The following is a 57671-nucleotide window of genomic DNA, read 5'->3' on the forward strand; positions in this document are numbered from 1 at the left end:
GCCCCGAGGGGCCGCTCGCCGAGCGCCTGCGCGAGCAGGGCGCGGCGGTGTTCACCGGGGACGTCGGCCCCGACGCCGGCCTGGCCGCCTCGGTGCGCACGCTCCGCACGGCGGTGCGCACCCTGCGCCCGGCCGCGGTCCACACGCATCTGGCCTACGCCGACCTCGCGGCCTTCACTGCACTGGGCGCGGAGCGGGCCCTTCGGCGGGCCGGTGTACCGGCGCTGCTCAGCACCGAGCACGGGATCGCCCCGGACGACCAGCTGTACAACCGCGCCGCCGCGGCCCGGGTGAAGAACACCGCGCACCGGGCCCGGCTGCGCGGCACGGACCTCGTGATCGCGGTGGCGCAGTCCACCGCGGACGTGCTCCGACGCAAATGGGGTGCGGGGGCGCCCCTCACCGTGGTGCGCAACGGCGTGGACGTGCCCGCGGTGCGCGCCGCGGCCGTGGGGCAGCGGCGCGCACCGGGGGAGGGGCTGCGCATCCTGTCCCTGTCCCGGCTGGCCCCCGAGAAGAATCTCGACCGGCTGATCGCCGCGTTGCCCGCTCTGCTGGAGCGCGACCCCGGGACGCGGTTGACGCTGGCCGGCTCGGGTCCGCTGGAGGGGCAGCTGCGCGCCCAGGCGGAGGCCCTCGGTGTCGCGGATGCGGTCGACCTGCCCGGCTTCGTGGAGCCGTGGGGCACCATGGCCGAGCACGACGTGCTGGTGCAGCTCTCCGCGTGGGAGAACCTCAGCTACACCCTGCTCGACGCCGCCGCGGCCGGCCTGCCCGCCGTCGCCACGGACGTGGGCGGCAACGGGGAGATCCTGCCGCCCGAGCACCTCGTCCACGAGACCGCGCCGGCGGCCATCGCCGACGCCGTCATGCGTGCCGCGGTCGAGGGCCCGGGCGAGGTGCGCGTGGGCGATGTGGAGACCATGGCCCGAGCCACCGCCGAGGCGACCCTCGAGGTGCTCGGGCGCCGGGTGGGGAAGGCGGGTAGCCGATGACCGCGGCAAGCCCGAACGAGCCGGGGGCGGCCTCGGTGGCCCCGGCCGAGAAGCGAGTGCCGGGGCCCCGGTTCCGGGAGCTCGACGGTCTTCGAGGGATCGCGGCGCTGGCCGTGGTGTTCTCGCACTTCGGTGGGACGCACAATTTCCACTACCGCGACGATCCCCCGGCTTTTCATGACTTCGTCTGGGGTGGCACGGGGGTCCAGCTGTTTTTCATGATCAGCGGTTTCGTGATCCTCATGACCGCGCGCCGTGCCTCGCGTCCCAGCGATTTCGTCATCTCCCGAATGGCGCGGCTGTACCCGCCGTACTGGCTCTCGCTTGCATTCGCCGTCGTGATCCTCGCCCTCGTTCCGGTGCCGGGGTACTCGCTGAGTCCGGGGCAGATCTTCATCAATCTCACGATGGTGCAACGATGGTTGCTCGTCGACGATGTGGTCGATGTGTACTGGACGCTGGCGGTCGAGATGCAGTTCTACGCACTTGTCTTGACCCTCCTCATCCTCAGCCGTTGCCGGTTGTCGGACCGTCTCGTCCTGTGGGCATGTCTGGGTTGGTCTGTGTTGTCCTGGACGGTGGTGGCCGTGACTTCACAAGCCGCAGCGCCACGCCCAGCGGGGGACCCCACGTGGGTCAAGCTCGTCAACAACATCACTGTTGCCGAGTACGCGCCGATGTTCGTCCTGGGCATGGTGGTGTTCTTGGCACGGGAGACGGGTCGCCACCGACGAGCGGTGGCCGCAGCCTTTGCATCGGCTGTCGTGAGTCCGTTCGTCTTGCGCGACGTGACCCTCGGGTTCTGGGTGCTCGCAGCAGCAACGTTGTTCACTGTAGTGGCCCTCCGACGAAACACCTGGCTCCTCACAACGCTGCCCCTCCAGTTCTACGGCCGGATCAGCTACTCCTTGTACATCATCCACGTCATTCCCGGCTATCTGGTCATCCATGCTCTATGGCCGTATGTGGGCCGGAACATGGCCATGCTCGTGGCCTTGGCCGTGGTCTCCGTGCTCGCCTGGGCCCTGCAGAAGTACGGCGAGGAGCGCCTTGGCCGCGCGGCCAAGCGGGGGCTGACCCGCGTCCGCTCCGTCGTGGACGCGCGGACCGGACATCCCCGATCCCTGGGGTCGGTCCGATGACCGGACGCATCTGGATCCTGGCGAACCAGGGCGAGGTGGGCGGCGGCGAGGTGATGCTGCACCACCTCGCCACGGCCTTGCGCGAGCTGGATCGGGACGTGGGCGTCGTGGCCCCGGCCCACCCGGCCGAGACCGCCGATCGCCTGGCCGCGGACGGCTTCGACGTGGTCCGCGTGGGTGGGCCCGGACGCCTGGGGTACCTGCGCGCACTCCGGGCCTGGGACCGTGGCCGAGGCGAGGACGACGTCGCGTGGTGCAACGGGCTGCTGCCGGCGACGGCGCTGGCCGGCCGGCCGCGCCGGATCGTGCACCTGCACCAGGTGCCCCAGAAGCCGCTTCTGCGCGTGTTCTCCGCCCTGGCGCGCCCCGGTGCGCTCGCGGTCCTCGTGCCGTCCCGGTTCGCCGCGGACCGGATCCGCGGGGCACGCGTACTCCACAACTGGGTTCCGGCCCCCACGGCGCCGCAGACACGTCCGGCCCGCGGTGCCGATGATCCGGTGACCGTGGGCTTCCTGGGCCGGCTGTCCGAGGACAAGGGCATCGTCACCCTGCTCGAGGCCGCCTCGCTGCTGCGGAAGACCGACCCGGGTGCTTTCGTGTTCCGCGTCGCGGGGGAGAGCCGGTTCGTGGCGGAGGACGAGGCCGAGCGGCTCGCCACCGCCCTGAAGGCAGCCGGTGAGGACGTCCAGGTGCTCGGCTGGCAGGACACCGCCCAGTTCCTCACCTCCGTGGACGTGCTGGCCGTGCCGTCGCACGCGGCGGAGTCATTCGGCCTCGTGGCGGCGGAGGCGATGGCCGCGGGCGTTCCGGTGGTGGCCTCCGATGCCGGGGCCGTTCCCGAGGTGGTCGGCAGCGATCACCCCTTCGTTGTTCCGCAGCGGGACGCTTCCGCGCTCGCGGACTGCCTGCGGGCCGTGCGCGCGGTCGATCTGGGCGCGGTGGCCCACGCCCAGCGGCGCCGCTGGGAGTCGCTGTTCTCACCCGAGGCCGGCCGCGCCGCCGTCGCCGAGCTCCTGGATGACCTGTCCCTATGATCCCGGTGGAGGACTCATGACCGAGACGCCCCTGATACCCGAGGCCAGCGTGATCGTCCCCAGCCGGGGCGGCGCGCAGCGGCTGCCGCGCCTGATCGGCGCCCTCGCCGCGCAGGAGGACGCCCCGTCATTCGAGGCCCACGTGGTCGTGGACGGGGATGTGGACGGGTCGGAAGCGGTGCTCGCCCAGTTGACCGCAGAACATCCGGGCCTGGACCTGAGCTGGACCGTCTTCGGCGAGAACCGCGGACGGGTCGCCGCGCTCAACGCAGGTGCCGACGCGACGTCCGGCCGCATCCTCATCCGCTCCGACGATGACCTGGAGCCCGGGCCCCACTACATCCGGGATCACGTGGCCGCGCACGACGACGGGCAGCGCGGCGTGATCGGATTGACGGCCAACGTCCTCCCAGACTCGGCCTATCAGCGCGTCTACGGGGATGCCCAGGACGAAACGCACCGTCGTCATGCCTACGCCCTTCTGGCGGAGCAGCAGTGGCGGCACTGGGCCGGCAACGTGTCCGTCCCCCGCACCCTCCACGAGGAGCTCGGTGGCTACGACCCGGACTACCGGCACTACGGGTGGGAGGACGTGGACTTCGGCTACCGGCTCCACGCGGCCGGGTACCCGGTGAAGATCCGGCCGGAGCTGGAGACCCGTCACCACGCGGCAGCGGTCACCACCTACACCAAGGCGCGCCGAGCTCTGCATTCCGGGTCCGCCCGGCAGATCTTCATCGCCAAGCACGGGGCGGACGCACTCGGCGGGGACCGTGCCCCGGGCGGGCCGTGGGGCGTCGCCGTACGGGCGGTGGCTGCTCTGAGCACGGAACGCACGATCCAGTACAGCTCCGCCGTCGTCGAACGTGCCGCCGCCGTGTTGCCGGCTCCGATCGCACGCAAACTGATCGCCTTGCAGGTCGAAGCCGCCGCGGAGACCGGACGCACCCGGCCGGGGCGCGCCCGCCGACAGTTCTGAGGGGAGCACCATGACCGACACGACACGCGGCCGGATCGCCATCGCCCACGACTACCTCACCCAGAAGGGCGGGGCGGAACGGGTGGTGCTCGCCCTGCACCGGATGTGGCCGGACGCACCCATCTACACGACGTTCTACGACCCCGAGGGAACCTTCCCGGAGTTCAAGGACGCGCACATCATCACCTCACCCCTCAACCGGGTGGGAGCGCTGCGGAAGGACCCGCGGAGAGCACTGCCGCTGCTGCCGTTTGCGTCGTCATTGATGCACGTGAAGGAGCCGGTCGCCGTCGTCTCCACGTCCGGCTGGGCCCACGGCTTTCGCTACGAGGGCGCCACGCTCGTCTACTGCCACACCCCGGCGCGCTGGGTGTACCTGCTGGACGACTACTTGGGTGAGAGCGGCCGGAACAGCATCAAGGGCCGGATCGCCCGCGTGCTGCGCCCGGGCCTGCGCACATGGGACCGCGCGGCCGTCCGGCGCCGATCGCGCTATGTGGCCAACTCCACGGTGGTGAAGGAGCGGATCGAAGACGTCTACGGGCTCGACGGCGTGGACCTCGTGTTCCCGCCGCACTCCGTGACCACGGACGGCCCGCAGGAGCCGATCCCCGGTGCCGAACGGCTGACGGAGACCGGCTTCCTGCTGTCGGTCGCTCGGCTCATGCCGTACAAGCACGTGGACGTGGCGATCGAGGCCGCGGCCCGCGCGGGGCGACCGCTCGTGGTGGTCGGCAAGGGCCCGGAGGAGGCTCGGCTGCGGGCGATGGCGGGGGAGGACGTGGTGTTCGGCCAGGACCTCACCGACGCGCAGCTGCGCTGGGCGTACGCGCACGCGACGGCACTGATCGCCGCGAGCCACGAGGACTTCGGCATCACGCCGCTCGAGGCGAGCGCGTGGGGCGTGCCCACTGTGGCGCTGCGCGCCGGCGGCTACCTGGACACCATCGTGGAGGGCGTCAACGGCGTGTTCGTGGAGGAACCGACGGTGGAGGCGGTGGCTGGCGGCGTGTGCCGCGCCCTGGAAGCCCGCTGGGACCGGGACGCGATGCAGGCCCACGCCGAGCGGTTCTCTGAGGCAGCGTTCGGGCGGCGGATCAGTGCGGAAATGGGGCGGATCACGTCTTGAAGAATAGGGAATGCACTGCGCGGCGTCAGTGGTCGGCCCGGAGACGGCGAACGGCCCCCCGAGGCGGGCGATCTGGTTTTCCACGCGGCTGTATCGGCGCCGAAAGTGGTTCAGGAGAGACACTTTACCTACACGCCACTCAATGAATTCCTCCGCATGATGCGCGATGAACTGGGCATTGTTGCGGAAAACTTTGGCCTGGCACTGGAGGTCCGTGGTGTAATCCCCGGAAGCGGTCTCGGACTGAGGGTGCTTTCGATAGTAGTAAAGCGGATGAGGAAGCTGGACCACAGCGCGGTGGGGGTCCGGGGCAAGGGCCAGGATCTTCATGAAGAAGTCCTGATCCTCATAGCGGCGGAGTGACTCATTGAAGCCGCCCACGCAGATGGCATCTTTGCGGCGCACCATCTGACCAACTTGAAGCACGCTTTCATTCAGGAAATGTCCGAGATTGAACTCGGGGCATTAAAGGCCATTGATAGTGCCAAACATTAATGTCTGGCCGCCGGCAATATACGCTTCTGGGTGTTCTCGGAAGATATTCAGACCCGCTTCGGCGAAGGTCGGGTCGATGTGGTCGTCACCGTCTAGGAATATGAGAAAGTCAGCCTGAGAAGTGCGGATGCCCATGTTCCGCGCCGATGAGACGCCACCCTTTTCCTTATGGAGTGCCTGAACCCTCTCATGCGCGGAGACCTCGTCCAGGATGCGCTGCGTGTCCGGATCGCTCACTCCGTCTGCCACCACGATGACATCTGTTCCGGGATGCGTCTGGTGGAGGGCTGAGTCCACGGCTTCACGGAGGAGCCCCCCTCGCGGTGGCAGGGAATGATGACACTGACCGTGGACATATCGCTCCTTTGAGCTGGACGGGTAGAAATTCAGGCATTGTCGGAATGACTTAATATCGTTCGAGGCCGCGCCGGATGCTGGCCTTGAATCGGTCTATATGACGGTAGGTGTGGCGATAGGCGGCCAATTGCATCTCCGCCTCATTTAGGCGCTCGATGAGTTCAATCTCCTGGCCAGCATAGAGGTCGGAGTTTTCACTACGTACCAGCGCAGCGGCCCGCGCCGTCTGCCGTGGATCAATATAGCCCCGCGTCACCTGGTGTTCGCCTAGGTTCCGACGTGCGATGGGAGCACCGAGGATTTCGACCGTCCCGCCAGTTCGGAGAAGGCGCATCCAAAAAACCCAGTCCTCGCCCATGGAGAGGCCTTCTGGAAAGCCCTCCACGGCTTTCCAGTCGGAGCGCCGGAACATAGAAGCCATGGCTAGGAGTGTGGCCTCGCGCATAGCGCTACGGGTGACAGGACCGTCCGGGGGAGGGCACAGATACTCCGCACCATTGATCACTTCGAATGCGCCTCCCGTGACAATGGCGACGTCATTGTGTCGGTCCAGGATCTCACCCATCGCACGGGGCGCTTCGGGTGTGACTTCATCGTCGCTGTCTAGGGCAATGATGTAAGGCGTTGCCAACTGCTGAATGCCCGTATTGCGGGCTGAACTGACCCCGCCGTTGGGCTGTCGAATGACACGGAAGCCCTCCTCACGGAGAGAGTCGAGGGCAGCGAGGGTGTCTGAATCATTGCTCCCGTCATCAACGACGATGACGTTCTCGGCGTTGCCGAGGGCGACTCGGGCGCTCCGGGCGGCCCTGAGCGCTAATGACCCTGTGTTGTATACCGGGATGACGATCCCAATACGGCTTTCAATCGGCGAAGGAGCGTGCAGGTTGGACTCCATGCGTTGAATCTTAACCTGGGTGACCGGAGACGTAGCGCGGATTCCGCCAGGGCAGGAGCTCACGGCCTCGGTGTTTAGCGCAGCTACTGCACAGTCCTGCTCGCCAGGCCCCTCCCATGGACGAGGGGGCGGAACCGGCCCTGTTACTTGTGTGTAGAGAAGCGGTATTCGAGGTGGAGGGCGCGCATCCCTATCAGACGGAGGAAGGTCGCCTCTAGGGAGAACACGCGTATCTTCCACTACGAAACTGAGAGGCTATCCGGTCATCGCGACCAAAGTGGAGACGTAGCCGATTGCGGCACGAGTGATCCCAGCGTTCCAGGCCGAGGACGATCCGCCGTTTGGCTGGTGGATGACTTGGTGCGCCTTCTCTGTCGTCCCTGGGAACTCGAGTAGGTCGGCCTGCGTGGACTCGTCGTATACGACATGGTCTCCTCGGGCAGCAGCTGAGGCGATCACCTGGCGCAGATGGGCAGGGTCGTCATTGAATGTGCGGATCATGATGGAGATCCGAGGGTTCAACTCACGCCTCGTCGGAAGGAGGGCCAGGTAGGGCGGGGACGCTCAGTGGGACGCGGGGCCGGTGGGGTCTGCTCGGTCGACCAAGCCGAGCAGGTATTGACCGTACCCCGACTTCACGAGCGGCTCAGCGCGCTGGCGCAGCTCGTCGTCGGTGAGCAGGCCCTGGCGCCAGGCGACCTCCTCAGGGGAGCCGACCTTGAGGCCCTGGCGGGACTCAATGGTGCGGATGAAGTTGGACGCATCATTCAGGTCGTGGAACGTGCCTGTGTCCAGCCAGGCGGTGCCGCGGGGCAGGACCTCCACGTTGAGGGTGCCGCGTTCAAGATAGGTCCGGTTGACGTCGGTGATCTCGAGTTCACCGCGTGCCGACGGCTTGAGGCCCTTCGCGATCTCGACGACGTCGTTGTCGTAGAAGTACAGGCCCGGCACCGCGAAGTTGGACTTCGGCTGGGCAGGCTTCTCCTCGAGGGAGACCGCCTTGCCGTGCTCGTTGAACTCCACCACGCCGTAGGCGCTGGGGTCCGCCACCCAGTAGCCGAACACAGTGGCGCCGTCGACCTGGGTGTGACGGCGCAGCTGCTGTCCCATGCCGGGGCCGTAGAAGATGTTGTCTCCCAGCACGAGCGCGACATGCTCGGCGCCGATGTGGTCCTCCCCGAGGATGAACGCCTGTGCGAGGCCGTCCGGGGAGGGCTGCTGGACGTAGCTGAGCGAGACCCCGAACTGGGAGCCGTCGCCCAGGAGCCGCTGGAACTGCTGCGCGTCGTGCGGGGTGGTGATCACCAGGATGTCTCTGATCCCCGCCAAGATCAGCGTGGAGAGCGGGTAGTAGATCATCGGCTTGTCGTAGACCGGTACGAGCTGCTTAGAGATGCCGTGGGTGATGGGGTGCAGGCGGGAGCCGGTGCCGCCGGCGAGGATGATGCCCTTCATGGGGCCGACTTTACTGGCAGAGTGTCTGAAATCGATCGCCGCCCCTGAAGTCGTAGACAGAGGTCAGGGCGTCGGTGATGCTGGAGTTCCGTTGAGAAAGATGTGGGGAACATGTCCTGGATGGTCACCGGCGGTGCTGGATACATCGGCGGGCACGTGGTGCACGCCTTTCATGCGGCTGGCATTCCTGTTGTCGTTGTGGATGACCTATCGACGGGTCGTGCTCGGTTCGTTCCAGACGACGTTCCGCTGATCAGGACGAGCGTCTTGGACACCGAGGCACTCTCTCACGTTCTGCGAGAGCATGCAGTGAGCGGTGTCGTGCATGTGGCGGGTTTCAAGTATGCGGGGGTGTCCGTACAAGAACCTCTCCGCACGTATCGGAACAATGTTCAGGGAACACTGAGTGTGCTCGAAGCGATGGAGGCGTGCAACGTGCGCCGAATCGTCTTCTCCTCCTCTGCGGCCGTCTACGGCACGCCAGACGTTCCTGTAGTGACGGAGCAGACGGCCCCCTCGCCGGAATCGCCGTACGGCGAGTCCAAGTTGATCGGAGAGGTGATGATCGCCGCCCAGGCGGTCGCCACGGGCCTACACCACACAAGCCTGCGTTATTTCAACGTGGTGGGGAGCGGGACTGACGGGATTGTTGACCTGAGCCCCCACAACCTTTTCCCGCTCGTCTTCACGGCCTTAGAGCGGGGCGAGGTGCCTCAGATCTTCGGCGCGGACTATCCCACGCCTGACGGCACGTGCGTCCGCGACTACGTGCACGTCGTGGATGTCGCCCGTGCGCACGTCGCTGCGGCGCAGGCATTGATGGCGGGGGTTGAGCTGGCGCCGGTCTATAACCTCGGATCCGGTGATGGGACTTCAGTTCGACAGATCATGGACGCCGTCGGCAGTGTCACCGGCCGTGGTTTTGAACCGGCCGTCCATCCACGCCGCCCGGGCGACCCCGCTCGAATCGTCGCTGATGGATCATCTGCGGCGCGGGACCTCGGCTGGGAGAACCGGCACAGCCTCGTGGAGATGGTGGGCAGTGCTTGGCAGGCGCGAAGGGCATGGGAAGCCCACTGATCGGGACCCTCGCCAGCGGCGGCCTCACGGGCCGGCGGACGTGGGCAATCTTGCCGCGGGCTGCTCACTCGCGGGAAACAGCGGGAGGCATGCCCCGGCCACCGGGGTTCGTCTCGGCGTGAGTGATGAGAGGTGCGGGAGGCCGCCCCAAAACGCGGTAGCGCAGATGACCTTCGAGTGTGCCCAGCTTCCATCCCCACTCGGCACCATCTTCGAGAGTCGCGGATCCGCGGAGGACCCGCCCCCACTTGGGGAGACCCGTGAGAGCGCCCTGGACTGCGCCTCGCAGGCTCACTCCGAGAGGATCGACTAGGTGAGGATGGCGGGTCCACAACTGGATGGCGGTCCGGGCGTAGTTGCGGCGCTGGGTGACCACCCCTCGGACATCCGAACGCTGCAGATAGTCGATGCGCGCTTCGGGGACGAAACAGGTGGGAAATCCGGCGTCTGCGGCGCGCCACGCGAAATCCGCCTCGTCGTGTCCCCCTCGAAATGACTCGTCGAAACCACCGACGGCGTCGAACACGTCACGGGTCATGGCCATGTTCGCTCCGAGCGGGTAAGGAGGACCGCCGAAAACGTGGTGGAGACCCAGATCTTCCCCCACACGCCGGCCGTTGCCATCAACGGGGATGGCGGCACCGCCCGCGACCCCACTGCCCGAGAAGGCGGAACGGAAGGCCTCTACCCAGCCTGCGTGAATCCTGTCATCTGCGTCGCAGATCAGGAGGACGTCGCCTCGAGCCTCGGCGAGACCCACGTTGCGGGCATGATTGACGCCCTGACGCTCGGCGGCAGTGACCACACGTGCCCGGGGATCAGCCGCGGCAGCCTCCGCGAGCAGAGCGGGAGTGGCGTCTGTCGAGAGATTGTCCACCAGCACCAGCTCGTCTTCGGGGCCCAACTGGGCGAGTACGGCCGTGATCTGCCGGCCGATCCAGGCCGCGGCGTTGTAGCAGGGGATGATGACGCTGACGGTGGGTTTCATCGGTAGACCTCCTGGAGGCGGGCGCGGAAGCGCTGTTCCCCGTATTCCTCGGCCACGGCATGGGCTGTCCGGCGAGCATGGTCATTGGCGGCGTCAGGATCCCGGAGCACCCGGCTGACGGACGCCGCGAAGGCCCGTGGGTCATCAGCCACGAACGCGGCGTCGGCGGGGTGGATGCCCTCGTTTCCCACGGTGGTCGTCACCGTGGGCACTCCGCGGATGAGTGCCTCCACCACCTTGAATTTCACGCCGGCGCCGTAGCGGAGGGGGACCACCACCACGGCGGCTTCTGCATACAGAGGCTCGAGGTCGTCCACGAAGCCCAGAACCTCAACGGCGTTGGCTTCGAGTTCTGCCACGACGTGATCGCGGAGCCCGCCGCCCGCGACGGCGACCCGTGCGTTCGGATGCGCTTTGCGTACTTCGGGGAGGATCTCTGTGACGAACCAGTGCATCGCGTCTTCGTTCTCCCAACGGGCCATGTAGCCCACGAACAGGAGCAGCGGGTTCGTAGAGGAGGGTGCTTCAGCGCGCACGTGGCCGGAGATCGCGGGGGGCACCACATGCACCCGTGCGTGCATGCCCCGGCGGGGCAGGAGATCGGCGTCCTTCTGGCTGAGGACCACGACATCGTCGGCGTGTCGAGCGATCCGGCCCTCGAGGTGGAGGGCGGCGACACGCCGGAGCGCCCACGCTGCTCGGCGTGGGGTGCTCGTCTGGAGCTTCCGCTGCCGCCCGAACCGTTGGGAGAGGACGTCGTGCAGGGTCACGACGACGCGCGCGTTGGGATTGATGCGGCGAATGGCACCCAGCAGGATGGCGGTCTCCTCCCACTGCAGGTCGATGACATCGGCCTCTGCCACCAGGTCTCGAACCCGTGAGAGGGCGGCGCGGCTCAGCGACGGGGCCACTGCGAGCAGGCGTTCCAGGCGGCCGCGGCGGTCTGCCGCAGGGGAAAGCATCCGATGGGAGAAGGGGACTCCGCGGGCGAGAGCGCGACGGTTGGCCGGGCCATCGGTCGTGACCATCGTCAGGTCGGCGCTGTCGCCTACCACCTCGGCAATGGCGTGCACCAGGTGCTCGCCCGCTGACTCCTGGCGGGTCGACGAAGGAAGAACGGGTGTGAGCATGACGGCTTTTCGCTTGGTCGAGGCGGAGGGCCCAGGACCTCTGCGCGCTTCGAGGGCGGAATGGGCCGCCTGTTCCGCTGCGTCTGCCCATGCCTGCCAGTTCAGCCGCGCCCGGCCGTCTCGGATGGCCGCTTCGGAGGCGCGCGCCACGGTTGCCTGCGAGATCTCCCGGAGCAGACGCGCGGTCTGGTCGACGGCCTCGCCCGGGGCGACGAGCCATCCGGTGAGTCCTTCCAGGACGATGGTCTCCACACCCCCTACGCGCGTGGCGATGACGGGCAGCCCCGAGACCAGGGCGTCGGTCATGACCACGCCGGCCGCGTTGGCCAGGGCGAGGTCTAGGAGGACATCGTGCTCCCTGTAAAGCTCGACGAGGACCGACCGGTCTACCACGCCTGGGGTGTCCACCCACGGGGGGAGGCCTTCCGGGGTACGGCCAACGATGGTCAGTCCGATCTCCCGGCTCTGTCGGGCCTGCTCCACGGCGAGGACAACGTCGTCTCCACGCTTGCGCTCCCAATCGGCGATGACAGCCAGGACTCGCAACGGGGAACCCGGCGACCGCGGGCGGGGTGCATTCGACGCGGGAGTGGCGGGGCCGAAGGGGGCGACGGTCACCCGACGGGGTGAGACGCCTGCGTCCCCGATCAGACTGCGGGCGGCCCAGTCCGAAGCGGCCAGGAAGTGGTCCGTTACAGCGGCGCCCGCCTGTTCGACGCGTAGCCCTTCTCGCTCATTGCGACGGTCGAGGCCGGTCGCGATCGGGTAAAACCCGCAGATGGCGGGGAACGTGGCATCCGTGACCTGGACGAGGGGCAGATCGTGGGGGAGGGAGAGCACATCGGTCGACGCGGCGATGGCCACCAGGGCATCCAAGGGTTTCCCGGTGTGGGTGCGGATCTGATTCGCCAGAGCTGCGCTGCGAAGCCGAGCGGTCGCCATGGTGTGCGTGGGGAGACTGCGCCGTCCCCTCATGCCGCGGAGGCGGGTGCGGAGCCGCTCGCCGGGTGCATCCGGCTGAGTGACCGGAGGGAACACGGTCACGGCGAATCGCTCACGGAGCGCGGCTGCCATGGGTGCCACGACACCGGACCATGCCCGGGGGTCGTCGGTACTCCAGGGACTGTAGAGCCCGACATGGAGGGCCACGAGTGAGTCAACTCCTCGGTCAGGTGGTCGGCGTCGGGTCCATCCTAGGTCGGACGGTGTGTGTCAGGCCCATGCGTCGCACCCCACTCAGCCCCTGCTCAGGCTGGAGCCTCCGTAAGTGGGCGAAGGCATGCCGTTCAGAAGGGCCCATTTGGCCCGCTTCTCGGTCTGTCGTCGACGTCCGTGCAGAGCTCAGTTGACCCCGTGATTAGTGGCCCCTCCGAAGGACAGCATTTTTGCGAATCAGCGGTGTCTCCGTTTCACCCGGTCAGGCGGCGGTGGGTGAGCTGAAGCGCTCCCGATACCCTGACCCCATGCGCATCCTCGTCACCGGCGGCGCCGGGTTCATCGGATCGAACTTCGTCCATCACGTCGTCCGCGAGACCGCGCACGACGTCGTCGTCCTGGACAAGCTGACCTACGCCGGCAACCGGGAGAACCTGGCCGGCCTGCCCGAGGACCGCGTCACTCTCGAGGTCGGGGACATCTGCGACGCGGCCCTGATGGACCGCCTGGTCGCCGAGTCGGACGCCGTCGTGCACTACGCGGCGGAGTCCCACAACGACAATTCGCTGAACGATCCCTCGCCGTTCATCCAGACGAACATTATCGGAACCTTCGTCCTCCTGGAAGCTGCCCGCAAGCACGGCAAGCGGTTCCACCACGTGTCCACGGACGAGGTCTACGGCGACCTCGAGCTGGACGATCCGGCGAAGTTCACCGAGACCACCCCGTACAACCCCTCCAGCCCGTACTCGGCCTCGAAGGCCGGCTCGGACCACCTGGTGCGCGCCTGGGTGCGCTCCTTCGGTGTGCAGGCCACGCTGAGCAACTGCTCCAACAACTACGGCCCGTACCAGCACATCGAGAAGTTCATCCCGCGCCAGATCACCAACCTGATCGACGGCGTCCGGCCCCGCCTCTACGGCCAGGGCGTCAACGTCCGGGACTGGATCCACACGGAGGACCACTCCTCGGCCGTGCTGCGGATCCTCGAGCGCGGCGAGATCGGCCGCACGTACCTGATCGGCTCGGACGGCGAGAGGAACAACAGGGAGATCGTGGAGATCCTCCTCGAGCTCTTCGACCGCCCCGCGGACGACTACGACCTCGTCGCCGACCGCCCGGGCCACGACCTGCGCTACGCGATCGACAACACCGCCCTGCGCACCGAGCTCGGCTGGGAGCCGCAGTTCACGGACATCCGCGCCGGTCTGGCGGACACGGTCCGCTGGTACCGCGAGAACGAGGCCTGGTGGCGCCCGGCCAAGGCCGCCGTCGAGGCCACGTACCGCGCCGCCGGTCAGTGAGGGGGCACCGCTGATGCGCATCACCGAGACCGCCATCCCCGGCCTGCTGGTCCTCGATCTCGACGTCCACGGGGACAACCGCGGCTGGTTCAAGGAGAACTGGCAGCGGGAGAAGATCCGTGCCCTCGCCGCCGAGCACCCCCGCCTGGCCGCGCTCGCCCCGGTGCAGAACAACATCTCCTTCAACGACGCCGTCGGCACCACCCGCGGCATCCATGCCGAACCCTGGGACAAGTATGTGGCCGTCGCCCACGGCCGGATCTTCGGCGCCTGGGTGGACCTGCGCGAGGGGCCGTCCTTCGGCGCGGTCGCCACCGTGGAGCTCGGCCCGGAGAAGGCCGTCTTCGTGCCGCGCGGGGTGGGCAACTCCTACCAGACGCTCGAGCCGGACACCGCCTACACGTACCTGGTGAACGACCACTGGTCCGCCGACGCGCAGGGCCGGTACACGTTCCTCAACCTCGCGGACCCGACGGCGGCCATCGCCTGGCCCATCCCGCTCGAGGACGCCGAGCTCTCGGCCAAGGACCGCGCCCACCCGTTGCTCGCGGACGTCACCCCCATGCCGCCCGCCCCGATCCTCGTGCTCGGCGCCGGCGGCCAGCTCGGCCGCGCCCTCGTGGCCCGCGCCGAGGCCGCGGGGATCCCGGTGGAGGCCCACGGCCGGGACACGTGGGACATGTCCGATCCGGCCTCGTGGCCGCGGGAGCACTTCCGCGGCCTGCGCGCCGTGGTCAACGCGTCCGCCATGACCGCGGTGGACGCCGCCGAGACGCCCGAGGGCCGGGCCCAGGCCTGGGCCGTCAACGCGACCGCCGTCGCCGAGCTCGCGCGCCGCTGCACCGAGGCCGGCGTGCCCCTGGCGCACGTCTCCACGGACTACGTGTTCGACGGCGCCCTCCCCGTGGGGCAGGAGCACCCGGTGGACCACCCGCTCGCGCCGCTGGGCGTCTACGGCCAGTCGAAGGCCGCCGGCGAGGCCGCGGTGCGCACCGTGCCGCGGCACTGGATCGTCCGCACCTCCTGGGTGATCGGGGAGGGGAAGAACTTCGTGGCCACCATGGCCTCCCTCGCCGAGTGCGGGATCGACCCGGCCGTCGTCGCCGACCAGCACGGCCGCCTCACCTTCGCCGACGACCTCGCCGACGCCCTGCTGCACCTGGTCACCACGGACGCGCCCACGGGCACGTTCCACATGACCAACAGCGGTGACGTGGTCACCTGGCACGACGTCGCCCGGTGGGTCTTCGAGGACACCGGCCACGACGCCGGGCGCGTCTCCGCCACGACCACCGCCGCGTATATGGCCGGCAAGGAGGGCGTGGCCCCGCGGCCGACCAACAGCGCCCTCGACCTCGGGCCCCTGGCCGCCGTCGGCTACACCGCCCCGGACCAGCGCGGACGCCTGCGGACGTACCTGAGGCGCTGACCCCGTCTCGCACGACGAAGCCCCCGCCGGTTCCGGCGGGGGCTTCGTGCGTGGGGGCGATCAGCTGCGCGTGCGGGCCTTGCGGCGTGAACGCCGCCCCTTCTTCGCGGACGAACCGACGCTCGAGAGGTACTTCTCGTGGGACTTGTGGTACGTGCTCTCGTACCCGTAGCCGTAGGAGTAGCCGCCGCCGCGCTGGGAGCGCGCGACGCCGTTCATCACGACGCCCAGCAGATGCGCGTCCACTGCGGTGAGATTCTCCACAGCCGCCTCCAGGTGGTCCTTGCGGGTCCGCCCCTGACGCACCACGAGCACAGTTCCGTCCACGGCCGTGGCCAGGAGCGAGCCGTCCGTGACGGGCAGCAGGGGAGGGGAGTCGACGATGACGAAGAAGTCCTCCGATGCCAGCTCCAACAGGGCCCGCATGCGCTTCGAGCCCAGCAGCTCCGACGGGTTCGGGGGCGTCCGGCCGGCGGGGAGCAGCGTGAGGTTCGGGATTCCGGTCGCCGCGAGGGCGTCGTCCGGCTGCACCTCACCGGCCAGCACCTCGGACAGGCCCACGTCGCCCGCCACCTTGAAGAGGTCGTGCTGCCGGGGGCGCCGCAGGTCGGCGTCCACCACGAGCACCCGTTCGCCGGCCAGGGCCAGGGCGCGGGCCAGGTTCGAGGCGACGGTCGACTTGCCCTCGGAGGGGTCCGCGCTCGTGAACGAGACGACGCGCGGCGGCTCGTCGACGGAGACGAACTTGAGGTTGGTGCGCAGCGCCCGGATGGCCTCGCCGGCCCGGGGGTCGAGGTCCACGGCCTCCTCGCCCGTGCGGGTCAGGGAGACGTTCTCCGGGACGGCGCCGATCACGCCGGCGCCGGTGACCTCCTTCACGTCGGCGCGGCTGCGCACCTTCACATCGAGGAGACGGCGGAGCACGGCGATGGCGAGTCCCGCACCCAGTCCGGCCACGACGCCCAAGAGGACGTTGCGACGGGTGTCAGGGCTCACGGGAGCAGAGGGCACGCGGGCGTCCGACAGGGGCACGACCTCCAGGGGGCTGTTCTTGTCCACCTCCGCCGCCACGTCCGCCGTCGCCTGCAGGGCGCTGTTCGCGAGCCGCGCGGCGGTCTCGGGATCCGTCGAGGTGGCGGTCACCTTGATCATGCTGGACCCGGGGACGAGCGCCGCCGAGAGCGAGTCGTCGTCGTCCTGCCCCGTGTCCTGTGCCACGCGTTCACGCACGGCCTGGCTGTTGATCAGGGCGACGTAGGCCTGAGCCCGGCTCTCGGCGGGTCCGTTGCCGGCGATGAGGCTCTGATCCGCGTTCCGCGCGGCGAGGAGCCCCTGAGATTCGGACGCGTAGATCCGGGGCTGCAGCGCGGAGTAGCCCCAGCCCAACAGACCCCCCACGAGGGCGGCCGCCAGCAGCAGGAGGAGGTTGGCGCGCAGCAGGCGGAAGAAGTCGACGATCGTCACGGAGCACCTCGGGGGTCATGGACGGGGACGCGCGGGCCGTCGTGGGCGAGGCACGCGCGGTCCACGGTACCAAGACCCACCGTGCGGCCTGAGGGCCCCGAGGACGGCGCCCGCCACCGCGCTACGCTGAACCGAGTATCGCCCGGCGTCCATGAAAGGTTCCGCACCATGCGCTCGAGCACGCCCCGTGACCGGACGGCTGCCCGCGCTGTGAGGGCCGTGGCGCCACCCGAGGATCGGCCTGCCCGGGGCCACGCCTCGCTCGGCCTCGTCCCGGACGGTCAGGCCGCGTGGACCAGCTCCCCGTGGAACCCGCTGGTCACGTCGGCCTCACCGCGGCTGTTCGAGGCCGTACTGGCGGTCGGCCTGGTGATGGAGGCGTTCACCGCTCCGGGCCTGCCGATCCCGTTCGCGGAGTTCTCCGCGATCCTTCTCCTGCTCCTGGCCTCGTTCCGGCAGCCCCGCCGGGACCTCTCGCATTACGGCGTATTGGCCCTCGTCGCGCTGGCCCTGGTGGCGTATCTCGTCACGGTGACCGTGTACAACGACCTTGACCCCACGCGTCGCGCCACCAGGATCACGCTCCTGATCCTGCTGATCTACGCCATCGCCAGCGAGCGGATCGACATCAAGGGCGTCCTCTACGGGATGACGGCCGGTGCACTGATCAACGTGCCCCTCTTCTACGCGGGCCTGGTCCCGGACACCTACGGTGGGTACCTCACTGGGTTCCTGGGGGACAAGAACATCTCCGGCCTCTTCTACGCGCTCCTGCCCGTGCTGCTCGTGGCCACGATGCAGCGCATGGGCCCGAAGCTCCTCGTGCTGGGTGCCGGCTCCGCCCTGACCTTCCTCACCGGTTCTCGGACCTCGATGGCCGCGCTGTTCTGCGCGGTCGCGTGGATCTTCGTGAGCCCCTACCTGGGGCGGGCCCTCCGTATCGCACTGGTGGTTGTCATGGGCTGGTTCGTCAGCTGGGCTGAGGAGAACCTGGCCGACCTCGGGATCTTCGGAGACCGCACGGGCACGGACTGGTTCCGGGCGCAGATCCAGGCGGCGTCCGCGGACAAGGTGGCGGAGACGTCCTTCTTCGGCCAGGGCCTCTCCACGGCATTCGTGGACCTGGAGCACGTGTCCATGTTCTTCCACAACTCCTACCTGGGTCTCCTGGTCGAGGGCGGCTGGCCGTTCCTGATCGTGGTGGTCGGCGCCTACCTCTGGCTGTGCCTGCGGCCCTTCGCCCGGACGCACCGTTCGCCTTCCCGTGTCGCCGTCGAAGCGGCCGCCCTCACCATCCTCGTGGCCTCGCTCCAGCTGGGGGAGGTGTTCATCACGATCTTCGGCGCCATCGTGCTCGGTTGCGGACTCCTGCTGAGCGCCCAAGAGGACGAGGAGGACCATGGCGCCCCCGCGAAGGACCGGGCCCACCGCCGCAAGCTGGACCGCATCATCGAGCGGTCCCGACGCGCGGGCCGCTGAACGCGCCGAGCACCACCGGTGCTATCCTGTCCGGGTTGCCCAGGCGAGGGAGCGCGCGCTCCGTGATCGACGAGGCCGCCGCCGCGCGTCAGCATGCTGACCCGCTGCGGCACTGAAGCCCCCTCCTGGCCGCATCCCGCGCCGCCCCCGGTTGCGCGGCCGAGACCCCCACAGGAGGACGCATCATGTCTGACCAGCTCAAGATCAAGGTCACCCGCCGCACCGACTTCGGCAAGGGCGCCGCCCGCCAGGCCCGCCGTGCCGGCCTGATCCCCGCCGTCGTCTACGGCCACGGCCAGGAGCCCGTGCACCTGCTGCTGCCGGCCCAGGAGACCACCCTGGCCGTCCGCAACCCCAACGCCCTGCTCACCGTCGTGAACGAGGCCGGCGAGGAGCACCTGGTCCTGCCCAAGGACATCCAGCGCCACGCCATCAAGGACACCGTGGACCACCTGGACCTCATCGAGGTCCGCCGCGGCGAGAAGGTCATCGTCGAGGTCACCGTGCAGGTCGAGGGCGAGGTCGCCGCCGGCACCGAGTACGTGCTGGACTACGTCACCGTGCCGGTCGAGGCCGAGGCCACCGACCTGCCCGAGGCCGTCACCATCTCCGTCGAGGGCCGCGAGGCCGGCGACCACGTGTACGCCACGGACGTGCAGGTCCCCGCCGGCGCCACCCTGCAGCTCGAGGACGACATCGTCATCGCCACCGTCAGCGAGGTCGTCGAGCAGGACCTCGGCGACGAGTCCGTGCAGGAGGAGCAGGCCGCCGAGTCCGCTGAGGGCGAGCCCGCCGAGGGCGAGTCCGAGGGCTCCGAGGGCTCCGAGGACTGATCACGCCGTGACGACGGGGACCACGCTCATCGTCGGGCTCGGCAATCCCGGGTCCGAGTACGAGCGCACCCGTCACAACGTCGGCCAGATGGTGGCGGATGAGCTCGCCTCCCGCATGGGGGTCGGGTTCACCCGCCACCGGGCCGGCGCCGTGGTGGCCACGGGTCGCCTCGGCATCGGGGGACCGCGGGTCGTGCTCGCGAAGTCCACCGGCTACATGAACGTCTCCGGCCGCCCCGTCTCCGCGCTGGCGTCCTTCTACGGGATCGGCCCCGAGGACCTCGTGGTGGTCCATGACGAGCTGGACATCTCGTTCGACACCCTGCGCCTCAAGCGCGGCGGGGGAGAGGGCGGCCACAACGGCCTGAAGTCCATCACCGCCTCGCTGGGCACGAAGGACTACGCCCGCGTGCGCGTCGGCATCGGCCGACCCCCGGGCCGCATGGACGTGGCCGACTTCGTGCTGCGCCCCTTCACCAAGCCCGAGCAGGACGTCCTGCCGCTGCACGTGGACCGCGCGGCGGACGCCGTCGAGAAGCTCGTCACGGACGGGCTCGAGCCCGCCCAGCAGGCGTTCCACTGAGCCTCCCGCCCCGCGGCGTGCTCGACGGGGGCGCAACCCCACGCTCAGGGGGTCGGGCTCACGGCGCGGGCCAGGGCGTCCGCGATGGTCTCCAGGGCGGGATCCATGATCTGGATCATCTCCGCGTACCCCTCCACCGGCCCGCGGAACGGGTCCACGACGTCGAGGGGCTGGGCGGTCAACCGGGCGAGGGCCCGGTGGCGGGCCGCCTCCGCGGCGAAGGCGCGCACTCCGCGACCGGCGGGGATCCAGTCCCGCCCGTCCCGCTGGTCCATCGCGCGGACCAGCGCCGCGAGCTCCAGCACGGTGAACATCCGGGTGACCGCCTGCGGCACTTCATGGAGTGCGAAGCGCATGTGCTCCTGAGCCGCGGCCAACACGAGATCCGCCTCCGCCACCATGAACGGCTGCAACGCGGCGGGCCGGTGGCCTTCCAGCCCGGTGACGCCGGCCTCGGCGCCAAGCCGCACGAGCGGCGGGGGCACTCTCAGGGCCTGGTTCGGCTGGGAGCCGGCGCTGCCGACCTCCACCCGGCCGGGGACCAGAGCCGCCAGCCGACCCTGCAGGGCCCGGCTCGCATAGGCCGAGCGGCACACGTTGCCGGTGCACACGATGAGCACGGCGTCCGGCGCCGGCAGCGCCCGACGTCCCCGCCGGGCCGGCGGGGACGGGCTCGACAGCGCCGGGCGACGGGAGAACGAGATCAACCGCGCGCGGCTCCGCCGTCACGCTCGAGCCACGAGGACAGCGCCCGGGCCTGGCGATTGACGACCTTGCCCACCATCGGCTCGGCCTTCGCCGCGAGCTTCGAGCCCACCAGCGGGATCCGGCAGACGAGGGTGCCGTCCACGGAGAACTGGGAGCCCTCACCGGCGGCGGTCAGACGGAGGGAGCCGTCCGCCGTCGCCTTGGCGGAGGGCACCGTGATGGTGGTGGTGCCGGCGCGGGAGCCGTCCGCGGCAGGCGCGTCCCACCGCTCCACCTGCTCCACCTGGAGGGCGGAGCCGATGAGCTTGCGGGCCATGTCCGGGACACGATCCGGGATACGGTCCGTGGGCAGGGAGCGCACGGCGGTGACGGTCATCGCGCCCTCCGGGGAGCCCTCGACGGAGAACGAGACCAGGGAGCCGCCGAAGGACTCGACCACGGAACGGTGGAAGTCCTCGGACGCCAGGGCGGCTGCCACGGCCGCCGGCGGGTGCGGGATGGACTGCTGAGCGGAAAAGGCCACGGTGTCTCCTCGGGGTCAAGTCGGGCCGCGCCCGGCGGGCCGTGAGAGGGCCTGCACCGGTTCGCCGACGGCGATGGGCGTCCATCCCTCACCTTATATGCTGGCCTCCGCGACCCGGGTCCCGTGCACGGCGCCGGGACCGGCCGCGCGACCCCTCGTGAACCCCCCCTGGAAGGTGTGTCCGCCATGTCGGCACTCTGGGCCGTGGCCCTCATCCTGATCCTGAGCGGGACGGCGAAGCTCCGTTCCGGCGAGGACGTGCAGGCCACGTTCACCCGGCTCAGGGTGCCCCGCCCGTTCGCGGCCCCCGCCCTGGCGCGCGCGTTCCCCTGGCTCGAGCTGCTGCTCGCCGCCGCCCTCCTGCAGCCCTTCACCCTGCTGCGTCCCGTCGTCGGCCTGGTGGCCGTGGCCCTCTTCGCCGCCTTCCTCGCGCTCGTGGTCCGGGCCCAGGACGACGGCGTCTCGTGCGGCTGCTTCGGCGAGGCCTCGGCCGCCCCGATCTCCCGCACCACCGTGGTCCGCAACGTCGTCTTCCTGGCCCTCGCCGTCCTGGCCCTGGCCGAGGGGATCGTCTCGCTGGCGGTGCACGGCGCGGGCCTGGCCTGGCAGCCGCTCACCGCCTTCGGCGCCGGGGCGTGGGCGTGGGCCCTGCTCGTGTCCGTGCTGCTCGCGACCGCCGCGTTCCTGGCCGGGCGCGAGTCTGTCCCGGCCGCGCCCGACGCCGCCCCGGCGACGCCCGAGGCTGAGGCCGCCGTCGACCCGGCCGACGGCGCCGAGCCCGAACGCCACCCGTTCCCGGACGCCGTCGTGGTCGCGGACGGCGAGTACACCGGTCTGCACCGGCTGGTCGCGGACGGGGCCGTGGTGGCCCTGCGCCTGTCCACGGGGTGCGGCTCCTGCGCGCGGGTGATCGACCGGCTGGACGAGTTCAAGGACGCGCTCGGGCCGGTCCGGCTGCGGGTCCTCATGCCCCAGCACGCCCCCGGCGCCGAGGGGGCGATCCACAGCGGCGCCGTCGACGCGTCGCTCGTGCTCGCCGACCCGGCCGGCGCCGCCTCGCAGGCCCTCGGTCTGCACTCGTTCCCCACCGCGGTGCTGCTCGGCACGGACCTGCTCACCGCCGGCGGCCCGGTGGGCGGCGCCGACGACGTCCTCGCCTTCCTCGAAGAGATCCGGGAGATCATGACCACCGAACTGCCCGCCGCCACGGACGGCTCCACCGTCACCCCGGAGGTCCGCGCATGAGCGTCCCTGAGACCACCCCCGTCCTCGCCCCGCTGCTGCCGCGCCTGCGCGCCGAACGCGTGCTCGAGGCGGCCGCCGCCTCCGCCGCCCGGCCGCTCGAGTCCCGGGGCGTCGAGCTGGAGATCGGCCTGCCCGACGGCGCCCGCGCGCCCCTGCTGACCGTCCTGGCCGAGGCGCTGGCCGAGGGCCACGGCGAGCGCGCCGCCGTCCTCGTGGTCACCGCGACCACCCGCGAGGCCGAAGACCTCGTGACCGACCTGGCCGCCTGGGCCCCCGCCGGCGCCGCCGCGCTGTTCCCGTCGTGGGAGACGCTGCCCCACGAGCGCCTGTCCCCGCGCTCGGACACCGTGGGCGCACGCCTGGCCGTGCTGCGCCGCCTCGCCCATCCCGAGGAGCACGCGGAGGGCCCGCTGCGCATCGTCGTCGCCCCCGTGCGCGCCGTGCTGCAGCCCCTCGTGGCCGGGCTCGGCGAGCTGAGCCCCGTGACCCTGCGGACGGGGGAGGAGCGGGACTTCGACGGCGTGGTGGCCGCGCTCGCGGACGCCGCCTACTCACGCGTGGACATGGTCAGCCGGCGCGGCGAGTTCGCCGTGCGCGGCGGGCTGATCGACGTGTTCCCGCCCACCGAGGACTACCCCGTGCGCATCGAGTTCTTCGGCGACGAGGTGGAACAGATGCGCTGGTTCTCCGTGGCGGACCAGCGCTCCCTCGAGGACACCACGGAGGACGGCTCGGGCCACCCCTCCGAGCTGTACGCGCCCCCGTGCCGCGAGCTGCTCATCACGGACCACGTGCGCCGGCGCGCGAAGGAGCTGATCCCGGTCATGCCCGCCGCCGCGGACATGCTGGACCGGATCGCCGAGGGCGTGGCCGTGGAGGGCATGGAGTCCCTCTCCCCGCTGCTGGCCGAGGCCATGACGTCGCTGCCCCGCATGCTGCCCACCGGGTCGCTGACCGTCCTCGTGGAGCCCGAGCGCCTGCGCGGCCGCGCCGACGACCTGCTGGCCACCAACGAGGAGTTCCTCCAGGCCGCGTGGGCCGGCGCCGCGCAGGGCGCGGTCGCCCCGGTGGACGTGGCCGGGGCGGACCAGTCCGCCGCGGGCGGCTTCCTCACGGTGGCCGAACTCCGCGCGGCCGCGCTCGAGCAGGACCAGGGGTTCTGGTCCGTCACCGCGCTGGTCTCGGACGACGAGCTGCTGCCCGACGCCGACACCCTGCGCGCCACCCTCGGCGTCCCGCAGACCTTCTCGGGCGACATCGAGGCCATGGTCGCGCACACCCGCGTCCGGCTCGCGGAGGGGTGGCATGCCGTGGTCCTCACCGACGGCCCCGGCTCCGCCCGCCGTCTCGCCGAGCTCACCACGGAGGCCGGCCTCACGGCCTCCGTGGTGGACGGGCCCCTGCCCGCGGACCTCGCCCCGGGGCGGGTCTCCATCGCGACGGCGCCCGTCGGCTCCGGCTTCACGATCCCGGACGCGCAGATCGCCCTGATCACGGAGCACGACCTCTTCGGCCGACACCGCACCGCGGGCACGCGCGCCCCCGGAGCGCGGCTGGCCCGGAAGCGGCGCAACGCCGTCGACCCGCTGACCCTGCAGCCCGGCGACCACGTGGTGCACTCCCAGCACGGCATCGCCCGCTTCGTGGAGCTGCAGCGCCGCAAGGTCACCGGCGGCCCGCGCACCGCCCCCGGCGCCGAGGAGTCCTACCGCGAGTACCTCGTGCTCGAGTACGCGCCCTCGAAGCGCGGCGCCCCCGGCGACCGGCTCTTCGTGCCCACCGACCAGCTCGACCTGATCTCCACCTACGTGGGCGGGGAGACGCCGTCGCTGTCCAAGATGGGCGGCTCGGACTGGGCGCAGACCAAGTCCAAGGCCAAGCGCGCCACCCGCGAGATCGCCGGCGAGCTCATCCGCCTGTACTCGGCCCGCATGGCCTCGCGCGGCCACGCGTTCGCCCCGGACACCCCGTGGCAGGGCGAGCTGGAGGAGGCGTTCCCGTTCATCGAGACGCCGGACCAGCTGACCACCATCGAGGACGTCAAGAAGGACATGGAGGCGGCGGTCCCCATGGACCGGCTCGTCTCCGGAGACGTCGGCTTCGGCAAGACCGAGGTGGCCGTGCGCGCCGCGTTCAAGGCGGTGCAGGACGGCAAGCAGGTGGCCGTGCTCGTCCCGACGACGCTGCTCGCCCGCCAGCACCACCAGACGTTCTCCGACCGGTTCGCCGGCTTCCCCGTGAAGGTGGCCGCGCTCTCCCGGTTCCAGACCGCCAAGGAGTCCAAGGAGGTCGTCGAGGGGCTCGCCCACGGCGAGGTGGACGTGGTGATCGGCACCCACCGGCTGCTCTCCGACCAGGTGCAGTTCAAGGACCTGGGCCTGGTGATCGTGGACGAGGAGCAGCGCTTCGGCGTCGAGCACAAGGAGGCGCTGAAGAAGATGCGCACCAACGTGGACGTGCTCGCCATGTCCGCCACGCCCATCCCGCGCACCCTCGAGATGTCCCTCACCGGCATCCGCGAGACCTCCACGCTGGCCACCGCCCCGGAGGAGCGCCACCCCGTGCTCACCTCGGTGGGCCCGTACTCGGACCAGCAGGTCACCGCGGCTATCCGCCGCGAGCTGATGCGCGAGGGCCAGGTGTTCTACGTGCACAACCGCGTCACCACCATCGACAAGGTGGCCAAGCGCATCGCCGAGCTGGTGCCGGAGGCGCGGATCGCCGTCGCCCACGGCAAGATGAGCGAGGCCCGGCTCGAGCAGATCATGGTGGATTTCTGGGAGCGGAAGTTCGACGTGCTCGTCTCCACCACGATCATCGAGACCGGCCTGGACATCGCCAACGCGAACACCCTGATCGTGGAGGACGCCCACCGCTACGGCCTCTCGCAGCTGCACCAGCTGCGCGGCCGCGTGGGCCGTGGCCGCGAGCGGGCGTACGCGTACTTCCTGTACGACCCGCAGAAGCCCCTGGGCGAGGTGGCCCTCGAACGCCTCAAGGCCGTGGCCACCCACAACGAGCTCGGCGCGGGCATGCAGCTGGCCATGAAGGACCTCGAGATCCGCGGCGCCGGCAACCTGCTGGGTGGCGAGCAGTCCGGCCACATCGCCGGCGTGGGCTTCGACCTGTATCTGCGGATGGTGGGCGAGGCCGTGGCCGACTTCAAGGGCGAGGAGGACACCGCGCCCGCCGAGGTGAAGGTGGAGCTGCCGGTCAACGCCCACCTGCCGCACGACTACGTGCCGGGGGAGCGGCTGCGCCTGGAGATGTACCGCAACCTCGCCCAGGCCGCGGACGACGCCGCCGTGGACGCCGTGGTGGAGGAGCTCAAGGACCGCTACGGCCCGCTGCCGGAGCCGGTGGAGGCGCTCGTCGCCGTCGCCCGGTTCCGCAACCGGGCCCGAGCCGCGGGCGTCACCGAGGTCATGCTGCTGGGGCAGAACGTGAAGTTCGGCCCCGCCGCGGACCTGCCGGAGTCCCGTCAGATGCGCCTGACCCGCATGTACAAGGGCGCGCAGCTCAAGCCGGCCCTGAACGGCGTCCTCATCCCGCGTCCCAAGACCAAGCCGGTCATGGGTCAAGACCTCGTGGACGTCCCGCTGCTCGAGTGGGCGCAGCAGGTGGTCGACGCGATCTTCACGCCGGAGGGCTGAGACGGGTCAGGCCTTCCTCACGCGGACGAGGACGCCGTGCGCCTCGAGCATCTCAAGGAAGGCGTGGACGTCGGCCGCGACGTCGGCGGGGGCGAGGCCGAACGCCTCCGCGACCTGGACCGTGACGTCCGTCGTCGACAGCGGCGCCGGCGGATCCGCGACCAGGTCGTCCTCCGGGGTGCGGCCGCCCACGAGGACGTCCCAGATCACGTCGCCCGAGGCGCCCAACACCAGCGGCTGACCGGCTTCGAGCGTCATGACGGCGGCCTGGCCGCCGGCGATGCGGGCCCATGCGATGCCGGGGGCGAGCGCCCAGCCCTCGGTGGTCTCAACGGTCACGGCGCACCGCCCTCGTCCAGGCCCAGGCGGCGAGTGCGCCGAGCCGGGCGCGCTGCTCGCGCCACAGGTCCGCACGGGTGACAGGCCGGCCCAGGCGCATCTGCAGATGGGGGCGGTTCACCGGGATCGTGCGGGCCACGAGTTCGGCCCGCTCCCGCACCGTGGCGGCCGACCGCCACCGGGTGCGGAACAGCTCGAGACCGCTCTGGCTCTCGTGCAGCGCCGCGAAGAGGGCCAGCTGCCGGGTGTCGACGCCGTCGGCGGCCTCGCCCGTGGCGACGTGCCAGGCCGCGCCCGCGTCCAGCCGGTGGGCTTCCTCGCGCAGGGCGGCCCAGCTCTCGGCGGGGAGGGATGCCCGGATGTGCCGGACGTCGAGGCCACCGCGGAACGGGTCGCGGGCCGCGTGGACGATCACGACGAGCCGCTGGTGGCGCGGGCTCGGCACCGGGACGGGCCGGCCGGCGATCACGAGGTGGATGTGCTCGCTCCACAGGGCGTCGAAGGCCGTCTCGGGGGACGCTCCGAGGCCGGGGAAGAGCCGATGCACGTCCACATAGCCCAGCTGGTCGTGCCAGAGCGTGGCCGCGTGCTGGAAGATCGACCCCTCCGAGAAGGTGGCGACCGGTTCCCAGCCGTGGGAGCGCAGGAGCGCGGTGACGGCGGCGGCATCGGCCGGATGGACCAGCAGGTCCACGTCCGAACTGCGGCGGTGATCGGGGTAGACGCCGGGCTCGGTGGCGTAGCCCTTGACGTGCAGGCCGCGGATGCCGGCCCGGTCCAGCAGATGCGCGATGCGGGCGTGGGCGAGGCGGACGCGGACCTCGAGGTCCAAGGACGGCGGGGCGGCCGGTCGCTGTCCCGTCGCTCGTTCCCCCATGGCCGCGAGCTTAGTCCACCGGAAGGAGGGCCCGGTGGTGACTGTGCCGGATACCCGGTGCAAAGTGAAAGGGGATTCAGGTGGATTCGTGGACTGACGGCGCGAGACCCGCACGCTCCCGGGCGCTCCGTGCCGACGTGCCATCCATGAACGCGTGGCAGGACTGGCGATGAGCTGTGCGACCTGTCTAGATCCACCTGTAGAGTTCCATTCTCCATGTTCACCGAGCATGCCGTTCCCCGCGATCGTCCCCCTGCCGTAGGGCATCCCAGACCTGGACTGGTTGCGCTGGTGGGTGCGGATCGCGGGTTTCATCGGTCGTGTTGACTGCATCGCCCGCGGTCGGCTCAGTTGCCGCTCGCTCTGGTGCGGACGCGGCGGTGGAAGGTGGCCCTGCTCGTCACCGCCGCGGTGTGCGTCTTCCTCACGGGCTCCGCACCTCCATGGCGGGCTTGGCGTGCGCCGTCCTGTGGCTCTGGTCGACGCCGCAGATGGGGGTGGCGTCGTGCTCGTCCTCGCCATCCTCGGCGCCTACGCATTCTTAGGCTGCGCCTGTCCGCCCCCGGCTGCGCACCCCCTGCGCGTGGCAGTGGAGGCGGCGCTGTCCCCGATCTCTGAGGCCGGCCGGTCAGGCGCCCGTCGGGTCCTCGTCCTCCACGAGGTCCCCGTCCAGGGCCCGGGCGATCTCCCACGCCAGCAGCTCGACGATCGGCTGCGCGGTCTGCGCCATCGCGGCGTAGCCCTCGGCGGGGCCGCGGAACGGGTCCGGCAGATCCGCGTCCGGCTGCTCCCCGTGGGCGATCAGGCGGGAGCGCAGCTCCGCCAGCGCGGTCACGAGCGCGGTGACGCCCGCGCCCGGAGGGACCGCAGCGGCGAGCTCCTCGCCGTGGTCGCGCAGGAGGGTGCCGATGCCGAGGATCGTGAAGGTCCGGCGCACCGCGGCGGGGTCCTCGCGCAGCACCTCGTCCAGGTGGTCGTCCGTCGCGGTCAGCACGAGGTCCTGGCCCGCCAGCGAACGTCCGGTCAGCTGCTGCGGTCGATGGTGTGTCAGCGCGGCGCGGACGCGGCGGCTCGGCGCGAGGTCGAGCAGCGGTCCGGGGACGGTCAGCGCCTGGTTCGGCTCCGTGCCCGCGCTCGTGACCTCCGCGCGCCCCCGGTCGCCGAGCAGGGCGTTGAGCTGCGCCTGCAGCGCGTACTGCACGTAGGCGGAGCGGCAGATGTTGCCCGTGCACACGACGAGGACGCGGGCGCTCGGCAGGACGCCGGGGGCACTGGCGGCCGGTGAGGCAGGCGCGGCCGGCACAGGAGCCGCGGCGGTCTCGGGAGCCGCCGTGCGCTCGACCGGCGTCGCACGCTGCCGCGGCGCGGCGGGGTCGGCCGGGTGGGGGCGGAACGCCGAGCCGAGCCGGAACTCGGCGAGGCGATCCTCCCGCGCCGTGGAGGCCGCCGGGGCGCCGACGTCACCGCCGTCACCCGCCGGGTGGCCGCCGTCGCGGGCCGGCACCTCGAGCTCCTCCGGGGTCGGCGGCAGGAACGGATTGCGGATCGGGGGGCGATGATCCCTGCTCATGGGTGTGTCCTTTCCGAGGCGGTCGTGACGCGCGGCAGCGCGGACGTGACGGGGTGCGGGGGCTCCACGCGTCGCAGGCGGTGCACCGGGTACCAGCGGCGGCGCGCCCCCGTGAACGGCTTGGACAGGGGGGTGGCGAGCAGGGCGAGGCCTGCCACCCAGCTCAGGGCGAGCGCGAGGGCGAACTTGGCGAAGTTGTCCTCCACGCCGTGGCGCATGATCCACATCAGCACCCAGCCGTGCAGCAGCACCACCACCGTGCCCGTCCGGACCAGGGCGGTGATGACGCGGCGCAGGGCCTGACCCGTCCCGGTGCGTCGGGCGAAGGAGCGCAGCAGCCTCTCCACCATGGAACCGAACACGAGCACCATCCCCGCGGACATCAGGACGCCCACGGCGGGGGTGAGCACCGGCGTGCCGAAGCCGCCGAACTTGATGTTGGGCGGCTCCAGGCCCAGCCGGACCGCGACCAGCCCGAGCAGCACCAGGCCGACGCCGATGAGCGTCCGATGGCGCCGCACGTGCGGCTGGACGTGGCGGCGGAACATCTCGCCGCTGAGGACGAACAGCAGGCAGGGCAGGGCCAGCCCGACGCCCAGCGGCGTGCGGGCGATCGCGGAGTCCGGAACGAGGTGGGCCCACGCCAGCCCGGCCAGGCCCACCGCCCAGGCGACGGCGGACGGGAAGCGCTCGAGGAATCGGCGCAGCACCGTGGTGAAGAACAGGACGGAGATGAACCAGAACGCCCACCACGGGGGCTCCTGGTCCGCGCCCCCGTACCAGCCGGTGAGCATCAGGCGCCGCAGGAGGTCGGGGTCGTCGGCGAACCACGCGAACGCCGCCACGGACATGAGCGCCGCCCACACCAGATACGGCACCATCAGGCTCCGGAAGCGGCCCCGCACGTCCTTGGCCCAGGGGCGGCCGCGCGTCCAGAAGTAGCCGGTGAGGAAGAAGAACAGCGGCATCCGCCAGATCTCCAGGTACCGGCTGAAGGTGAGGTCCGTCAGGTACGCGTGACCCAGCACCACCGCCGCGATGGAGACAAGCCGAAGGGCGTCCACCCCCGTGTTGCGGGTGGACGCCCTTCGGCGCGTGGCGGCCGGACGACCGGTGTCAGCGATCCTCGACTCCGGGACGGCTCAGCGGTGCGCGGCGCCGGTCTCGACGGCGTGGGCGCCGGCGGCGGCGTGCTCGACGGCGGGACGGGTGTGGATGGCGGTGGTGTCCACGGTGTCGCTGCGGCCCAGGAACACCTGGGGGATCATGAAGGCCACGGTGGCCAGGGCCAGCGCGATCAGGCCGGGGACCCAGACCGACTCGAGCGACCAGAAGCCCATGGCGTAGAGGCAGCCGAGGAACACGCCGAAGGCGACGATGAAGGCGATCAGGGAACCCCAGACGCCGCCCACGTTGGAGTGGTCGATGGCCTTGCCGTTGCGGATCACGTGATGCTCCTTCGGTGCGGTCCCGGCCGGGGCGGACGCCCGGCCGAAGTGATGCGAGTCAGTCGGATCCCAGGATAGCAAGCGCGGAGCTGGCCCCGATCCGGGTGGCGCCGGCCTCGATCATCGCCAGGGCGTCCGCGCGGGTGCGCACCCCGCCGGAGGCCTTCACTCCGATGTCCTCGCCCACGGTGCGGCGCATCAGCGCGACGTGCTCGACGGTGGCGCCCGCGGTGGAGAAGCCCGTGGAGGTCTTGACGAAGTCCGCCCCGGCCTCGACCGCGGCCTCGCAGGCCAGGACGATCGCGTCGTCGTCCAGCAGGGCGGTCTCCACGATCACCTTGAGCAGCGCCCCGCCCTCACCCGCGGGGCCGCCCGCATGCGCGGCCTCGGCCACGGCGCGGACGTCCGCGACGAGCCGGGCGCGGTCCCCGGCGCGGGCCGCGGCGATGTCGAGGACCATGTCCACCTCGTCCGCGCCGGCGTCGATCGCCTGCCGGGCCTCGAAGGCCTTGACCTCCGAGGCGTTGGCGCCGAGGGGGAAGCCGATCACGGTGCAGGTCAGCACGTCCGAGCCCGCGAGCTCGGCGGCCACCAGCGGCACCCACACGGGGTTGATGCAGACGCTCTTGACCCCGGCCTCGCGGGACTCGGCTACGAGGCGGCGCACGTCCGCTTCCGAGGTGTCGGCCTTCAGGGCGGTCGCGTCGATGTACTTCGCCAGCTCGGCGGTGGTGAGGGAGACGGTCATGCCCACCAGCCTACCGAGGCTCAGCCGCCCACGAGGGCCGTCACCTCGGCCCGCAGCGCCTCGAGCCGCTCGGCGGCCGCGGCCGGGTCGGCGTCCCGGGTGCCGAGGTAGCACTTGAGCTTCGGCTCGGTGCCGGAGGGACGCACGAGCACGCGGGTGCCGGAGTCGGTGGCGAACAGCAGTGCGTCCGTGGGCGGCAGCCCGTCCCCGCCGGCGGCCAGGTCCCGGTGCACGGTGACCGGCTCGCCCGCGAGCGTGGCCGGGGCCTGCTGACGCAGGGCGGTCATGGTGCGGGCGATCAGGGACGGGTCCGCCACGCGGACCGAGACCTGGGCGCTGGGCATGGCGCCGGTGACCGCGTCGACGTCCGCCAGGGCGTCCGTCAGGCCGCGTCCCTGCGCCTTGAGGGCGGCGGCCAGCTCCGCGGCCATGAGGGCGGCCGTGATGCCGTCCTTGTCCCGCACCATGTCCGGGTCCACGCAGTAGCCGAGGGCCTCCTCGTAGCCGAAGCCGAGGTCCGGGGCGCGGGAGATCCACTTGAAGCCGGTCAGCGTGACGTGGTGCGTCACCCCCTTCGCCTCGGCCAGGGCGGCCAGCTGCGGGGAGGAGACCACGGAGTTCGCGGCGCTGCGGCCGGCCGCGTGCAGGGCCGGCATCGCGTGCGCGCCCAGCAGCGTCCCGACGGCGTCGCCCGAGAGCATCCGCCACGTACGGACGCCGTGCGCGTCGGTGACGGGCGCGGCCAGGGCCAGGCGGTCGGCGTCGGGGTCGTTGGCGATCACCAGGTCCGCGTCCACCTCGGCGGCCAGGGCGAGGGCGAGGTCCATCGCCCCCGGCTCCTCCGGGTTGGGGAACGCCACCGTGGGGAAGGCCGGGTCCGGGGCGGCCTGCTCGGCCACCACGTGGACGGGGCCGAAGCCGGCGTCCTCGAGCAGGCCCGGGACCACGGCGCCGCCCACCCCGTGCAGGGGCGTGTAGACCACGCGCAGGTCGCGGTGGCCGTGCCGGTCGTCGTCGAGCACGCCGAGGGCCGCCGCGCGGTAGGCCTCCAGCAGGTCCGGCCCGGCCACGGTCCAGCCGTCGTCGGCGAGCGGGATGTCCGCGGCCCACGCCGCGTGGTCGATGCGGGCGGCGATCTGCGCGTCCGCGGGGGAGACGATCTGCGCCCCCCGACCCGCCTCGTCCGTGAGACGCCCGCCGAGGTAGACCTTGTAGCCGTTGTCCGCGGGCGGGTTGTGGCTGGCCGTGACCATCACGCCGGCGTCCGCGCTGAGATGGCGCACCGCGAAGGCGAGCACCGGCGTCGGCAGCGGATCAGGCAGCAGGACGGTCTGCACACCCGCGGCCGTCAGGACGCCGGCCGTGTCCGCGGCGAAGGCGGCCGAACCGTGCCGCGCGTCGTACCCGACGACGGCCAGCGGCGGGGCCGCGTCCCGCCCGACGCCGTCCCACAGGTGGGCGGCCAGACCGGCCGCGGTGCGGCGCACCACGAGCCGGTTCATGCGGGACTCGCCCGGGCCCTCCTCCGCGCGCAGGCCGGCGGTGCCGAAGGCGAGCGGCCCGGCGAAGCGGGCGGCGAGCGCCGCCCGGGCGGCCGCGGCCTCCGGGCCGACGCCGGCGGCCGCGTCGAGCTCGGCGCGCAGGGTGTCCCGGTGCGCGGGATCGGGGTCCTCCGCCGCCCACCGCTCAGCCCGGGCGAGGACGTCCTCCGGCAGCGCGGCGACGTCGTCGTGCGGGGGATGCGCGGGCATCAGAGCCGCCCCACGATGTCCGCGAGCAGGCGCGCGATGCGCGGGCCGGCGGCCTGACCGGCCTCCACGACCTCGGCGTGGGACAGCGGCGTCTCCGAGATGCCGGCGCCGAGGTTGGTCACCAGCGAGATGCCGAACACCTCCAGCCCGGCGTGACGGGCCGCGATCGCGTCCAGTGCCGTGGACATGCCGACGAGATCGCCGCCGAGGGTGCGCGCCATCCGCACCTCGGCGGGGGTCTCGTACTGCGGGCCGGCGAACTGGACGTACACGCCCTCGCGCAGGGACGGGTCCACCTCGCGGGCGATCGCGCGCAGCCGCGGGGAGTAGAGGTCGGTGAGGTCCACGAACGTGGCGCCGGCGAGCGGGGTGGCGCCGGTGAGGTTGATGTGGTCCGCGATCAGGACGGGGGTGCCCGGGGCGATCTCCGGGTCCAGGCCGCCGCAGCCGTTGGTCAGCACCACGGTGCGCGCCCCGGCGGCGGCGGCGGTGCGGACCGTGTGCGCCACGGCCTGGGCGTCGCGGGACTCGTAGAAGTGCGTGCGCGAGCCGAAGACGAGGGCGTGCGTGCCGTCCGGCAGTCGGACCGAGCGGATCACCGCGTTGTGGCCGGGCACCTTCGGGGCGTGGAAGCCGGGCACCTCGGCCAGCGGCACGGCGGCGACCTCGTCGCCGATCAGGCCGGCGGCCTCGCCCCAGCCGGAACCGAGGACGACGGCGACGCGGTGCTCCGCCACGCCCGTCGCCCGGGCGATGGTGTCGGCGGCCGCGCGTGCCTCGGCGAAGCCCGGGTGGTCGCCGGTCAGGGGGGAGTCGGGGGAGGGGATGCTGGTCTGGTCGGTCACGTCGTGGAGTCTAGGCGGTGTCCCGTGGCCGCGGGCTAGGACTTTCCCGTCCGCGGCGGACACAATGGAGCCCGTGACCGAGGAAAACAGCACCTTCATCCCGTCCCTGACCATCATCGGCGGCGGCCCCGGCGGCTACGAGGCCGCCATGGTGGCCGCGAAGCTGGGCGCCCGCGTGACCCTGGTCGAGCGCCAGGGGGTGGGAGGCGCGGCCGTCCTCACGGACGTGGTCCCCTCCAAGACGCTGATCGCCGCCGCCGACTCGATGCGCCGCGTGGGCGCCTCCGTGGACCTGGGGGTGGACCTCGGCGGGGCCGAGGCCCACGCGGACATGGGCCGGGTCGGCCACCGCATCCTGAACCTGGCCCACGAGCAGTCCTCGGACATCCGCGCGGGCCTCGCGCGGGTCGGTGTCCGGGTGATCGACGGCGTGGGCCGCGTCGTCGGCCCCCACGAGGTGTCCGTCCGCGCCCTCGACGACGCCGACGCCGGCGCCGAGCCCGAGATCATCACCTCGGACGCGATCCTCGTGGCCGTCGGCGCGAGCCCCCGCGAGCTGCCCACCGCCGTCCCGGACGGCGAGCGGATCTTCAACTGGAAGCAGGTCTACAACCTCAAGGAGCTGCCCGAGCACCTGATCGTCGTGGGCTCCGGCGTCACCGGCGCCGAGTTCGCCTCGGCCTACAACCGCCTCGGCGCCAAGGTCACCCTCGTCTCCTCGCGCGACCGCGTGCTCCCCGGCGAGGACGCCGACGCCGCCGAGCTGCTCGAGAAGGTCTTCAAGGGCAACGGCCTCAGGGTGGTCTCCCGCTCCCGGGCCGAGTCCGTCGAGCGGACCGAGACCGGCGTGCGCGTGCACCTCTCCGGCGAGGGGGCCGAGGACACCCCGTCGATCGAGGGCTCCCACGCGCTGGTGGCCGTCGGTGGCGTGCCGAACACGGCGGGCCTCGGCCTCGACGACGTGGGCGTGAAGCTGTCCGGCTCCGGCCACGTGCTCGTGGACGGCGTCTCCCGCACGTCCGTGCCGAGCATCTACGCGGCGGGCGACTGCACGGGCAAGCTCGCCCTCGCCTCGGTGGCGGCCATGCAGGGGCGCATCGCCGTGGCCCACCTGCTCGGCGACGCCCTCAAGCCGCTGCGCCCGCACCTGCTGGCCTCGAACATCTTCACCTCGCCGGAGATCGCCACCGTGGGCGTCTCGCAGGCGCAGGTGGACTCCGGCCAGTACCAGGCGGACGTGCTGCGCCTGGACTTCCACACCAACCCCCGCGCCAAGATGTCCGGCGCGGAGGAGGGGTTCGTGAAGATCTTCGCGCGTCAGGGCTCCGGCACCGTGATCGGCGGCGTGGTGGTCTCGCCGCGCGCCTCCGAGCTGATCTACGCGCTCGCGCTCGCGGTCACGCACAAGCTGCACGTGGACGACCTCGCGGACACCTTCACCGTGTACCCGTCGATGTCCGGGTCGATCGCGGAGGCGGCGCGCCGCCTCCACGTGCGCATCTGACCCAGAGACGACTTTCGGTCGTGAGATAGGGCCCAACTCACGACCGAAAGCGTCCATTCCGCCGATGTCACGTTCGACAGTGCGGGCGGGGGCCCGGGCGGGAGGGGCTGGCCGGGGTCAGCGCGCGGCGCGGCGCTCGCGGGCCGAGGTGACGGTGTCGAGGTCCGTGTGTCGGGTCTCAGGGGAGAGCGCCAGTGCGATGACGGTGATCGCCGACGCGGCGGCCAGGTAGTAGCCGACGTAGGAGACGTCGAACTTCTGCACCAGCCAGGCGGCGATGAACGGGGTCAGCGCGGCGCCGAGGATCGAGGACACGTTGTAGGCGATGCCGGAGCCGGTGTAGCGCGTGTTCGTGGGGAACAGCTCGGGCAGCACCGCGGACATCGGCCCGAAGGTCAGGCCCATGAGCGTCATGCCCGTGGCCAGGAACGCCAGCATCAGCGGCACGTTCAGCTCCGCGCCCACGCCCATGTTCTCCGGCGAGAGCCACAGGCCGAACGAGAGGCCGAACAGCACCATGAGCACCGAGATCACGATCAGGGTGGGGCGGCGGCCGAAGCGGTCCGCCAGCAGGCCGGAGACCGGCACGAACGCCGCGAAGAACAGGATGCCGACGAGCTGCAGCACGAGGAACTCGGCGTAGGGGACGCCCAGGAAGCCGTTGGCCGGCTTGCCGATCGCGTAGGAGAGGATCCACGTGGTCATCAGGTAGAAGAGCACGTAGGTGGCGTACATGACGAAGGTGCCCAGGATCAGCTCCCACCAGTTGCGGCGGAACACCTCGCCCAGCGGCGCCTTCACGCGCTGGTCGCGGTCGAGGGCGCGCTGGAAGACCGGGGTCTCCTCGAGCTTGACGCGGACGTAGAGGCCCACGGCCACCATCACGATCGAGAGCAGGAACGGCAGGCGCCACACCCACGTGAGGAACGGGCCGTCGAGCACCGGGCTCGTGGAGTCGTGGTCGAAGCCGAGCACGAGCGTGAGGAACAGGCCGTTGGCCAGCAGGAAGCCGATCGGCGCGCCGAGCTGCGGCCACATGGCCGCCTGCGCGCGCTTGCCGTCCTTGGCGTACTCGGTGGCCAGCAGGGCGGCGCCGGACCACTCGCCGCCGAGCCCCAGGCCCTGGAAGAAGCGCAGCAGCGTCAGCATGGCCGGCGCCCACAGGCCGATCTGGAAGTACGTGGGCAGCAGGCCGATGAGGAACGTCGCGATGCCCATGGTCAGCAGCGAGCCGATGAGCGTGGTCTTGCGGCCCACGCGGTCGCCCAGGTGGCCGAAGACGACGGCGCCCAGCGGCCGGGCGACGAACGCCGCGCCGAAGGTGGCCATGGAGGCCAGCAGGGCCGTGTTGTCGTCACCGCCCGCGAAGAAGATCAGCGGGAACACCGAGACGGCGGCCGTGGCGTAGATGTAGAAGTCGTAGAACTCGATCGAGGTACCCACGAGCGAGGCGATGATGACCCGGGAGCGGGGCACCTCCTCCGCAGCGGCGACCGCGTCCGACGCGAGATCGGTGGTGGCGGTGGGGGCGCCCGGGTTCACGGGCGGGGTGGAGTGGGACATGGTGTCTCCCTGGTATGACGGGCACAGGGGGTCGCGATCGACCACGATGTGAGACGAAGATGCGTGTCAGGCTAGGCCTCATCACGCCGATCTGCGAGAGTCACGTCCCCTGCGTCCACCATGTGGAACCAGCCGGCGACGACGGCGCTCCCCGCCGTCGTCGCTGGCGGCTCACTCCGCGTCGGCGATGGTGGCGACCACCGTGCCGGCCGTGACCGTCTGGCCCGGCTCGACCTCGAGCCCGCTGACCACGCCCGCGCGGTGGGCCGCGAGCGGCTGCTCCATCTTCATGGCCTCCACGACCACGATCAGGTCACCCTCGGCCACGGTCTGGCCGTTCTCGGCGGCGACCTTCACCACGGTGCCCTGCATCGGGGCGGTCAGCGCGTCCGTGCTGACGGCCGCGGCCACCGGCGCGCCGCGCTTGCCGCGGGGCCGACGTCGTCCCGCACCGGCCCGCTGGGCGGCGCCGGAGATCGTGTGCAGGGCCTCGCCCCACGTGGGCAGGGTGACGTCCACACGCTTGCCGTTGACCTCCACGGTCACGGTGTGGCGCGCCTCGCGGGGGGCCGGCTCCGCCGGGGTGAGGGCGCTCGGCTCGATGTGGTTCGCGAACTCCGTCTCGATCCACCGGGTGTGCACCGAGAACGGCTCCTCCGAGCCGGCGATCTCGGGGGCGAAGGCGGGGTCGCTCACCACGGCGCGGTGGAAGGGCAGCACCGAGGGCATGCCGACGATCTCGGCCTCGCGCAGGGCGCGGGCGGCGCGCTGCAGGGCCTGGCGGCGGTCCGCGCCGGTGACGATCAGCTTGGCGACCATGGAGTCGAAGGCCCCGGAGACGGTCTCGCCCTCCACCACGCCGGAGTCCACGCGCACGCCCGGGCCGCTGGGCATGCGGAACGTGGTGAGCCGGCCGGGGGCGGGCAGGAAGTTGCGGCCCGGGTCCTCGCCGTTGAGGCGGAACTCGATCGAGTGGCCGCGGGGCTGCGGGTCCGTGTAGCCGAGGGCCTCGCCGCGGGCCAGGCGGAACTGCTCGCGCACGAGGTCGATGCCGGTGATCTCCTCGGAGACCGGGTGCTCCACCTGCAGGCGCGTGTTCACCTCGAGGAAGGAGATGGTGCCGTCCTGGCCCACGAGGAACTCGCACGTGCCCGCGCCGACGTAGCCGGCCTCCTGCAGGATCGCCTTGGAGGACTCCACGAGGCGGGCGTTCTGCTCGTCCGTGAGGAACGGCGCCGGGGCCTCCTCCACGAGCTTCTGGTTGCGGCGCTGCAGCGAGCAGTCGCGGGTGGAGATCACGACGACGTCGCCGTGCACGTCCGCCAGGCACTGCGTCTCCACGTGGCGCGGCTTGTCCAGGAAGCGCTCCACGAAGCACTCGCCCCGGCCGAACGCGGCCACGGCCTCACGGACCGCGGACTCGTAGAACTCGGGGATCTCCTCGCGCGTGCGGGCCACCTTGATGCCGCGGCCGCCGCCGCCGTAGGCCGCCTTGATGGCCACCGGCAAGCCGAACTCGTCCGCGAACGCGACGACCTCCTCCGTGCCGGTCACGGGGGAGGTGGTGCCCGGCGCCAGCGGGGCGCCGACCTTGGTGGCCAGCTGGCGGGCCGAGACCTTGTCGCCCAGCCGGTCGATCGCCTCGGCGGGCGGTCCGATCCACACGAGGCCGGCGTCGATCACGGCGCGCGCGAAGTCCGCGTTCTCGGAGAGGAAGCCGTAGCCGGGGTGCACGGCGTCCGCGCCCGCTCGCTCGGCGGCGTCGAGGATCTTGCCGATCACCAGGTAGGAGTCGGCGGCGGTCTCCCCGCCGAGGGCCACGGCCTCGTCTGCGAGCCTCACGTGCAGGGCGTCCCGGTCCGGCTCGGCATAGACGGCCACGGAGGTCAGCCCCTCATCCTGGCAGGCCCGGATGATGCGCACGGCGATCTCGCCGCGATTGGCGATCAGCACCCGGGAGAACCGGCGCTCCGCCGCGGGGTCGACGGGCGGGACGACCGAGGCCTGCGGTGCGTCGGCGATGCTCATGGGCGATGGACTCCTCGGACGATCACGGCTGGGGGTGCGGGCGCCACGTCCGGGGTCGTGCCCCTCACCCGGTGGGGCGAAGGGCGCGGGACGGCGCCGACTCTGACCAGCACCCTACTCGTTGTGGCGGAACCCTCCGAGGCACGCGGCCCTGTCGCGCCGGATCAGCGCTGCGCGTTGGAGGGTTCCCACAATCGGGTGAAGTCCTGACCCAGGGCCGCCGTGGCCCGCCGCAGCCACGCCACGGACAGTCCGATCACCGCGTTGGGGTCCCCGTCCACGCCGTCCACGAGGGCCGCGCCCGCGCCGTCCACCGTGAACGCGCCCGCGCAGTGCAGCGGCTCGCCCGTGGCCACGTAGGCCTGGATCTCGGCCTCGGTGACGGCGCCGAAGCGCACGACGGCGGACACCACGCCCGCCTCCGCGGCCACCCCGGACCCGGCCCCGGGCTCCGGCAGCACCAGGCCCAGCCAGTGGCCCGAGTGCAGCACACCCTCCCGGCCGGCCTGGGCGCGCCAGCGCTCGACGGCGACCTCGGGCTCGTGGGGCTTGCCGTGGGCGCGGCCCTCGAACTCGAACACGGAGTCGCAGCCGAGCACGAGCGTGGGCGCCTCGACGCCGGCGGCCGCCACCCGGGCGGCCACGTCGCGGCCCTTGGCCTGCGCCAGCAGGCCCGCCAGCTCCGCCGGCGACGGGTCACCCGCCGCCGCGCCCACGGCCGCCTCGTCCACCCCCGAGACGACGACGTGGAACGGCACCCGCGCCCGGGTCAGGACCTCCGCCCGGCCGGGGGAGGCCGAGCCGAGCACCAGCCGCAGGCCCGTGCCGGGGCCGGCCGCGCCGTCGTCGTGCGGGATCACGCGAGCGCCTCCCGCAGGGTGTCCAGGCCCATGCCGCCCAGGCGCAGGGCCCGCGTGTGGAAGCCCTTGAGGTCGAAGTCGGCGCCTTCGGCCTGCTCGTGCTCGGCGCGGATCTGCTCCCAGATGCGCTGGCCCACCTTGTACGCCGGCGCCTGCCCCGGCCAGCCGAGGTAGCGCGTGAACTCGAAGCGGCGCTGGCCCTCGGAGATCATCAGGTGCTTGGCCAGGAACGCGTAGCCCTTCTCCGGGGTCCACGCGCCGCCGCCCTCGGACTCGGGGGCGTCGAAGCCGCAGTGGTAGCCGATGTCGAACACCACGCGGGCCGCGCGCATGCGCTGCATGTCCAGCATGCCGAGGTGGTCGCCCGGGTCGTCGAGGAAGCCGAGCTCCTCCATGAGCTTCTCCGCGTACAGCGCCCAGCCCTCGCCGTGGCCGGACGTCCAGCAGAAGCTGCGGCGCCACAGGTTGAGGTTCTCCCGGTTCATCATGGCGGTGGCGATCTGCAGGTGATGGCCCGGCACGCCCTCGTGGTAGACCGTGGTGGTCTCCGCCCACGTGGTGAACTCGTCCTCGCCCGGGGGCACGGACCACCACATGCGGCCGGGCCGGGAGAAGTCGTCCGAGGGGCCGGTGTAGTAGATGCCGCCCTCCTGGGTGGGGGCGATCATGCACTCGAGCCGGTCCATCGGGGCCGGGATCTCGAAGTGCTCCTTCATGGCCTCGACCGCGTCGTCGGAGAGCCGCTGCATCCACGAGCGCAGGGCCTCGGTGCCCTTCAGGGTGCGCTCCGGATCCGCGTCCAGGATCGCGCGCGCCTCCTCGATCGTGGCGCCCGGCCGGATGCGTTCGGCGTCCGCCTGCTGCGCGGCGATGATGCGGGCCAGCTCCTCCTGGCCCCACCGGTAGGTCTCCTCGAGGTCGATCTCGGCGCCGAGGAAGACGCGGGAGGCCAGCCGGTAGTACTCGATCCCGACGCCGTCCGCCTCCGGGGCGTGCGGGCGCAGCTCGGCCTCGAGCGTGTCCGCGAAGTCGCGGTAGGCCTGCGCGGCGGCGTCCGCGCCGGAGCGGATGCGGGCGGCCAGGGCGTCGTCCACGACGTCGGCTGCCTCGGCCCGCTCGACCAGGCCCGGGAAGAACCCGCCCGCGGCGCCGTGGGCGCGGGCCTGCTCCACCACGATGTCCACCTGGCGCACCGCGGCCACGTGGCCGGCGTCGCGGGAGGCGAGCAGGGACTCGGTGTAGCCGCGCAGGGCGGCCGGCAGGTTCTCGAGGCGGCCGGCGATGTGGCCCCACTGCTCCGCGGTGTCCGTGGGCATGAGGTCGAAGACCGCGCGGATGCCCTGGGCGGGGGAGGCGATGTTGTTCAGTTCGGTGCGGCCGGTCGCGTGGATCTCGCGCTCCAGGCCGATGCGCTCCTGCATGGCCGCCTTCGTGACGCGGTCCGTCTCGTCCTGCGGCTCGAACGCGGCCAGCTCCTCGAGCAGGCGGGCGTTGAGCTCGTCGTCCGCGCGGGCGCCGGCGGGGGAGAAGTCCGTGTACTCGGTCTCCCGGCCCGGGAAGCCGAGCTCGGTGGCGGTGTCCGGATGCAGGGCGAGGAGGTCGGTCACGTAGCGCTCGGCGAGCGCGTCGATGGCGGACGGGGTGCGGGCGCCGTCGGCGGCGGCCTCGGAGGTGTGCTGGGTCATACCGGCACTCTAGGCGCTGCCGCCCGCCCGTCGGGTCACTGCGGGCCCGCGCCCTGACGCCACTGGCCGCGGCCGGGCCGGGCCCACAGGCCCAGGTCGCCGCGACGGCGGAGCGTGCGGTCCAGGGGGCGGGGGTCGGCGGCCTCGGCGGCGAGCCGGGCGGCTTCGGCCCGGGCCGCGGCGGCCGCCTCGAGGACGGCGGCCAGCGCGGCCATCTCCTCCGGCTCCAGCTCCGGGCCGCTGAGCTGCAGCGGGTCGGCCGGCGCCGGCGTGGCCTGCGTGGACGCGTCGTTCTCGTCCGGGGTGCCCGGACCCAGCGCGGCGCTCACAGCGGCATGTTCCCGTGCTTCTTGGCGGGGCGGGCCTCGCGCTTGTGCAGGGTGGCGCGCAGGGCACGGATGAGCTGGCCGCGGGTGGCGTGCGGGGGCACCACGGCGTCCACGTAGCCCAGCTCGGCGGCCTGGTACGGGTTGAGCAGCTCGGCCTCGTAGTCGGCCACGATCTCGGCCCGGCGCGCGTCGACGTCGCCGCCCGCCTCCGCCGTCGCCTTCAGGTCGCGCCGGTACAGGATGTTCACGGCGCCCTGGGCGCCCATCACGCCGATCTGCGCGCTCGGCCAGGCCAGGTTCAGGTCCGCGCCGAGCTTCTTGGAGCCCATCACGATGTACGCGCCGCCGAAGGCCTTGCGCGTGATCACGGTCAGCTTCGGCACGGTGGCCTCGGCGTAGGCGTAGATCAGCTTGGCGCCGCGACGGATGATGCCGTTGAACTCCTGGTCCGTGCCGGGCAGGAACCCGGGCACGTCCACGAGGGTGATGATCGGGATGTTGAACGCGTCGCAGAAGCGCACGAACCGCGCGGCCTTCTCCGAGGCGGCGATGTCCAGGGTGCCGGCGAACTGCATCGGCTGGTTCGCGACGACGCCCACGCTCATGCCGTCCAGGCGGGCCAGCCCGGTGATCACGTTGGGCGCGTACAGCTCCTGCAGCTGCAGCAGGTGGCCCTCGTCCACGATCGAGGCGATGACCGCGAGCATGTCGTAGGGCTGGTTGGCGGAGTCCGGGACGATCTCGTCCAGGGCGAGGTCCTCGTCCGTGGGCTCCGGGTCCGCGGCCTCGAAGGTCGGGGCCTCCGCGAGGTTGTTGGAGGGCAGCAGCTCGAGCAGCTCCTGCACGTAGGCGATCGCGTCCTCCTCCGAGGACGCCATGTAGTGGGCGGTGCCGGAGGTGGCGTTGTGCGAGCGGGCGCCGCCGAGGGTCTCCATGTCCACGTCCTCGCCCGTGACGGTCTTGATCACGTCCGGGCCGGTGATGAACATGTGCGAGGTCTGGTCCACCATCACCACGACGTCCGTCAGGGCCGGCGAATAGGCCGCGCCGCCGGCGGAGGGGCCCATGATCAGCGAGATCTGCGGGATCATGCCCGAGGCCAGGACGTTGTTCCGGAAGATGTCCGCGAACTGGGCGAGGGAGGCCACGCCCTCCTGGATGCGCGCGCCGCCGCCGTCGAGGATGCCGATCACGGGGCAGCCGTTGCGCGCGGCGAACTCCTGGACCTTTACGATCTTCTGGCCGTTGCGCTCGGACAGCGAGCCGCCGAACACGGTGAAGTCCTGGGAGTAGACGGCCACCTGGCGCCCGTCCACGGTGCCGAAGCCGGACACCAGGCCGTCGCCGGCCGGGTGCTTGGCGTCCATGCCGAACGCGGTGGTGCGGTGCACGGCCAGCCCGTCCAGCTCCACGAAGGAGCCCTCGTCCAGGAGGAGGTCGATCCGCTCGCGCGCGGTGTGCTTGCCGCGAGCGTGCTGGCGCTCGACGGCGTCCGGGCCGCCGGGCGCGGCCGTCGCCTCGAGCCGCCGATGCAGGTCGGCCAGCCGGCCGGCCGTGGTGGTCAGATCGGGATCGGTCACACGTCCTCCTTGTGGTGGTCCGCCAGATGCGGAGGCTCAGTCGGCCAGTGTACGGGCCGCCGCGGACGCCCTCCGTTGGAGGAAGCCCACAAACGGCGAGGACGTCGGCCCGGACCGCCCGTCCGCGCGCCCCGGCGGCGGATCGGCCCGCCCAGCCCGCCCCCGGGGACGCCGTGTATATCTAGGGGCATGCACCCCGACGACGCCCCCACACCGGACCTGACCTGGCTGGACTCCGCCGGCTCCACGCAGGATGAGCTCCTCGCGCGGCTGGACCGCGAGGGGCACCGGCACGGTGCGGCCGTGGCCACCGCGGACCAGCGGGCCGGCCGGGGTCGGCACTCCCGCGTGTGGAGCGCCGCGCCGGGGGCGGCGCTCGCCCTGTCCGTGTACCTGCGTCCCGAGTCCGGCGGGGTGCCGGTCTCTCCGGCCCACCTGAGCTGGCTCTCGCTCGTCGCCTCCGCCACGGTCGCCGAGCGCCTCGCGGCCCGGGGTGTCCCGACGCACGTGAAGTGGCCGAACGACGTGCTCGCCACGGACGGGCGCAAGCTGTGCGGCGTGCTGGCCACGGTGGCACTGTACTCGGACGGCAAGGGGCCCGGCGTCGCCGTCGGGATGGGCGTGAACCTGGACCACCGCGGGGCCGCCCCGGTGGACACCGCCACGGATCTGGCGGAGTGGATCGGCGCGGACGCCGTGCCCGCGCCCCGGGACCTCGCGGTCGAGCTGCGCGACGCCGTCGTGGCGGCCGTGGACCGCTTCGCGGCGGGCGTGGCGGGGCAGACGGCGGCCGTGGACGGGCGTCACCCCGCCGTGGCGGCCGTGGCGGACCGGCTCTCCACGCTGGGCCGCGCGGTGCGCGCCGAGCTGCCCGGCGGCGGCGTGCTGGAGGGCACGGCCGTGGGCCTCGGTCCCGGCGGCACCCTGCGCGTGAGGCACGTCACACCGGATCGTGGCACAATCGAGACCGAGGTCAGTGCGGGGGACGTGGCCCACCTGCGCGGAGACGTCCATCGCGGCGCATGACACACCCGTCCCGGTCAGGAGGTGACCGCCGTGCGACTCGAGCCCGGTGAGCAGGTGATGGTGCGCACCCGCACCCACCCGCGCGCGCTGCTGCGCCCCGCCGCGGTCCTCGTGGCCGTCGCGTTCCTGCTCGGCCTGGCCGTCGGCGTGCTCGCACGCCCCGACCTGCCCGGGATCGTCGCCGCGAACCGCGCCGTGCTCGAGGCGGCCGCGTGGGTGGTCGCGGCGCTCGTCCTGCTCCCCGGCACCGTCCGTCCGCTGTGGCGCTGGGTCGTCCGGCGCACCGTGGTCACCGACCGCCGCATCCTCCAGCGCGCCGGCGTCGGCGGCTCCGGGGCCGCCATGCCGCTCGTGTCCATCGCCGACGTGCAGCGGCGCCGCCGCGGCTCGGGCGCCGGAGACCTGCACATCCTCTTCCAGGAGCCCGCCCGCCAGGTCCACTGGCGGCTGCGCGACGTCCCCGAGGCCGCGCGCTTCGAGGAGGCCCTGGCCCACCTCACCCGCCAGGCCCGCACCAGGACCTGGCCCGCCCCCGTCCCGACAGGAGACCTCCGATGAGCCGTCCGGAGACACCGGACACCGCACCGCTGCCGATCGTCCCGCCGGCCGAGGACACGACCGCCCGCGACGTCGAGGAGCGGTCCGCCCAGCCCGCCGGCTGGACGAGCGCGATGCGCACGCTCGACGCCGGCCTGGTGGTGGGCCCGCGCGCCTACACCTCACGGGAGGTGGCGCAGCGCCTCGGCGTCTCGATGGCCTCCGCCCGGAAGATCTGGCGTGCGCTGGGCTACCCGACGTCGCCGGAGGGGCACAAGGCCTTCACCGAGGCGGACATCGAGGCGTTCGAGTCCGTGCTCACGCTCGTGCGCTCGGGGACGCTGAACGAGGACACCGCCATCTCGCTGGCCCGCTCGATCGGGCAGATGACGGACCGCATGGTGGTGTGGCAGATCGAGGCGCTCGTGGAGGACAAGATCGCCTCCGAGGACCTGACGGACCCGGAGGCGCGGCGGGCCGTCGTCGACATGCTCCCGGACATGGTCGGACCGCTCGAGAAGGCCATGCGGATCGTCTACCGGCGCCAGCTCAACCGCGCCGTCCAGCGCCTGACCGTGCGCGTGGAGGCCGGGCTGGCGGCCAGCGCCGAGGGCCGCGACGGCTCCGAGTCGGACGCGCCGCTGCCGCTGGCCCGCGCCGTCGGCTTCGCGGACATGGTCTCCTACACGACGCTCTCCCGGACCATGGACGACCGGACGCTGGCCCGCATGGTGCTGCGCTTCGAGTCCCTCGCCGCGGAGACCATCTCCGCCGGCGGCGGCTGGCTCGTGAAGACCATCGGCGATGAGGTCATGTTCAACGCCGAGACCCCCGAGGCCGGCGCCGCGATCGCGCTCTCCCTGGCCGAGACCATCGCCGCGGACGAGGAGCTGCCCTCGGCGCGCGTCGCCCTGACGTGGGGACGGGTGCTCTCCCGCATGGGGGACATCTACGGGCCCACCGTGAACCTCGCCGCGCGGCTGACGTCCCTGGCCGATCCGGGTACCGTGCTCGTGGACGCCATGACCGCTGCGGCCCTGTCCCGGGACGAGCGCTTCGTGCTCGTCCCGCAGCCGCCCAGGATCGTCCGCGGGTTCGGAGAGGTCCGCCCCTCCCTGCTCTTGGACGGGTCGGCCCAGACCCTGCTCGCCGACTGATCGAGGACCCCGTGGACCCCCGCCCCGAGACTCCGTCCGCGCCGCGCCCCCAGGCCGCCGGCGCCACCCACGTGGGCGCCGTCCGCGACCTGAACGAGGACGCGTGGACCGTGGTGGGGGAGCCGCTGGTGCTCGCCGCCGTGGCCGACGGCATGGGCGGGCACGAGGCCGGCGAGGTGGCCTCGGCCGCCGCGATCGAGACCCTGCGCCGCCGCGCCCCCGAGGTGCTCGCCCCGGGCACGGCCCACACGCCCCAGGACCTCGGCCACCTGATCCACGAGGCGGACGCCGCCGTCGTCGAGGCCGGGCTGGGGCGCTCCGGCACCACCCTGACCGTGCTGGCCTGCCTGGACACGGAACGCGGTCGCTGGGCCGTGGCGAACGTCGGCGACTCCCGGGTGTACCTGCGGCCCGTCGGCTCGCCGGTGCTCCAGCAGCTCACGGTGGACCACTCGGCGGTCCAGATGCTCGTCGACGCGGGAGAGCTCACCCCCGCCGAGGCCCGCGTCCACCCGCGCCGCAACGTCATCACCCGCGCGCTCGGCTCGCGCGAGGCGCTCACGGTGGACGTGGCCGAGGTCCCCCTCGCCTCCGGGGACCTCGTACTGCTGTGCAGCGACGGCCTGACCGGCGAGCTGCTGGACGAGGAGATCCGCGCGCTGATCGACGACGCCGACACCCTCGAGGACGCCCTCGAGAAGCTCATCGGCGCCGCCCTGTGGCGCGGCGGCCGGGACAACGTCACGGCGGTGCTCGTGCGCATCCCCTGACCCGGGTGCGCCGTCCGGGACGCCGACTACGCTGGGCCGGGTGAGCACCCCCAAGGAATCCGCCGCCCAGCCCGATCCGCAGGACATCCCCGCCGCGGACCTGCGGGCGGAGTACGAGGACCTCGTGGAGCGGGTCCGCGCCGCCCGGACCGCCTACTACCAGCGGGACGCCCCGGAGATCTCGGACGCCGAGTACGACGCGCTGTACCGCCGCCTCGAGGACCTCGAGGCCCTGCACCCCGAGCTCGTGTCCAACGACTCGCCCACCCAGGAGGTCGGCGGGGAGGTCTCGGAGGCGTTCGCCCCCGTCCGGCACGGGGCCCGCATGTACTCGCTCGAGGACGTGTTCTCCATCGAGGAGCTCGAGGTCTGGTTCCGCCGCGCGGCGCAGGCCCTGACGCAGGTGCGGCCGGGCGTGGCGCCCCGCTGGCTCGTGGAGGTGAAGATCGACGGGCTCGCCGTCGCCCTGCGCTACCGGGACGGGCGGCTCGTGCAGGCCGCCACCCGCGGCGACGGCGTCACGGGCGAGGACGTCACCGCCAACGTGCGCACCATCGGGGACATCCCGCACGAGCTCTCCGGCGAGGGCTGGCCCGCCGAGTTCGAGGTGCGCGGCGAGGTGTTCATGTCCTCCGCCGCCTTCGCCGAGCTCAACGCGCGCCGTGCCGAGGAGGGCCAGACGCCGTTCGCGAACCCGCGCAACGCCGCTGCCGGCGCCCTGCGTCAGAAGGACCCGGCGGTCACCGCGCAGCGCCCGCTGGCCATGTTCGTGCACGGCATCGGCTCGGTCGAGGCGTTCGGGCTGGAGTCCCAGCACGAGGTGTACGACGCGCTCGCGGGCTGGGGCCTGCCCGTGAGCCCCTACACCCGCCGGGTGGAGGGCGCGGACGAGGAGGCGTTGGCCGCCGTCGTCGCGGTGATCGAGGAGTACGGCCGGCGCCGGCACGAGCTGATCCACGAGATCGACGGCATCGTGCTGAAGGCGGACGCGTTCGCGGACCAGCGCTACCTCGGCCACACCTCCCGCGTGCCCCGCTGGGCCGTGGCGTACAAGTACCCGCCGGAGGAGGTGCACACGCTGCTGCGGGACATCGCGGTCTCGGTGGGCCGCACCGGGCGGGTGACCCCGTTCGCGGTGATGGAGCCGGTCACCGTGGCCGGGTCCACCGTCTCCCTGGCCACCCTGCACAACCAGGACGTGGTCAAGGCCAAGGGCGTGCTGATCGGGGACACCGTGGTGGTGCGCAAGGCCGGGGACGTGATCCCCGAGGTCGTGGGCCCCGTGCTGCCGCTGCGCGAGAAGGCGATCGAGGCGGGCCGGGAGCTGCGCGAGTTCGTCATGCCCGCGCACTGCCCCTCGTGCGGCACGCCGCTGGCCCCGGCCAAGGAGGGGGACGTGGACCTGCGCTGCCCCAACGCCCGCTCCTGCCCGGCCCAGCTGGCCGGCCGCGTCGAGCACCTGGCCAGCCGCGGCGCGTTCGACGTGGAGGCGCTCGGCGAGGAGGCCGCCCGCTGGCTCGTCCAGGGCCCCGGCGAGGACCCGGCCGAGCACGAGGGCCACGTGCGCCCCGAGGGCCCGGGCCCCATCACGGCGGAGGCGCAGATCTTCGACCTCGCCTCCGGCACGCCGGAGGAGATCACGGGCCCGCGCGGCGAGGACGGGCTGACGGACCTGCAGCGCTCCCTCGGCGAGGTCCGCGTGTGGCGCGAGGGCCGTACGAAGGTGGACGGCCGCATGGTGCCCTCGGGCGTGTTCACGCTCAAGCCGTACTTCTTCACCGCCGGCACCGCGAAGAAGCCGTCCGCGCCCACGGCCAACACGCTGCGCCTGTTCGACGAGCTCGAGAAGGCCAAGTCGCAGCCGCTGTGGCGCACCCTCGTGGCGCTGTCCATCCGGCACGTGGGCCCGACGGCGGCCCGCTCGCTGGCCACGGCGTTCGGCTCGATGGCGGCGCTGCGCGCGGCGGCCGAGGCCGGCGACCGGGACCGGCTGGCCGAGATCGACGGCGTCGGCCCGATCATCGCGGACGCGCTCATCGAGTGGTTCGCCGAGGACTGGCACCGGGAGATCGTGGACCGGTGGGCCGCGGCGGGCGTGGTCATGGAGGACGAGCAGGACGAGTCCACCCCGCGCACGCTCGAGGGCCTGACCGTGGTGGTCACCGGCTCGCTCGAGGGCTTCTCCCGTGACTCCGCGAAGGAGGCGATCCTCGTGCGCGGCGGCAAGGCCTCCGGGTCCGTGTCCAAGAAGACCGACTTCCTGGTGGCCGGCGAGGCTGCCGGCTCCAAGCTGGACAAGGCGCAGTCCCTCGGTGTGCCCGTGCTGGACGAGGCCGGGTTCACGGCGCTGCTGGCCGGCGGTGCGGACGCGGTGCGCCCGGCGGACACGGACGACGCCACCGACGGCGCCGCAGACGGGGAGGCCTCGGCATGAGCGCGCGCACCATGGTCCCGGGCCTGCTCGTGGTCGCCAAGGCCGCCGCGCGCGCCGGCGCGGACGTCCTGGCCCGGCGCTGGACCGGTCACCACCCGGCCGTCCCGCTGGGCGTCGAGGAGATCGGCGCGCAGACGAAGTCCTCCGGCTCCGACTGGGTCACCGACTACGACCGCCGCGCCGAGCAGGCCGTCCGGGAGGTCATCGCCGGCTACCGCCCCTCGGACGAGATCACCGGCGAGGAGTACGGCGCCACCCGTCCGGCCGAGCCGTCCGGCTACCGCTGGTCCATCGACCCGCTGGACGGCACCACGAACTTCGTGCGCGGGCTTCCGCAGTTCTGCACCTCGGTGGCCGTCACCGGCCCGGTGGACGCCGAGACCGCCGACCTGCTGGGGGTGGCCGAGGGCACCGAACGCTGGCTGGCCGGCGTCGTGGCGGCGCCCGCGCTGGGGCGCACCTGGTTCGCGAGCGCGGGCCGGGGTGCCTTCAGCACCGCGGACGCGACGACGGCGGGCGTGGACGTGCCCGACCGGGACGCCGCCCCCGTGCGGCTCACCGGTCCCGTGCCGGGGCGCTCGGGGCGGCTGCTCGCCACCGGCTTCGGCTACGACCCCGCCCGCCGGGCCCTGCAGGTGCGGGCGCTCGCGGCCCTGCTGCCCGCGTTCGGGGACGTGCGGCGGATCGGCTCGGCGGCGCTGGACCTGTGCATGGTCGCCGACGGCACCCTGGACGCGTACGCCGAGTTCGGCACGCAGGAGTACGACTGGGCCGCCGGCGCGCTGGTGGCGGAGGAGGCCGGCGTCGCGGTGACGCGGCCCGCCTCGGCGGACGGCACGGCGCATCCCGACTGGATGGTGGCCGGCGACGTGGACGCGGCCGCCCTGGCCGCCGTGACGGGGGAGAGGGCATGAGGCGGATCGTCGGAGACCCGTGGTTCTACCCGGTCCTGTTCGTGGCCGGCGGCCTGACGTTCATGATCGCCGGGACGCGCCTGCAGCAGGTCGGCATGATCGTGGCCGGGCTCGTCCTGGCCGGCTACGCGGTCACGTACCGGTGGGCGGTCCGGGTCCGCTCGCGGCCGTTCGCCGGCGCGCAGGCGCACGTCGAGGGCGGCGGCGTGGTGGTGTTCTGGCGGCCGGGCTGCCCGTTCACGAGGCGGCTGGTCAAGGAACTGACGGCGCAGGAGCGGGATCGCGCCTACTGGGTGAACATCTGGCAGGAGCCGGCAGCCGCGACGTTCCTCGAGGGGATGCATGAGTCGCGCGACGGCCACCCCCACCAGGCCGTGCCCACCGCCTGGCTGCGCCGGCGCGACTACGTCGTGGCCACGGACGCGACCCGCGCCCGCCTGAAGGACACGCTGCGCCAGCATGCCGGAGGCGACGCATGAGCGCCCTCGTCCGCCCGCTGCGCCCCGAGGACCACGAGGCGGTCGCCGAGCTCACCCTGGCGTCCTATGTCGACGGCGGCCACATCGCCCCCGACGACGCCTACGTGAAGACCCTCATGGACGTGGCCGACCGGGCCGGCCGCGCGGAGGTGCTCGTGGCCGAAGTCGACGGCGAGGTGGCCGGGTCCGTGGTGCTCACCCCGCCCGGCTCGCCCCTGGCCGAGACCTCCGGCGACGGGGAGTACGAGTTCCGCATGCTCGCCGTGCACCCGCGGTTCCACCGCCGCGGGGTGGGCGGCGCCCTGCTGGCCGAGATCGTGGCGCGGGCCCGCGCCGAGGAGGGCGTGGACGCCGTCGTGCTGACCACCATGCCCTCCATGACCGGCGCCCACCGGATGTACGAGCGCGCCGGCTTCGTGCGCGTCCCGGAGCGGGACTGGCTCCTCGCGGACGTGGTGCCGGACCTCGACCCGGCCGACGAGACCGGCCCGTTCCTCGTCTACCGGCTCGCGCTGGACTGACCCCGGGCGGGAGATCGGCGCCGGGACCCCATGCGGGGCGGGAGATCCCTGTCATGCAGGCCCGGGGAGCCGCAGTGGGGTGGATTTCCCGCCCCGAAGCGGTGGCCGCGGCCGGGCAGGCCCCGGCACTAGACTCGACCCCGATGTGGCCGCCGCCGCGCCGGCGTCGTCCACCCCGCCCCGACCCGTCACACGAGGAGATCCATGCCTGAGATCACCCGGGATCAGGTGGAGCATCTGGCTCGCCTGGCCCACATCCGGATGACCGACGAGGAGCTGGACACGATGTCCGGCGACCTGGAGAAGATCCTGGAGCACGTCTCCGCGGTCCAGGCCGCCGCGGGCGACGACGTGACGCCGACGTCCCACCCCATCGCGTTGGAGAACGTGTTCCGCGAAGACGTGCCGGCCGGCATGCTCACGCAGGAGGAGGCCCTCGACCAGGCGCCGGACTCCGAGGACGGCCAGTTCAAGGTCCCCGCCATCCTGGACGGAGAGTGATCACCCCCATGACCGAGACGTTCGACGTGAACGCGACCCTCGGCGCCGACGAGCTCGTCCGGCTCACCGCGCTCCAGATGGCCGAGCGCCTGCGCGCCGGCACCACCACCTCCGTGGAGCTCGTCCAGGCCCACCTGGACCGCATCGCGGCCCACGACGGCGACGTGCGCGCCGACGCCGCCGGCGACCGCGGCGTGCGCGCCTACCTCCACGTGAACACGGACGAGGCCCTCGCCGTCGCCGCCGAGGTGGACGCGATCCGTGCCGCCGGCGGCCCCGAGGCCGACGCCCTGCACCCGCTGGCCGGCGTGCCCGTGGCCGTGAAGGACAACATCGTCACGCGCGGCCAGCCGACCACGGCCGCCTCCCGCATGCTCGAGGGCTGGCTCAGCCCGTACGACGCCACGGTGGTGGCCCGCCTCCGCGAGGCCCGCCTCCCGATCCTGGGCAAGACCAACCTCGACGAGTTCGCGATGGGCGGCTCCACCGAGCACTCCGCGTTCGGCATCACCCGCAACCCGTGGGGCGGCGACCGCGTGCCCGGCGGCTCGGGCGGCGGGTCGGCGGCCGCCGTGGCCGCCTTCCTGGCCCCCTTCGCCCTCGGCTCGGACACCGGCGGCTCCGTCCGTGAGCCCGCCGCGTTCACCGGCACGGTCGGCGTGAAGCCCACCTACGGCGCCGTCTCCCGCTACGGCCTCATCGCCATGGCCTCCTCGCTGGACCAGATCGGCCCCGCCGCCCGCACCGTGGCCGACGCCGCGGCGCTGCAGCAGGTCATCGCCGGCCACGACCCGCAGGACTCCACGTCCCTGGCCGACGCGCCGGCGGACCTGACCGGCGCGGCCCGCGGCCGCGACCTGGCGGGGCTGCGCGTCGGCGTCGTGACGGACCTGCCGGCGGAGGCGTTCCACCCGGGCATCCGGGCCGGCTTCGACGAGCACGTCGCGGCCCTGCGTGAGGCCGGCGCGGAGATCGTGGAGGTCTCCTGCCCGAGCTTCGACGCCGCCCTCGGGGCGTACTACCTGATCATGCCCTCGGAGGCGTCCTCCAACCTGGCCCGCTTCGACGGCGTCCGCTACGGCCACCGCGTGGTGCCCGACGGCGGCGGCACGATCGAGCAGGTCATGGGCGCCACCCGCGCCGCCGGCTTCGGCGCCGAGGTCAAGCGGCGCATCATCCTGGGCACCTACGCGCTGTCCGCCGGCTACTACGACGCCTACTACGGCTCCGCGCAGAAGGTCCGCACGCTCGTGCAGGAGGACTTCGCCCGCGCCTTCGAGCAGGTGGACGTCATCCTCACGCCCACCGCCCCGACCCCGGCGTTCGAGCTGGGCGCGAAGACGGACGACCCGATGACCATGTACGTCAACGACCTGGCCACCATCCCGGCCAACCTCGCCGGCATCCCGGGCATGTCCGTGCCGGGCGGCGTCGTCGACGGGCTGCCCTACGGCCTGCAGCTGATGGCGCCGGCGCGCGAGGACGCGCGCCTGTACGAGGCCGGCGCCGCGCTCGAGCGCCTCGTCGGGGAGCGCCGGGGCGGGCCGGTGTGGGCCGAGGCCCCCGAGCTGGAGAAGGGCGCGCAGCGCGCCACCACCGCGACCACGGCAGGAGGCCGGGCATGAGCCACGCAGAGCAGACCATGGACTTCGCGGAGGCGATGGAGCGCTTCGACCCCGTGCTGGGCTTCGAGGTGCACGTGGAGCTGAACACCGCCACGAAGATCTTCTCCTCGGCGCCCAACGCGTTCGGCGACGAGCCGAACACGAACGTGACCCCGCTCGACCTCGGCCTGCCCGGCACCCTGCCGGTGCTCAACCGTGAGGTCGTGGAGTACGCGATCCGCCTGGGCGTGGCCCTGGACGCGCAGGTCGCCGAGACCTGCCGGTTCGCGCGGAAGAACTACTTCTACCCGGACACGCCGAAGAACTTCCAGACCTCGCAGTACGACGAGCCGATCGTCTTCGACGGCCACCTGGACGTCGAGCTGGAGGACGGCGAGGTCTTCCGCGTGGAGATCGAGCGCGCGCACCTCGAGGACGACGCCGGCAAGCTCACCCACGTGGGCGGCTCCGGGCGGATCCAGGGCGCCTCCGCGTCCCTCGTCGACTACAACCGTGCGGGCGTGCCGCTCATCGAGATCGTCACCAAGCCGATCGTCGGCGCCGGCGCACGGGCCCCCGAGCTGGCCCGCGCCTACGTCACCGCGATCCGGGACATCGTGCAGGCCATCGACATCTCCGACGCGCGGATGGAGCGCGGCAACGTCCGCTGCGACGCGAACGTCTCGCTGATGCCCAAGGGCGCCACCGAGTTCGGCACCCGCACCGAGACGAAGAACGTGAACTCCACGCGCGCCGTGCAGCACGCGGTCACCCACGAGATCCAGCGCCAGGCCGCGGTGCTCGCCGCGGGCGGCACCGTGACGCAGGAGACCCGCCACTGGCACGAGGACACCCGCAGCACCACCTCGGGCCGCCCGAAGTCGGACGCGGACGACTACCGGTACTTCCCGGAGCCGGACCTCGTGCCGGTGCACGTGGACGCCGCGTGGGTCGAGCGCGTGCGCGCGGCCATGCCCGAGCTGCCGGCCGTGCGGAACAAGCGGCTCAAGGCCGAGTGGGGCTTCGCGGACGAGGAGTTCCGCGACGTCGTCAACGCCGGCGTGCTGGACGAGATCGTCGCGACCGTGGAGGCCGGCGCCTCCGCGGCGGCCGCCCGCAAGTGGTGGATGGGCGAGATCGCCCGCCTGGCGAACGTCCGCGAGGTCGCCGTCGCCGAGCTGGGGATCACCCCGGCGCACGTGGTGGAGGTCGAGGAGCTGATCGCCGCGAAGACGATCAACGACAAGATCGCCAAGCAGGTGCTCGGCCTGGTGGCCGACGGCGAGGGCGCCCCGAAGGAGGTCGTCGCGGCGAAGGGCCTGGCCGTGGTGTCCGACGACGGCGCGCTCACCGAGGCCGTCGACGCCGCGATCGCCGCCAATCCGGACGTGGCCGAGAAGATCAAGGGCGGCAAGATGGCCGCCGTCGGCGCCCTCATCGGCCCGGTCATGAAGGCCACCCGCGGGCAGGCCGACGCCGGCCGCGTCCGCGAGATCGTCCTGGAGCGCCTGGGCGTGTCCTGACGACCGCGCGGGCCCTCAGCCGTCCAGCGCGGTGAGGGCCCGCGCCACGCGGGGCAGGGTCTTGCGCAGCAGGCGCCGCCAGGACCCCGCGGCCAGCCCGCCGACGATCGCGTCCCGGGCCGCCGCGTCGTCGAGCGTCTCCAGGGCCATCGCCCCGAGCCACACGCGGGCCCGCCGCGCCTCGGCCGCGTCCCGGGCCAGGTCGGGCACCTTGTCCTCGCCGTGCCACAGCGCCAGGTAGGCGACGTTGAGGGCCGGGTCCCACGCGCACGCGAGGTCCCAGTCCAGCACCCCGGCCAGCGTCCAGCGCAGCGGGGCGCGCGGGTCCTCGTCCTCGGGCACGGCACGCCAGCGCATGTTGTGCCCGGCCAGGTCGCCGTGCACGAGCGACGGCGGCACGGGCGGCGCAGCGGTCCACGCCGTCACCGCGTCCGTGAGGGCGGCCACCGCGTCCGGCCACGCCTCGGCGCCCAGCCGCGCGTCGACGTCGTGCCCCTCCCACGCGCCCAGGCGCGCGGCGACCGCCCCCGGCAGTGCCGCGACGTGCCGGGCGCGCTCCGACGTCCACGGGCCGCGGAAGGCGAACGGACGGCCGAGGTGCGGGGCGATCCGCGGGTCGGTGACGTCCACGGCGGCGAGGTCGTCGAGGACGTCGCGCAGCACGGCCGGATCGCCCTCGTGCGGCGGGTGCGGGCCGCCCGGGAGGAAGCGCTGCAGCACCGCGGCGCCCGTGCCCGCGGGGACGGGGTCCGAGAGGGCGACCGGGACGGCCCAGGGCACGCGGCGCTCGGCCAAAGCCGCGGCGAGTCCGTCGAGGAGGGCCAGGCGCCGGGGCAGGTGCGCCGCGGGGTCCCGCTCGGGCGCCCACCGCGCGGCCGGGGCGGCGCCGACCTCGTGGGCCCGCGTCATCCGGAGGACGCCGACGTCCTCGAGCACGAGCACGCGGTGGAACTGCCCGCCCTCCTCCACGGACGCCGCGGCCCAGTCGGCTGTGCGGAGCCGGCGGGCGAGGGCGGGGTCGAGACCGGGGCGGAGGTGCTGCAGGGCGCGGTGGACCAGCTCGAGCTCGCTGGGGGCAGGCGGGGAGACCACACGACCACGCTAACCCTCCCTCTGCCCTCCCGGACTTTCGAACGTGATATCGGGGGAATGGGGACTTTCGAACGGGAGATAGGCCCTTCCTCACGTTCGAAAGCGCCCGGGGGGGAGGGACGGGCGGATACTGGGGGCATGCCCGCCACCCCGCGCACGTCCCGCACCCCGGCCGGCCCGGCCGTCCGACCCGCCCCCGCGCTGCCCGCCCCCTCGGCGCGCACGGTGCGGTGGGAGATCGCGATCGTCCTCGGCCTCTCCCTGGGGAAGTCGGCGGTCTACGCGATCGTCCAGCTCATCGACAAGGCCACCCAGGCCCCGCTGGGGGAGCAGACCACCGTCCTCAACCCGGCTCTGGCCGACCGCTGGGCCTTCGACCTGACCTACCAGCTGCTCGGCATCGGGTTCGCGCTGGTGCCGGTGGCCCTCGTGCTGCACCTGATGCACCTGCGCGGCCGGAACCCGTTCCGGGTGCTCGGCCTCGACCTGCGCCGCCCCGGCCGCGACCTGGCCTGGGGCCTGGGCCTGTTCGCGGCCATCGGGCTGGGCACGCTCGGCGTCTACGCCGCCGGCCGGGCCCTGGGGATCACGACGGCGATCGTCGGCTCGGCGCTCGGGGAGAGCTGGTACCAGGTGCCGGTCCTGCTGCTCTCCGCGCTGCGGCACGGACTGCTGGAGGAGGTCATCGTGGGCGCCTGGCTCGTCGACCGGCTCGGGTATCTGCAGCGGCTGCGCGACGCGGGCCTGGCGCGCGATCCGGCGCCGGCCGTGCCGTCGTCGTGGGTGAGCGCCGAGGGGCTCTACCTGCCGACCCGCGCTGCCGTCGTGGTGCTCGCCCTCGCGCTGCTGCGCGGGGCGTACCACCTGTACCAGGGGATCGGGCCGGGCGTGGGCAACGCCCTGATGGGCGTGGTGTTCGCGCTCGTGTTCCTGCGGGTGCGCCGGGTGATGCCGCTGGTCATCGCGCACACGCTGCTGGACGCCGTCGGGTTCGTCGGCTACCCGCTGCTGGCGCGGGCGGGGCTGCTCGGCTGAGCGGCCCCGCCCCCGCGCTCAGAGCGTGATCTCGCCCTTCGGGGTGCGGAAGGTGACCGAGACGATGCCCGGGGTGCCGGAGGGCGCGACGTACTCGATGTCCACGTCCTGGACCTGGCCGTCCTCGTCGTCGCCGAGCCACTCGGCGAGGCGCTCGGGGGAGCCGGCGATGTTCAGGTGCTCGATGGTGGCCTGCGGCTCGGCCGCCTGCGAGGGGTGCATGTCCTCCTGGCCGTCGGCCCAGCGCAGGATGTACGGCAGCTGCGGGTCCGCGAGGGTGCCCTTGATGCCGATCTGCCGCCAGGACAGCTCGCGGCCGTCCGGGAAGCGACGGTTGCCGGGAACGGCCTCGCGGCCGAGGCGGCGCTCGAACCGGCCGATGTCCGGGGTGGCCACGGCCCAGCTCATCCAGCCGCCGCCCTGTTCGGTGCGGGCGCGCACGAGCTGGCCGAACGGCGCGCTGAGGGAGGCCGGGTGGTCCAGGGCCTCGACGACCTCCAGATACTGCCCCTCCGTCATGGGGAAGAGCGCGTTCTGGGTGCCGAAACGTGGGTGGACACCGCCCTTGATCCGCTCGATGCCCAGCGTCTCGGCGATGCGGGCGACCGTGGCGTCCAGGCCCTCGGGGCCGGCGGCGTAGGACACGTGGTCCATGCGACAGGTGTGCACTGCGCTGTTCCTCTCCGTTCCCGGGCTGCCCCGGGGGTTGACCTGGTGCGAGTCGGGGGGCGTCGAGCCCTTGACGGGTCGGGCGCCCCCGTGCGGAGAGCGTATCCGCGTGTGACACGCGTGACGAAATCGTGGCGGGGCGGCGGGCTACACTCGGAGACACGGTCACGAGAGTCAGCAACAGGCCCCGGCATGCTGACCGGCAACCCTCCTTCCGCGGTGGG

51 protein-coding genes and 1 riboswitch (2 of these 52 running past the window's edge) are annotated in these 57671 nt (G+C 72.4%); of the genes, 27 read left to right on the plus strand and 24 right to left on the minus strand.

What is annotated here, in order from left to right:
* The 6 genes from AC3RKA_RS02640 to AC3RKA_RS02665 all read left to right on the plus strand — a co-directional run.
* Positions 1-995: the 3' portion of a glycosyltransferase gene (locus AC3RKA_RS02640; RefSeq protein WP_239668504.1), read on the plus strand. 127 nt of this gene lie to the left of the window's left edge; the window shows 995 of its 1122 coding nt (coding positions 128-1122); its start codon lies beyond the left edge, outside the window; the stop codon is at positions 993-995.
* Positions 992-2137 (plus strand): acyltransferase family protein, encoded by a 1146-nt coding sequence (locus tag AC3RKA_RS02645; protein WP_049161697.1) that lies wholly within the window; start codon positions 992-994, stop codon positions 2135-2137. The genes AC3RKA_RS02640 and AC3RKA_RS02645 overlap by 4 nt, the downstream gene beginning before the upstream one ends.
* A complete protein-coding gene (locus AC3RKA_RS02650; protein ID WP_049161696.1) occupies positions 2134-3171 on the plus strand; it encodes a glycosyltransferase family 4 protein in 1038 nt (345 codons plus the stop codon). The genes AC3RKA_RS02645 and AC3RKA_RS02650 overlap by 4 nt, the downstream gene beginning before the upstream one ends.
* A gap of 16 nt (positions 3172-3187) precedes the next feature.
* Positions 3188-4150 (plus strand): glycosyltransferase family 2 protein, encoded by a 963-nt coding sequence (locus AC3RKA_RS02655; protein WP_049161694.1) that lies wholly within the window; start codon positions 3188-3190, stop codon positions 4148-4150.
* A 10-nt stretch (positions 4151-4160) separates the two neighbouring features.
* The gene (locus AC3RKA_RS02660; protein ID WP_489727454.1) at positions 4161-5279 is read left to right on the plus strand and encodes a glycosyltransferase; all 1119 of its coding nucleotides are present in this window, start codon (positions 4161-4163) and stop codon (positions 5277-5279) included.
* Positions 5280-5435: 156 nt separating this feature from the next.
* Positions 5436-5642: a hypothetical protein gene (locus AC3RKA_RS02665; RefSeq protein WP_049161690.1), complete on the plus strand. Its 207-nt coding sequence runs from the start codon at positions 5436-5438 to the stop codon at positions 5640-5642.
* Between the two features lie 102 nt (positions 5643-5744).
* Here AC3RKA_RS02665 and AC3RKA_RS02670 read toward each other — a convergent pair whose 3' ends face one another.
* The 3 genes from AC3RKA_RS02670 to rfbA form a co-directional block, all read right to left on the minus strand.
* A complete protein-coding gene (locus tag AC3RKA_RS02670) occupies positions 5745-6185 on the minus strand; it encodes a glycosyltransferase family A protein (RefSeq protein WP_080983978.1) in 441 nt (146 codons plus the stop codon).
* Positions 6181-7029 (minus strand): glycosyltransferase family A protein, encoded by an 849-nt coding sequence (locus AC3RKA_RS02675; protein ID WP_049161686.1) that lies wholly within the window; start codon positions 7027-7029, stop codon positions 6181-6183. The genes AC3RKA_RS02670 and AC3RKA_RS02675 overlap by 5 nt, the downstream gene beginning before the upstream one ends.
* A gap of 564 nt (positions 7030-7593) precedes the next feature.
* Positions 7594-8484 carry a glucose-1-phosphate thymidylyltransferase RfbA gene (rfbA, locus tag AC3RKA_RS02680; RefSeq protein WP_049158841.1) on the minus strand — a complete coding sequence of 297 codons (891 nt, stop codon included), beginning with the start codon at positions 8482-8484 and terminating at the stop codon, positions 7594-7596.
* Positions 8485-8595: 111 nt separating this feature from the next.
* Between rfbA and galE the strand changes: the two genes are divergently transcribed.
* The gene (gene galE / locus AC3RKA_RS02685; protein WP_489727455.1) at positions 8596-9564 is read left to right on the plus strand and encodes a UDP-glucose 4-epimerase GalE; all 969 of its coding nucleotides are present in this window, start codon (positions 8596-8598) and stop codon (positions 9562-9564) included.
* A gap of 64 nt (positions 9565-9628) precedes the next feature.
* On the opposite strand, the gene AC3RKA_RS02690 is transcribed toward galE, so the two are convergent.
* A complete protein-coding gene (locus AC3RKA_RS02690; RefSeq protein ID WP_080983873.1) occupies positions 9629-10552 on the minus strand; it encodes a glycosyltransferase family 2 protein in 924 nt (307 codons plus the stop codon).
* A complete protein-coding gene (locus AC3RKA_RS02695; RefSeq protein ID WP_489727456.1) occupies positions 10549-12546 on the minus strand; it encodes a glycosyltransferase in 1998 nt (665 codons plus the stop codon). The genes AC3RKA_RS02690 and AC3RKA_RS02695 overlap by 4 nt, the downstream gene beginning before the upstream one ends.
* Before the next feature lie 599 nt (positions 12547-13145).
* On the opposite strand from AC3RKA_RS02695, the gene rfbB reads away from it, so the two are divergent.
* On the plus strand, positions 13146-14141 hold the full coding sequence (gene rfbB / locus AC3RKA_RS02700; RefSeq protein ID WP_049158526.1) for a dTDP-glucose 4,6-dehydratase: 996 nt from the start codon (positions 13146-13148) through the stop codon (positions 14139-14141).
* A 13-nt stretch (positions 14142-14154) separates the two neighbouring features.
* The gene (locus tag AC3RKA_RS02705; protein ID WP_489727457.1) at positions 14155-15570 is read left to right on the plus strand and encodes a sugar nucleotide-binding protein; all 1416 of its coding nucleotides are present in this window, start codon (positions 14155-14157) and stop codon (positions 15568-15570) included.
* A gap of 60 nt (positions 15571-15630) precedes the next feature.
* On the opposite strand, the gene AC3RKA_RS02710 is transcribed toward AC3RKA_RS02705, so the two are convergent.
* The gene (locus tag AC3RKA_RS02710) at positions 15631-17034 is read right to left on the minus strand and encodes a tyrosine-protein kinase domain-containing protein (RefSeq protein WP_049158524.1); all 1404 of its coding nucleotides are present in this window, start codon (positions 17032-17034) and stop codon (positions 15631-15633) included.
* A gap of 219 nt (positions 17035-17253) precedes the next feature.
* Between AC3RKA_RS02710 and AC3RKA_RS02715 the strand changes: the two genes are divergently transcribed.
* The 3 genes from AC3RKA_RS02715 (at position 17254) to pth (ending at position 19929) form a co-directional block, all read left to right on the plus strand.
* Positions 17254-18513 (plus strand): O-antigen ligase family protein, encoded by a 1260-nt coding sequence (locus tag AC3RKA_RS02715; protein WP_049158523.1) that lies wholly within the window; start codon positions 17254-17256, stop codon positions 18511-18513.
* 185 nt (positions 18514-18698) lie between these two features.
* Positions 18699-19346, plus strand: a complete 648-nt coding sequence (locus AC3RKA_RS02720) for a 50S ribosomal protein L25/general stress protein Ctc (RefSeq protein ID WP_049158522.1) — start codon at positions 18699-18701, stop codon at positions 19344-19346.
* A 7-nt stretch (positions 19347-19353) separates the two neighbouring features.
* Positions 19354-19929: an aminoacyl-tRNA hydrolase gene (pth, locus tag AC3RKA_RS02725; protein WP_049158521.1), complete on the plus strand. Its 576-nt coding sequence runs from the start codon at positions 19354-19356 to the stop codon at positions 19927-19929.
* Between the two features lie 44 nt (positions 19930-19973).
* On the opposite strand, the gene AC3RKA_RS02730 is transcribed toward pth, so the two are convergent.
* Positions 19974-20636, minus strand: a complete 663-nt coding sequence (locus AC3RKA_RS02730) for an arsenate-mycothiol transferase ArsC (protein ID WP_489727458.1) — start codon at positions 20634-20636, stop codon at positions 19974-19976.
* The gene (locus tag AC3RKA_RS02735) at positions 20633-21160 is read right to left on the minus strand and encodes a DUF2505 domain-containing protein (RefSeq protein ID WP_049158520.1); all 528 of its coding nucleotides are present in this window, start codon (positions 21158-21160) and stop codon (positions 20633-20635) included. Before AC3RKA_RS02735 ends, AC3RKA_RS02730 begins: the two co-directional genes overlap by 4 nt.
* A gap of 186 nt (positions 21161-21346) precedes the next feature.
* On the opposite strand from AC3RKA_RS02735, the gene AC3RKA_RS02740 reads away from it, so the two are divergent.
* Positions 21347-22405, plus strand: a complete 1059-nt coding sequence (locus AC3RKA_RS02740) for a MauE/DoxX family redox-associated membrane protein (protein ID WP_049158519.1) — start codon at positions 21347-21349, stop codon at positions 22403-22405.
* Positions 22402-26058, plus strand: a complete 3657-nt coding sequence (gene mfd, locus AC3RKA_RS02745) for a transcription-repair coupling factor (RefSeq protein ID WP_489727459.1) — start codon at positions 22402-22404, stop codon at positions 26056-26058. Before AC3RKA_RS02740 ends, mfd begins: the two co-directional genes overlap by 4 nt.
* A 6-nt stretch (positions 26059-26064) precedes the next feature.
* On the opposite strand, the gene AC3RKA_RS02750 is transcribed toward mfd, so the two are convergent.
* The 8 genes from AC3RKA_RS02750 to AC3RKA_RS02785 form a co-directional block, all read right to left on the minus strand.
* A complete protein-coding gene (locus AC3RKA_RS02750) occupies positions 26065-26397 on the minus strand; it encodes a PqqD family protein (protein ID WP_222959009.1) in 333 nt (110 codons plus the stop codon).
* Complete coding sequence (locus AC3RKA_RS02755) at positions 26387-27274, minus strand: nucleotidyltransferase family protein (RefSeq protein ID WP_102708174.1); 888 nt, start codon at positions 27272-27274, stop codon at positions 26387-26389. The genes AC3RKA_RS02750 and AC3RKA_RS02755 overlap by 11 nt, the downstream gene beginning before the upstream one ends.
* A 628-nt stretch (positions 27275-27902) precedes the next feature.
* Positions 27903-28844 (minus strand): arsenate-mycothiol transferase ArsC, encoded by a 942-nt coding sequence (locus AC3RKA_RS02760; protein WP_489727460.1) that lies wholly within the window; start codon positions 28842-28844, stop codon positions 27903-27905.
* Positions 28841-29908, minus strand: coding sequence for an acyltransferase family protein (locus AC3RKA_RS02765; protein ID WP_489727461.1), 1068 nt, complete (start codon positions 29906-29908; stop codon positions 28841-28843). Before AC3RKA_RS02765 ends, AC3RKA_RS02760 begins: the two co-directional genes overlap by 4 nt.
* A 78-nt stretch (positions 29909-29986) precedes the next feature.
* Positions 29987-30292 (minus strand): hypothetical protein, encoded by a 306-nt coding sequence (locus AC3RKA_RS02770; RefSeq protein WP_098471326.1) that lies wholly within the window; start codon positions 30290-30292, stop codon positions 29987-29989.
* A gap of 58 nt (positions 30293-30350) precedes the next feature.
* A complete protein-coding gene (deoC, locus tag AC3RKA_RS02775) occupies positions 30351-31040 on the minus strand; it encodes a deoxyribose-phosphate aldolase (protein ID WP_036334234.1) in 690 nt (229 codons plus the stop codon).
* A gap of 20 nt (positions 31041-31060) precedes the next feature.
* Positions 31061-32791 carry a phospho-sugar mutase gene (locus tag AC3RKA_RS02780; RefSeq protein ID WP_489727462.1) on the minus strand — a complete coding sequence of 577 codons (1731 nt, stop codon included), beginning with the start codon at positions 32789-32791 and terminating at the stop codon, positions 31061-31063.
* A complete protein-coding gene (locus AC3RKA_RS02785; protein ID WP_002854392.1) occupies positions 32791-33636 on the minus strand; it encodes a purine-nucleoside phosphorylase in 846 nt (281 codons plus the stop codon). Before AC3RKA_RS02785 ends, AC3RKA_RS02780 begins: the two co-directional genes overlap by 1 nt.
* A 73-nt stretch (positions 33637-33709) precedes the next feature.
* Between AC3RKA_RS02785 and AC3RKA_RS02790 the strand changes: the two genes are divergently transcribed.
* Entirely contained in the window at positions 33710-35140 is a 1431-nt protein-coding gene (locus tag AC3RKA_RS02790; protein WP_080983876.1) for an NAD(P)H-quinone dehydrogenase, read from the plus strand.
* Between the two features lie 117 nt (positions 35141-35257).
* Here the strand turns inward: AC3RKA_RS02790 and AC3RKA_RS02795 are convergent, their stop codons facing one another.
* The 6 genes from AC3RKA_RS02795 to AC3RKA_RS02820 form a co-directional block, all read right to left on the minus strand.
* A complete protein-coding gene (locus AC3RKA_RS02795) occupies positions 35258-36703 on the minus strand; it encodes an MFS transporter (protein WP_065573287.1) in 1446 nt (481 codons plus the stop codon).
* Positions 36704-36874: 171 nt separating this feature from the next.
* Complete coding sequence (locus AC3RKA_RS02800) at positions 36875-38731, minus strand: acetyl/propionyl/methylcrotonyl-CoA carboxylase subunit alpha (protein WP_065573286.1); 1857 nt, start codon at positions 38729-38731, stop codon at positions 36875-36877.
* A 164-nt stretch (positions 38732-38895) separates the two neighbouring features.
* Positions 38896-39591 (minus strand): Maf family protein, encoded by a 696-nt coding sequence (locus AC3RKA_RS02805; protein WP_248073928.1) that lies wholly within the window; start codon positions 39589-39591, stop codon positions 38896-38898.
* Positions 39588-41276, minus strand: coding sequence for a DUF885 domain-containing protein (locus tag AC3RKA_RS02810; RefSeq protein WP_248073926.1), 1689 nt, complete (start codon positions 41274-41276; stop codon positions 39588-39590). Before AC3RKA_RS02810 ends, AC3RKA_RS02805 begins: the two co-directional genes overlap by 4 nt.
* Before the next feature lie 35 nt (positions 41277-41311).
* Entirely contained in the window at positions 41312-41605 is a 294-nt protein-coding gene (locus AC3RKA_RS02815; RefSeq protein ID WP_248073924.1) for a hypothetical protein, read from the minus strand.
* Positions 41602-43185 (minus strand): acyl-CoA carboxylase subunit beta, encoded by a 1584-nt coding sequence (locus AC3RKA_RS02820; protein WP_222959020.1) that lies wholly within the window; start codon positions 43183-43185, stop codon positions 41602-41604. The genes AC3RKA_RS02815 and AC3RKA_RS02820 overlap by 4 nt, the downstream gene beginning before the upstream one ends.
* A gap of 189 nt (positions 43186-43374) precedes the next feature.
* Between AC3RKA_RS02820 and AC3RKA_RS02825 the strand changes: the two genes are divergently transcribed.
* The 11 genes from AC3RKA_RS02825 to gatB all read left to right on the plus strand — a co-directional run bounded on the left by AC3RKA_RS02825 (position 43375) and on the right by gatB (position 54651).
* Positions 43375-44211, plus strand: a complete 837-nt coding sequence (locus AC3RKA_RS02825) for a biotin--[acetyl-CoA-carboxylase] ligase (RefSeq protein ID WP_489727463.1) — start codon at positions 43375-43377, stop codon at positions 44209-44211.
* 30 nt (positions 44212-44241) lie between these two features.
* On the plus strand, positions 44242-44769 hold the full coding sequence (locus AC3RKA_RS02830; protein ID WP_136940746.1) for a PH domain-containing protein: 528 nt from the start codon (positions 44242-44244) through the stop codon (positions 44767-44769).
* Positions 44766-45905 (plus strand): adenylate/guanylate cyclase domain-containing protein, encoded by a 1140-nt coding sequence (locus AC3RKA_RS02835; protein WP_002854368.1) that lies wholly within the window; start codon positions 44766-44768, stop codon positions 45903-45905. Before AC3RKA_RS02830 ends, AC3RKA_RS02835 begins: the two co-directional genes overlap by 4 nt.
* Positions 45906-45916: 11 nt before the next feature.
* Positions 45917-46675, plus strand: a complete 759-nt coding sequence (locus tag AC3RKA_RS02840; RefSeq protein ID WP_002854360.1) for a PP2C family protein-serine/threonine phosphatase — start codon at positions 45917-45919, stop codon at positions 46673-46675.
* 40 nt (positions 46676-46715) lie between these two features.
* On the plus strand, positions 46716-49109 hold the full coding sequence (gene ligA / locus AC3RKA_RS02845; RefSeq protein WP_098471334.1) for an NAD-dependent DNA ligase LigA: 2394 nt from the start codon (positions 46716-46718) through the stop codon (positions 49107-49109).
* Positions 49106-50023: an inositol monophosphatase family protein gene (locus AC3RKA_RS02850; RefSeq protein ID WP_049158503.1), complete on the plus strand. Its 918-nt coding sequence runs from the start codon at positions 49106-49108 to the stop codon at positions 50021-50023. The genes ligA and AC3RKA_RS02850 overlap by 4 nt, the downstream gene beginning before the upstream one ends.
* Complete coding sequence (locus tag AC3RKA_RS02855) at positions 50020-50502, plus strand: thioredoxin domain-containing protein (RefSeq protein ID WP_049158502.1); 483 nt, start codon at positions 50020-50022, stop codon at positions 50500-50502. The genes AC3RKA_RS02850 and AC3RKA_RS02855 overlap by 4 nt, the downstream gene beginning before the upstream one ends.
* A complete protein-coding gene (locus AC3RKA_RS02860) occupies positions 50499-51023 on the plus strand; it encodes a GNAT family N-acetyltransferase (protein ID WP_002854352.1) in 525 nt (174 codons plus the stop codon). The genes AC3RKA_RS02855 and AC3RKA_RS02860 overlap by 4 nt, the downstream gene beginning before the upstream one ends.
* A 204-nt stretch (positions 51024-51227) precedes the next feature.
* A complete protein-coding gene (gene gatC / locus AC3RKA_RS02865) occupies positions 51228-51524 on the plus strand; it encodes an Asp-tRNA(Asn)/Glu-tRNA(Gln) amidotransferase subunit GatC (RefSeq protein ID WP_002854348.1) in 297 nt (98 codons plus the stop codon).
* Between the two features lie 8 nt (positions 51525-51532).
* Positions 51533-53149, plus strand: coding sequence for an Asp-tRNA(Asn)/Glu-tRNA(Gln) amidotransferase subunit GatA (gatA, locus tag AC3RKA_RS02870; protein ID WP_489727464.1), 1617 nt, complete (start codon positions 51533-51535; stop codon positions 53147-53149).
* Positions 53146-54651 carry an Asp-tRNA(Asn)/Glu-tRNA(Gln) amidotransferase subunit GatB gene (gene gatB / locus AC3RKA_RS02875; protein ID WP_049158500.1) on the plus strand — a complete coding sequence of 502 codons (1506 nt, stop codon included), beginning with the start codon at positions 53146-53148 and terminating at the stop codon, positions 54649-54651. The genes gatA and gatB overlap by 4 nt, the downstream gene beginning before the upstream one ends.
* Positions 54652-54666: 15 nt before the next feature.
* Here gatB and AC3RKA_RS02880 read toward each other — a convergent pair whose 3' ends face one another.
* Positions 54667-55743 (minus strand): phosphotransferase, encoded by a 1077-nt coding sequence (locus AC3RKA_RS02880; protein WP_049158499.1) that lies wholly within the window; start codon positions 55741-55743, stop codon positions 54667-54669.
* Positions 55744-55881: 138 nt separating this feature from the next.
* Between AC3RKA_RS02880 and AC3RKA_RS02885 the strand changes: the two genes are divergently transcribed.
* The gene (locus AC3RKA_RS02885; protein WP_098471341.1) at positions 55882-56778 is read left to right on the plus strand and encodes a CPBP family intramembrane glutamic endopeptidase; all 897 of its coding nucleotides are present in this window, start codon (positions 55882-55884) and stop codon (positions 56776-56778) included.
* A gap of 18 nt (positions 56779-56796) precedes the next feature.
* Here AC3RKA_RS02885 and AC3RKA_RS02890 read toward each other — a convergent pair whose 3' ends face one another.
* On the minus strand, positions 56797-57432 hold the full coding sequence (locus AC3RKA_RS02890) for a VOC family protein (RefSeq protein WP_241179311.1): 636 nt from the start codon (positions 57430-57432) through the stop codon (positions 56797-56799).
* A gap of 178 nt (positions 57433-57610) precedes the next feature.
* A riboswitch (SAM riboswitch) is annotated at positions 57611-57671 on the plus strand; it runs 55 nt beyond the window's last position.

The sequence above is a fragment of the Micrococcus sp. iso_229 genome (assembly GCF_058072725.1).

Coding starts and splice junctions, on each gene's coding strand:
- gatA (WP_489727464.1), top strand. CDS start 51,533: ATGACCGAGACGTTCGACGTGAACGCGACCCTCGGCGCCGACGAGCTC.
- AC3RKA_RS02655 (WP_049161694.1), top strand. CDS start 3,188: ATGACCGAGACGCCCCTGATACCCGAGGCCAGCGTGATCGTCCCCAGC.
- AC3RKA_RS02705 (WP_489727457.1), top strand. CDS start 14,155: ATGCGCATCACCGAGACCGCCATCCCCGGCCTGCTGGTCCTCGATCTC.
- AC3RKA_RS02740 (WP_049158519.1), top strand. CDS start 21,347: ATGTCGGCACTCTGGGCCGTGGCCCTCATCCTGATCCTGAGCGGGACG.
- gatC (WP_002854348.1), top strand. CDS start 51,228: ATGCCTGAGATCACCCGGGATCAGGTGGAGCATCTGGCTCGCCTGGCC.
- rfbB (WP_049158526.1), top strand. CDS start 13,146: ATGCGCATCCTCGTCACCGGCGGCGCCGGGTTCATCGGATCGAACTTC.
- AC3RKA_RS02885 (WP_098471341.1), top strand. CDS start 55,882: ATGCCCGCCACCCCGCGCACGTCCCGCACCCCGGCCGGCCCGGCCGTC.
- AC3RKA_RS02665 (WP_049161690.1), top strand. CDS start 5,436: ATGATGCGCGATGAACTGGGCATTGTTGCGGAAAACTTTGGCCTGGCA.
- AC3RKA_RS02800 (WP_065573286.1), bottom strand. CDS start 38,731: ATGAGCATCGCCGACGCACCGCAGGCCTCGGTCGTCCCGCCCGTCGAC.
- AC3RKA_RS02675 (WP_049161686.1), bottom strand. CDS start 7,029: ATGGAGTCCAACCTGCACGCTCCTTCGCCGATTGAAAGCCGTATTGGG.
- mfd (WP_489727459.1), top strand. CDS start 22,402: ATGAGCGTCCCTGAGACCACCCCCGTCCTCGCCCCGCTGCTGCCGCGC.
- gatB (WP_049158500.1), top strand. CDS start 53,146: ATGAGCCACGCAGAGCAGACCATGGACTTCGCGGAGGCGATGGAGCGC.
- AC3RKA_RS02810 (WP_248073926.1), bottom strand. CDS start 41,276: ATGACCCAGCACACCTCCGAGGCCGCCGCCGACGGCGCCCGCACCCCG.
- AC3RKA_RS02850 (WP_049158503.1), top strand. CDS start 49,106: ATGAGCGCGCGCACCATGGTCCCGGGCCTGCTCGTGGTCGCCAAGGCC.
- AC3RKA_RS02660 (WP_489727454.1), top strand. CDS start 4,161: ATGACCGACACGACACGCGGCCGGATCGCCATCGCCCACGACTACCTC.
- deoC (WP_036334234.1), bottom strand. CDS start 31,040: ATGACCGTCTCCCTCACCACCGCCGAGCTGGCGAAGTACATCGACGCG.
- AC3RKA_RS02720 (WP_049158522.1), top strand. CDS start 18,699: ATGTCTGACCAGCTCAAGATCAAGGTCACCCGCCGCACCGACTTCGGC.
- AC3RKA_RS02825 (WP_489727463.1), top strand. CDS start 43,375: ATGCACCCCGACGACGCCCCCACACCGGACCTGACCTGGCTGGACTCC.
- AC3RKA_RS02835 (WP_002854368.1), top strand. CDS start 44,766: ATGAGCCGTCCGGAGACACCGGACACCGCACCGCTGCCGATCGTCCCG.
- AC3RKA_RS02760 (WP_489727460.1), bottom strand. CDS start 28,844: ATGAGCAGGGATCATCGCCCCCCGATCCGCAATCCGTTCCTGCCGCCG.
- AC3RKA_RS02890 (WP_241179311.1), bottom strand. CDS start 57,432: ATGGACCACGTGTCCTACGCCGCCGGCCCCGAGGGCCTGGACGCCACG.
- rfbA (WP_049158841.1), bottom strand. CDS start 8,484: ATGAAGGGCATCATCCTCGCCGGCGGCACCGGCTCCCGCCTGCACCCC.
- AC3RKA_RS02755 (WP_102708174.1), bottom strand. CDS start 27,274: ATGGGGGAACGAGCGACGGGACAGCGACCGGCCGCCCCGCCGTCCTTG.
- AC3RKA_RS02860 (WP_002854352.1), top strand. CDS start 50,499: ATGAGCGCCCTCGTCCGCCCGCTGCGCCCCGAGGACCACGAGGCGGTC.
- AC3RKA_RS02780 (WP_489727462.1), bottom strand. CDS start 32,791: ATGCCCGCGCATCCCCCGCACGACGACGTCGCCGCGCTGCCGGAGGAC.
- AC3RKA_RS02855 (WP_049158502.1), top strand. CDS start 50,020: ATGAGGCGGATCGTCGGAGACCCGTGGTTCTACCCGGTCCTGTTCGTG.
- AC3RKA_RS02795 (WP_065573287.1), bottom strand. CDS start 36,703: ATGTCCCACTCCACCCCGCCCGTGAACCCGGGCGCCCCCACCGCCACC.
- AC3RKA_RS02645 (WP_049161697.1), top strand. CDS start 992: ATGACCGCGGCAAGCCCGAACGAGCCGGGGGCGGCCTCGGTGGCCCCG.
- AC3RKA_RS02690 (WP_080983873.1), bottom strand. CDS start 10,552: ATGAAACCCACCGTCAGCGTCATCATCCCCTGCTACAACGCCGCGGCC.
- AC3RKA_RS02650 (WP_049161696.1), top strand. CDS start 2,134: ATGACCGGACGCATCTGGATCCTGGCGAACCAGGGCGAGGTGGGCGGC.
- galE (WP_489727455.1), top strand. CDS start 8,596: ATGTCCTGGATGGTCACCGGCGGTGCTGGATACATCGGCGGGCACGTG.